The organism is Pseudomonas sp. WS 5503, from assembly GCF_012985385.1.
Classification (GTDB): domain Bacteria; phylum Pseudomonadota; class Gammaproteobacteria; order Pseudomonadales; family Pseudomonadaceae; genus Aquipseudomonas; species Aquipseudomonas paracarnis.
Genome location: NZ_JAAQWI010000005.1, coordinates 342,971 through 398,663 on the forward strand (window position 1 = coordinate 342,971; position 55,693 = coordinate 398,663).

60 protein-coding genes and 1 tRNA gene (2 of these 61 cut by a window edge) are annotated in these 55,693 nt (G+C 57.9%); 21 read left to right on the plus strand and 40 right to left on the minus strand.

Features of this window, described 5'->3' with window-relative positions; genetic code table 11:
• The 20 genes from HBO10_RS15715 to trmJ form a co-directional block, all read right to left on the minus strand.
• Positions 1–91, minus strand: partial view of a pyridoxal phosphate-dependent aminotransferase gene (locus HBO10_RS15715; RefSeq protein ID WP_034128021.1) — the beginning only. It extends 1,058 nt beyond the left edge of the window; only the first 91 of its 1,149 coding nucleotides appear in the window; it begins with the start codon at positions 89–91; its stop codon lies off the left edge, out of view.
• A gap of 134 nt (positions 92–225) precedes the next feature.
• Positions 226–1,695 carry a ribosome biogenesis GTPase Der gene (der, locus tag HBO10_RS15720; protein WP_016977675.1) on the minus strand — a complete coding sequence of 490 codons (1,470 nt, stop codon included), beginning with the start codon at positions 1,693–1,695 and terminating at the stop codon, positions 226–228.
• A 139-nt stretch (positions 1,696–1,834) separates the two neighbouring features.
• Positions 1,835–2,986: an outer membrane protein assembly factor BamB gene (gene bamB / locus HBO10_RS15725; RefSeq protein WP_032903676.1), complete on the minus strand. Its 1,152-nt coding sequence runs from the start codon at positions 2,984–2,986 to the stop codon at positions 1,835–1,837.
• A complete protein-coding gene (locus tag HBO10_RS15730) occupies positions 2,979–3,620 on the minus strand; it encodes a YfgM family protein (RefSeq protein WP_003194010.1) in 642 nt (213 codons plus the stop codon). Before HBO10_RS15730 ends, bamB begins: the two co-directional genes overlap by 8 nt.
• A gap of 41 nt (positions 3,621–3,661) precedes the next feature.
• Positions 3,662–4,951 (minus strand): histidine--tRNA ligase, encoded by a 1,290-nt coding sequence (gene hisS / locus HBO10_RS15735; protein ID WP_034128022.1) that lies wholly within the window; start codon positions 4,949–4,951, stop codon positions 3,662–3,664.
• Positions 4,952–4,974: 23 nt separating this feature from the next.
• Positions 4,975–6,084 carry a flavodoxin-dependent (E)-4-hydroxy-3-methylbut-2-enyl-diphosphate synthase gene (gene ispG / locus HBO10_RS15740; protein WP_003175952.1) on the minus strand — a complete coding sequence of 370 codons (1,110 nt, stop codon included), beginning with the start codon at positions 6,082–6,084 and terminating at the stop codon, positions 4,975–4,977.
• Positions 6,085–6,086: 2 nt separating this feature from the next.
• On the minus strand, positions 6,087–7,073 hold the full coding sequence (locus HBO10_RS15745) for a RodZ family helix-turn-helix domain-containing protein (protein ID WP_034128023.1): 987 nt from the start codon (positions 7,071–7,073) through the stop codon (positions 6,087–6,089).
• The gene (pilW, locus tag HBO10_RS15750) at positions 7,073–7,831 is read right to left on the minus strand and encodes a type IV pilus biogenesis/stability protein PilW (protein WP_034128024.1); all 759 of its coding nucleotides are present in this window, start codon (positions 7,829–7,831) and stop codon (positions 7,073–7,075) included. The genes HBO10_RS15745 and pilW overlap by 1 nt, the downstream gene beginning before the upstream one ends.
• A 12-nt stretch (positions 7,832–7,843) precedes the next feature.
• Positions 7,844–8,992 (minus strand): 23S rRNA (adenine(2503)-C(2))-methyltransferase RlmN, encoded by a 1,149-nt coding sequence (gene rlmN, locus HBO10_RS15755; RefSeq protein WP_003194014.1) that lies wholly within the window; start codon positions 8,990–8,992, stop codon positions 7,844–7,846.
• Positions 8,993–9,021: 29 nt separating this feature from the next.
• Positions 9,022–9,447, minus strand: coding sequence for a nucleoside-diphosphate kinase (gene ndk / locus HBO10_RS15760; RefSeq protein ID WP_003175956.1), 426 nt, complete (start codon positions 9,445–9,447; stop codon positions 9,022–9,024).
• Between the two features lie 92 nt (positions 9,448–9,539).
• Positions 9,540–9,740, minus strand: a complete 201-nt coding sequence (gene iscX, locus HBO10_RS15765) for a Fe-S cluster assembly protein IscX (protein WP_034128025.1) — start codon at positions 9,738–9,740, stop codon at positions 9,540–9,542.
• A 14-nt stretch (positions 9,741–9,754) separates the two neighbouring features.
• The gene (fdx, locus tag HBO10_RS15770; RefSeq protein WP_005791182.1) at positions 9,755–10,096 is read right to left on the minus strand and encodes an ISC system 2Fe-2S type ferredoxin; all 342 of its coding nucleotides are present in this window, start codon (positions 10,094–10,096) and stop codon (positions 9,755–9,757) included.
• A gap of 3 nt (positions 10,097–10,099) precedes the next feature.
• Positions 10,100–11,962: a Fe-S protein assembly chaperone HscA gene (hscA, locus tag HBO10_RS15775; protein WP_034128026.1), complete on the minus strand. Its 1,863-nt coding sequence runs from the start codon at positions 11,960–11,962 to the stop codon at positions 10,100–10,102.
• Positions 11,963–12,013: 51 nt separating this feature from the next.
• Positions 12,014–12,535 carry a co-chaperone HscB gene (gene hscB / locus HBO10_RS15780; protein ID WP_034128027.1) on the minus strand — a complete coding sequence of 174 codons (522 nt, stop codon included), beginning with the start codon at positions 12,533–12,535 and terminating at the stop codon, positions 12,014–12,016.
• A gap of 8 nt (positions 12,536–12,543) precedes the next feature.
• Positions 12,544–12,867 (minus strand): iron-sulfur cluster assembly protein IscA, encoded by a 324-nt coding sequence (iscA, locus tag HBO10_RS15785; protein ID WP_003209680.1) that lies wholly within the window; start codon positions 12,865–12,867, stop codon positions 12,544–12,546.
• A 28-nt stretch (positions 12,868–12,895) separates the two neighbouring features.
• Entirely contained in the window at positions 12,896–13,282 is a 387-nt protein-coding gene (iscU, locus tag HBO10_RS15790; RefSeq protein ID WP_003175965.1) for a Fe-S cluster assembly scaffold IscU, read from the minus strand.
• Positions 13,283–13,381: 99 nt separating this feature from the next.
• Complete coding sequence (locus tag HBO10_RS15795) at positions 13,382–14,596, minus strand: IscS subfamily cysteine desulfurase (RefSeq protein WP_003194019.1); 1,215 nt, start codon at positions 14,594–14,596, stop codon at positions 13,382–13,384.
• Positions 14,597–14,646: 50 nt separating this feature from the next.
• Positions 14,647–15,138 (minus strand): Fe-S cluster assembly transcriptional regulator IscR, encoded by a 492-nt coding sequence (iscR, locus tag HBO10_RS15800; protein WP_003194020.1) that lies wholly within the window; start codon positions 15,136–15,138, stop codon positions 14,647–14,649.
• A 287-nt stretch (positions 15,139–15,425) separates the two neighbouring features.
• Positions 15,426–16,211, minus strand: a complete 786-nt coding sequence (cysE, locus tag HBO10_RS15805; protein WP_034128028.1) for a serine O-acetyltransferase — start codon at positions 16,209–16,211, stop codon at positions 15,426–15,428.
• Between the two features lie 2 nt (positions 16,212–16,213).
• The gene (trmJ, locus tag HBO10_RS15810; protein ID WP_034128029.1) at positions 16,214–16,984 is read right to left on the minus strand and encodes a tRNA (cytosine(32)/uridine(32)-2'-O)-methyltransferase TrmJ; all 771 of its coding nucleotides are present in this window, start codon (positions 16,982–16,984) and stop codon (positions 16,214–16,216) included.
• 145 nt (positions 16,985–17,129) lie between these two features.
• On the opposite strand from trmJ, the gene suhB reads away from it, so the two are divergent.
• Positions 17,130–17,945, plus strand: coding sequence for an inositol-phosphate phosphatase (gene suhB, locus HBO10_RS15815; RefSeq protein ID WP_005791195.1), 816 nt, complete (start codon positions 17,130–17,132; stop codon positions 17,943–17,945).
• 203 nt (positions 17,946–18,148) lie between these two features.
• Here the strand turns inward: suhB and HBO10_RS15820 are convergent, their stop codons facing one another.
• The 6 genes from HBO10_RS15820 to queA form a co-directional block, all read right to left on the minus strand.
• Positions 18,149–18,691 carry a glycine zipper 2TM domain-containing protein gene (locus tag HBO10_RS15820; protein WP_003194023.1) on the minus strand — a complete coding sequence of 181 codons (543 nt, stop codon included), beginning with the start codon at positions 18,689–18,691 and terminating at the stop codon, positions 18,149–18,151.
• 123 nt (positions 18,692–18,814) lie between these two features.
• Positions 18,815–19,729: a protein translocase subunit SecF gene (gene secF / locus HBO10_RS15825; RefSeq protein WP_003194024.1), complete on the minus strand. Its 915-nt coding sequence runs from the start codon at positions 19,727–19,729 to the stop codon at positions 18,815–18,817.
• 9 nt (positions 19,730–19,738) lie between these two features.
• Positions 19,739–21,607, minus strand: coding sequence for a protein translocase subunit SecD (gene secD, locus HBO10_RS15830; RefSeq protein WP_003194025.1), 1,869 nt, complete (start codon positions 21,605–21,607; stop codon positions 19,739–19,741).
• A 62-nt stretch (positions 21,608–21,669) separates the two neighbouring features.
• On the minus strand, positions 21,670–22,008 hold the full coding sequence (yajC, locus tag HBO10_RS15835) for a preprotein translocase subunit YajC (protein WP_003175975.1): 339 nt from the start codon (positions 22,006–22,008) through the stop codon (positions 21,670–21,672).
• Between the two features lie 43 nt (positions 22,009–22,051).
• A complete protein-coding gene (tgt, locus tag HBO10_RS15840) occupies positions 22,052–23,167 on the minus strand; it encodes a tRNA guanosine(34) transglycosylase Tgt (protein WP_032803964.1) in 1,116 nt (371 codons plus the stop codon).
• 5 nt (positions 23,168–23,172) lie between these two features.
• On the minus strand, positions 23,173–24,222 hold the full coding sequence (gene queA, locus HBO10_RS15845) for a tRNA preQ1(34) S-adenosylmethionine ribosyltransferase-isomerase QueA (RefSeq protein WP_034128030.1): 1,050 nt from the start codon (positions 24,220–24,222) through the stop codon (positions 23,173–23,175).
• A gap of 108 nt (positions 24,223–24,330) precedes the next feature.
• Here queA and HBO10_RS15850 point away from each other — a divergent pair.
• From HBO10_RS15850 to HBO10_RS15890, 9 genes are all read left to right on the plus strand, one after another.
• A tRNA-Leu gene (locus tag HBO10_RS15850) sits at positions 24,331–24,415 on the plus strand.
• A 163-nt stretch (positions 24,416–24,578) separates the two neighbouring features.
• Positions 24,579–25,907, plus strand: coding sequence for an integrase arm-type DNA-binding domain-containing protein (locus HBO10_RS15855; RefSeq protein ID WP_027605406.1), 1,329 nt, complete (start codon positions 24,579–24,581; stop codon positions 25,905–25,907).
• 424 nt (positions 25,908–26,331) lie between these two features.
• Positions 26,332–26,607 carry a hypothetical protein gene (locus HBO10_RS15860; RefSeq protein WP_034128031.1) on the plus strand — a complete coding sequence of 92 codons (276 nt, stop codon included), beginning with the start codon at positions 26,332–26,334 and terminating at the stop codon, positions 26,605–26,607.
• A 288-nt stretch (positions 26,608–26,895) separates the two neighbouring features.
• Positions 26,896–27,876: an integrase domain-containing protein gene (locus HBO10_RS15865; protein ID WP_034128032.1), complete on the plus strand. Its 981-nt coding sequence runs from the start codon at positions 26,896–26,898 to the stop codon at positions 27,874–27,876.
• Positions 27,873–28,148 carry a hypothetical protein gene (locus tag HBO10_RS15870; RefSeq protein ID WP_034128033.1) on the plus strand — a complete coding sequence of 92 codons (276 nt, stop codon included), beginning with the start codon at positions 27,873–27,875 and terminating at the stop codon, positions 28,146–28,148. Before HBO10_RS15865 ends, HBO10_RS15870 begins: the two co-directional genes overlap by 4 nt.
• Positions 28,149–28,265: 117 nt before the next feature.
• Entirely contained in the window at positions 28,266–29,660 is a 1,395-nt protein-coding gene (locus HBO10_RS15875; RefSeq protein WP_140915248.1) for a hypothetical protein, read from the plus strand.
• On the plus strand, positions 29,644–30,045 hold the full coding sequence (locus tag HBO10_RS15880; protein ID WP_034128035.1) for a hypothetical protein: 402 nt from the start codon (positions 29,644–29,646) through the stop codon (positions 30,043–30,045). Before HBO10_RS15875 ends, HBO10_RS15880 begins: the two co-directional genes overlap by 17 nt.
• Before the next feature lie 196 nt (positions 30,046–30,241).
• Positions 30,242–30,451, plus strand: a complete 210-nt coding sequence (locus HBO10_RS15885; protein ID WP_034128036.1) for a hypothetical protein — start codon at positions 30,242–30,244, stop codon at positions 30,449–30,451.
• A 338-nt stretch (positions 30,452–30,789) separates the two neighbouring features.
• The gene (locus HBO10_RS15890; protein ID WP_034128037.1) at positions 30,790–31,119 is read left to right on the plus strand and encodes a hypothetical protein; all 330 of its coding nucleotides are present in this window, start codon (positions 30,790–30,792) and stop codon (positions 31,117–31,119) included.
• 7 nt (positions 31,120–31,126) lie between these two features.
• Here HBO10_RS15890 and HBO10_RS15895 read toward each other — a convergent pair whose 3' ends face one another.
• Complete coding sequence (locus HBO10_RS15895) at positions 31,127–31,762, minus strand: LysE family translocator (protein WP_034128038.1); 636 nt, start codon at positions 31,760–31,762, stop codon at positions 31,127–31,129.
• Positions 31,763–31,918: 156 nt separating this feature from the next.
• On the opposite strand from HBO10_RS15895, the gene HBO10_RS15900 reads away from it, so the two are divergent.
• Positions 31,919–32,290: a PH domain-containing protein gene (locus tag HBO10_RS15900; RefSeq protein ID WP_019817496.1), complete on the plus strand. Its 372-nt coding sequence runs from the start codon at positions 31,919–31,921 to the stop codon at positions 32,288–32,290.
• Positions 32,291–32,672: 382 nt separating this feature from the next.
• On the opposite strand, the gene HBO10_RS15905 is transcribed toward HBO10_RS15900, so the two are convergent.
• The 3 genes from HBO10_RS15905 to HBO10_RS15915 all read right to left on the minus strand — a co-directional run bounded on the left by HBO10_RS15905 (position 32,673) and on the right by HBO10_RS15915 (position 34,223).
• Positions 32,673–33,185, minus strand: a complete 513-nt coding sequence (locus HBO10_RS15905; protein WP_034128040.1) for a type VI secretion system amidase effector protein Tae4 — start codon at positions 33,183–33,185, stop codon at positions 32,673–32,675.
• Positions 33,186–33,386: 201 nt separating this feature from the next.
• On the minus strand, positions 33,387–33,761 hold the full coding sequence (locus HBO10_RS15910) for a cytochrome c family protein (protein WP_034128041.1): 375 nt from the start codon (positions 33,759–33,761) through the stop codon (positions 33,387–33,389).
• Between the two features lie 30 nt (positions 33,762–33,791).
• Complete coding sequence (locus HBO10_RS15915) at positions 33,792–34,223, minus strand: VOC family protein (protein ID WP_034128042.1); 432 nt, start codon at positions 34,221–34,223, stop codon at positions 33,792–33,794.
• A 162-nt stretch (positions 34,224–34,385) separates the two neighbouring features.
• Between HBO10_RS15915 and HBO10_RS15920 the strand changes: the two genes are divergently transcribed.
• The 8 genes from HBO10_RS15920 (at position 34,386) to HBO10_RS15955 (ending at position 43,675) form a co-directional block, all read left to right on the plus strand.
• Positions 34,386–34,748 carry a response regulator gene (locus HBO10_RS15920; protein ID WP_003194033.1) on the plus strand — a complete coding sequence of 121 codons (363 nt, stop codon included), beginning with the start codon at positions 34,386–34,388 and terminating at the stop codon, positions 34,746–34,748.
• Positions 34,749–34,960: 212 nt separating this feature from the next.
• A complete protein-coding gene (locus HBO10_RS15925; protein WP_034128043.1) occupies positions 34,961–35,575 on the plus strand; it encodes a biliverdin-producing heme oxygenase in 615 nt (204 codons plus the stop codon).
• Complete coding sequence (locus tag HBO10_RS15930) at positions 35,572–37,815, plus strand: ATP-binding protein (protein WP_034128044.1); 2,244 nt, start codon at positions 35,572–35,574, stop codon at positions 37,813–37,815. The genes HBO10_RS15925 and HBO10_RS15930 overlap by 4 nt, the downstream gene beginning before the upstream one ends.
• A 267-nt stretch (positions 37,816–38,082) precedes the next feature.
• A complete protein-coding gene (locus HBO10_RS15935; protein ID WP_127881017.1) occupies positions 38,083–38,304 on the plus strand; it encodes a hypothetical protein in 222 nt (73 codons plus the stop codon).
• 157 nt (positions 38,305–38,461) lie between these two features.
• The gene (locus tag HBO10_RS15940) at positions 38,462–40,360 is read left to right on the plus strand and encodes an alkaline phosphatase D family protein (RefSeq protein WP_034128045.1); all 1,899 of its coding nucleotides are present in this window, start codon (positions 38,462–38,464) and stop codon (positions 40,358–40,360) included.
• A 137-nt stretch (positions 40,361–40,497) separates the two neighbouring features.
• Positions 40,498–41,511, plus strand: a complete 1,014-nt coding sequence (locus HBO10_RS15945) for a sensor domain-containing diguanylate cyclase (protein ID WP_034128718.1) — start codon at positions 40,498–40,500, stop codon at positions 41,509–41,511.
• A 109-nt stretch (positions 41,512–41,620) separates the two neighbouring features.
• Positions 41,621–42,874, plus strand: coding sequence for an aspartate aminotransferase family protein (locus HBO10_RS15950; RefSeq protein WP_034128719.1), 1,254 nt, complete (start codon positions 41,621–41,623; stop codon positions 42,872–42,874).
• 84 nt (positions 42,875–42,958) lie between these two features.
• Positions 42,959–43,675, plus strand: a complete 717-nt coding sequence (locus tag HBO10_RS15955) for a hypothetical protein (protein ID WP_034128720.1) — start codon at positions 42,959–42,961, stop codon at positions 43,673–43,675.
• Positions 43,676–43,723: 48 nt separating this feature from the next.
• Here the strand turns inward: HBO10_RS15955 and HBO10_RS15960 are convergent, their stop codons facing one another.
• The 3 genes from HBO10_RS15960 to HBO10_RS15970 form a co-directional block, all read right to left on the minus strand.
• A complete protein-coding gene (locus tag HBO10_RS15960) occupies positions 43,724–44,923 on the minus strand; it encodes an MFS transporter (protein WP_169922032.1) in 1,200 nt (399 codons plus the stop codon).
• 175 nt (positions 44,924–45,098) lie between these two features.
• Positions 45,099–45,770 (minus strand): LuxR C-terminal-related transcriptional regulator, encoded by a 672-nt coding sequence (locus HBO10_RS15965; protein WP_152612701.1) that lies wholly within the window; start codon positions 45,768–45,770, stop codon positions 45,099–45,101.
• Positions 45,771–45,890: 120 nt separating this feature from the next.
• The gene (locus tag HBO10_RS15970; protein ID WP_034128722.1) at positions 45,891–46,973 is read right to left on the minus strand and encodes a pyridoxal phosphate-dependent aminotransferase; all 1,083 of its coding nucleotides are present in this window, start codon (positions 46,971–46,973) and stop codon (positions 45,891–45,893) included.
• A 211-nt stretch (positions 46,974–47,184) separates the two neighbouring features.
• Here HBO10_RS15970 and HBO10_RS15975 point away from each other — a divergent pair, with 211 nt between their 5' ends.
• Positions 47,185–47,790 carry a helix-turn-helix transcriptional regulator gene (locus tag HBO10_RS15975; protein WP_080757657.1) on the plus strand — a complete coding sequence of 202 codons (606 nt, stop codon included), beginning with the start codon at positions 47,185–47,187 and terminating at the stop codon, positions 47,788–47,790.
• Entirely contained in the window at positions 47,777–48,640 is an 864-nt protein-coding gene (locus HBO10_RS15980) for a queuosine precursor transporter (protein WP_014719862.1), read from the plus strand. Before HBO10_RS15975 ends, HBO10_RS15980 begins: the two co-directional genes overlap by 14 nt.
• A 107-nt stretch (positions 48,641–48,747) precedes the next feature.
• Here the strand turns inward: HBO10_RS15980 and queC are convergent, their stop codons facing one another.
• From queC to HBO10_RS16015, 7 genes are all read right to left on the minus strand, one after another.
• A complete protein-coding gene (gene queC, locus HBO10_RS15985; protein ID WP_054896961.1) occupies positions 48,748–49,446 on the minus strand; it encodes a 7-cyano-7-deazaguanine synthase QueC in 699 nt (232 codons plus the stop codon).
• Between the two features lie 152 nt (positions 49,447–49,598).
• Entirely contained in the window at positions 49,599–50,486 is an 888-nt protein-coding gene (cyoE, locus tag HBO10_RS15990; RefSeq protein WP_003194050.1) for a heme o synthase, read from the minus strand.
• Positions 50,487–50,497: 11 nt separating this feature from the next.
• The gene (gene cyoD, locus HBO10_RS15995) at positions 50,498–50,833 is read right to left on the minus strand and encodes a cytochrome o ubiquinol oxidase subunit IV (protein WP_003194051.1); all 336 of its coding nucleotides are present in this window, start codon (positions 50,831–50,833) and stop codon (positions 50,498–50,500) included.
• Entirely contained in the window at positions 50,833–51,459 is a 627-nt protein-coding gene (locus HBO10_RS16000; protein ID WP_003194052.1) for a cytochrome o ubiquinol oxidase subunit III, read from the minus strand. The genes cyoD and HBO10_RS16000 overlap by 1 nt, the downstream gene beginning before the upstream one ends.
• A gap of 3 nt (positions 51,460–51,462) precedes the next feature.
• Positions 51,463–53,481, minus strand: coding sequence for a cytochrome o ubiquinol oxidase subunit I (gene cyoB, locus HBO10_RS16005; RefSeq protein WP_003194053.1), 2,019 nt, complete (start codon positions 53,479–53,481; stop codon positions 51,463–51,465).
• Positions 53,482–53,484: 3 nt separating this feature from the next.
• A complete protein-coding gene (gene cyoA, locus HBO10_RS16010; RefSeq protein ID WP_034128724.1) occupies positions 53,485–54,426 on the minus strand; it encodes a ubiquinol oxidase subunit II in 942 nt (313 codons plus the stop codon).
• 793 nt (positions 54,427–55,219) lie between these two features.
• On the minus strand, positions 55,220–55,693 hold the 3' portion of the coding sequence (locus HBO10_RS16015; protein ID WP_034128726.1) for a disulfide bond formation protein B. It continues 33 nt past the right edge of the window; 474 of the gene's 507 nt are visible here — the last part of the coding sequence; its start codon lies off the right edge, out of view — the gene reads right to left on this strand; its stop codon occupies positions 55,220–55,222.

Sequence of the window (55,693 nt, forward strand, 5' to 3'; positions counted from 1 at the left end):
GGGACAGATTGAGCGCGCCGGTTTCGGCGGCGAGTTGCGACATGGTGGTGAAAATGGTCGTGCCGACGTTTGGCAGCTTACTGCTGATCATGGGAGCCCCCTTCGGGTGAGCTGCAAGTTTTAAGCTGCAAGCTGCAAGCAGGTCAAGGGGCAAACCGTCAGGCACAAAAAAGGCTCCAAAGGAGCCCTCTCTTGCAGCTTGTAGCTTACAACTCGAAACTGCCGTTATTTTTTATCACGGCGCTTCTTGTCGGCCTTCTTGTGGTGAGTCATCAAACGACGCTTCTTGTTCACCTGACGGTCAGTCAGCGTGTTCTTGTTGCCTTCGTATGGGTTCTCGCCACCCTTGAACTCGATACGGATCGGCGTACCGACCAGTTTCAAGACACGGCGGTAGGTGTTTTCCAGGTAACGCACATAGGACTTGGGCACCTTCTCGATCTGGTTACCGTGGATCACGATAATCGGCGGGTTGGCACCACCCAAGTGGGCGTAACGCAGTTTGATCCGGCGGTTGTTGACCATCGGCGGCGCGTGCTCGCCGACCGCATCTTCCAGGATCTGGGTCAGGCGGTTGGTCGGCCAGCGGGTAACCGCGGACTTGAACGAGTTCTGTACGGACGCGTAGAGGTTGCCCACGCCGGTGCCGTGCAGTGCCGAGATAAAGTGGATATCGGCGAACTCGACAAAGAACAACCGACGCTGCAGCTCGATCTTGACGAAATCACGCTCGCTCGGCGTCATGCCGTCCCACTTGTTGATCGCGATGACCAGGGCACGACCGGCTTCCAGGGCAAAGCCCAGCAAGTTGAGGTCGTGGTCCACCACGCCTTCGCGGGCGTCCATCACGAAGATCACCACGTTGGCGTCTTTGATCGCCTGCAGTGTTTTGACCACGGAGAACTTTTCAACTTCTTCGTGGATCTTGCCGCGCTTGCGCACACCGGCGGTGTCGATCAGCGTGTACTTTTCCTCGTTGCGTTCGAACGGGATGTAGATGCTGTCGCGGGTGGTACCGGGTTGGTCGTAGACGATAACGCGGTCTTCACCGAGCATACGGTTGACCAGAGTCGACTTGCCGACGTTCGGGCGGCCGATGATAGCGATCTTGATACCGTCTTTTTCGCTCGGGCCAGGAATGCGCTTGGCTTCCTCGCCTTCAGCGACGATCTCTTCCTCGCCCTCTTCTTCCTCGACATCATCCTTTGGGAAGTCGCGCAGGGCGATTTCCAGCATCTGGGTGATGCCGCGGCCGTGAGCACCGGCGACCGGGATCGCATCGCCCAGGCCCATCGGGCTGAATTCGGCACGGGCGGCCTCAGGATCGATGTTGTCGATCTTGTTGGCGACCAGATAGGAACGCTTGTTGCGCTTGCGCAGGTGCTCGCCAATCATCTGGTCAGCGGCGGTATAGCCCGCACGGGCGTCCACCAGGAACAGCACCACATCGGCTTCTTCGATAGCGAGCAACGACTGCTCGGCCATCTTTTCGTCCATGCCATGCTCGTCACCGGAGATACCACCGGTGTCGACAATAATGTAGGAGCGCCCTTGCCACTTTGCCTCACCGTATTGGCGATCACGGGTCAGACCGGACAAGTCGCCGACAATGGCGTCGCGAGTCCTGGTCAGGCGGTTGAACAAGGTGGACTTGCCGACGTTAGGTCGGCCCACCAGGGCGATTACGGGAACCATGCGGCTCTCCACTTCGTTATTTCAGAAAATACAAAAGCCGCTGCAGGGCAGCGGCTGGTGCTCGGGGCAGCATCGTCAGATGCCGCATGCCCCGCCGAAGCAGGGCCGCCTGGGGGTTACCCCAAGCATAGTCAAACCTTTACTTGATGGTCAGGGCTTCCAGCTTGCCGCCGTTGCCATACACATAAAGCATGTTACCCACCACCAGCGGACGCGCACGCAGGCCGTCGCTGTCGATACGCTGGCGACCGACAAAACGACCATCCACCTGGCTCAGCAGGTGCAGGTAGCCTTCAAAGTCACCGACCGCGACGTAGCTGGAGAAGACTTCCGGTGCCGACAGTTGACGGCGAGCCAGGGAGTCATTGCTCCACAGTGCAGTGGTGGAACGCTCATCGACACTTTCAACGGTGCCGGATGCCAGGCTCACATAGACGCTGCCAAACCCTTGGGCGACACCCGCATAGCTGGAGGCATCACGCTGCCAGTTGATGCGACCGCTTTGCAGGTCCAGTGCGGCAACACGCCCCTGGTAGGTGGCGACGTAGAGGGTTTCACCCGACAGCAGCAAGCCGCCGTCGATGTCTACCACGCGATCCAGTTCGGAGCGACCTTGCGGGATGGCCACACGAGTTTCCCAGGCCGGCACGCCGTTCTGGGTATTCAAGGCAACCACTTTACCGGTCGACAGGCCAGCAACGGCCAGGTTGTTGGTCACAATCGGACCACTGGTACCGCGCAGGGTCAACACCGCAGGGGTGCTGTCGTACAACCAGCGTTGGTCCCCGGTGGAGGCATCCAGGCCGATCACGCGGTCGTCCTGGGTTTGCACCACGACGATATCGCCGTTGGTAGCCGGCGCCGAGAGCACTTCACTGGTCACGCGAGCGCGCCACTTCTCTTCACCGGTGCTGGAGTCCAGCGCGACCACGTCACCCTTGAGGGTACCGATCAGCACCATGCCGTAGCCGACGCCCACACCGCCGGAAACCGGCAGTTCGAGGTCTTTCTTCCACTTGACGTCGCCGTTCATGCGATCCATGGCAACCACGACGCCAGTGGAATCAGTAGCCACGATGTTGTCGCCGTCAATCGCCGGCTGCAACAGGTTGTAGAGGTCGCCCTGCCCATCACCAATGGATTGGCTCCATTGTTTTTGCAGGACCACTTCTTCCTTGAAGCTGGTCAGCTCGGCAGGAGGCAGTTCTTTTTTGCTGTTGCTGCTGCAACCCGCGGCCAAAACGGCCAGAGCCAGCAATGCTGCATGTTTCCAACGGATCACGTCACGCATCCCCTTTGGCCAAGTCGTCGAGCTTGATTTGTAAGCCACCGACCGCCGCTTCATCAGACAGCGCCGCCTTGGCTTTTTGGTACGCAGCATGGGCTTCGTCGGTACGACCCAATTGGACCAACAGGTCGCCCTTGAGCTCTTCGCGAGTGGCCACGAATGCCTTGTCAGCATCGCCGTCGAGCAGTTTGAGTGCTTCGTCAGCCTTGTTCTGCGCCGCCAATACCTGTGCCAGGCGCTGACGTGCGATTTCACCCAGGGTCGGGTTGGTCGGCTTGTCGGCAATGGCCTTCAGCTCGGTGGCGGCGTCATCCAGCTTGCCGGTATCGACCGCGACTTTAGCGACGAACAGGCTGCCGTATTGGGCGTAGGTGCTACCGCCGAATTCGTTTTTCAGCTTGCCGGCCAAGTCTGCCACCTGCGCAGGGTCAGGCTTGCCGTCCGGCGTCAGGGTAGTTTCCAGCAGTTGCTGATAAACGATCGAAGCGCCCTGGGATTGGTTGGCCTGATACTTGGTCCAGGCTTGCCAGCCGAACACCACCACTAAAGCCAGCAGGCCGCCAGTGACCAGGGGCTTGCCGTTACGCTGCCACCAGTCCTTGAACTCGGCCAGTTGCTCATCATCAGTACTCGACACCCCAATACTCCTTAATCGCTAAATTCGGCTGTTCGACAGCTTCAACCCTGCACGACGCAGGTGGCCAAGTGCGCAGCGAGCGCATCAAAGGCAATGTTCTGTTGTTCACCCTGGCCACGCAGGGGTTTGAAACCTACCACTTGCTGGGCCAGCTCGTCATCGCCGAGGATCAGTGCGTAAAGCGCACCGCTCTTGTCGGCCTTCTTGAACTGGCTCTTGAAGCTACCAGCGCCGGCATTGATCTGCAGGCGCAGGTTGGGCAGTTGGTCACGTACTTTTTCGCTCAAGGCCAAGGCCGCCAGTTCGGCAGCCTCGCCGAAGGCGCACAGGTACACGTCCACCTGACGGGAAATTTCTTCCGGGACCTGCTCCAGGGTTTCCAGTAGCAGGATCAGCCGCTCGATGCCCATGGCAAAGCCTACGCCCGTGGTCGGCTTGCCGCCCATTTGCTCGACCAGGCCGTCGTAGCGACCACCGGCACACACGGTGCCCTGGGCGCCGAGCTTGTCGGTGACCCACTCGAACACGGTCTTGCTGTAGTAGTCGAGGCCACGCACCAGCTTGGGGTTGATCACGTAGGGAATACCGGCTGCATCCAGACGCGCCTTGAGGCCCTCGAAATGCACCCGGGACTCGTCGTCCAGGTAATCAGCCATTTTCGGCGCATCGACCAGCACGGCCTGGGTGTCGGCGTTCTTGGTATCCAGGACGCGCAACGGGTTGGTTTTCAGACGGCGTTGGCTGTCTTCGTCCAGCTTGTCCAGGTGGGCCGACAGGTACTCGACCAGGGCTTCGCGATAGCGACCCCGGGACTCGCTGGTGCCCAGGCTGTTGAGTTCAAGCTTGACCGCATCGCGGATGCCCAGTTGACCCCACAGGCGCCAGGTCAGCACGATCAGCTCGGCGTCGATGTCCGGGCCGTCCAGGTTGAACACTTCGCAACCGATCTGGTGGAACTGGCGGTAACGGCCTTTCTGCGGGCGCTCGTGGCGGAACATCGGGCCGATGTACCACAGCTTCTGGGTCTGGCCACCACCGGTGATGCCATGTTCCAGTACGGCGCGAACGCACGCGGCAGTGCCTTCCGGGCGCAGGGTCAGGGAGTCGCCGTTACGGTCTTCAAAGGTGTACATCTCTTTTTCGACGATGTCGGTCACTTCACCGATGGAGCGCTTGAACAGCTCGGTGAACTCGACGATCGGCATGCGGATCTGCTTGTAACCGTAGTTATCCAGCAGGCGCGCGACAGTGCTTTCGAAGTAGCGCCACAGTGGCGTCTGCTCCGGCAGGATGTCGTTCATGCCACGAATGGCTTGCAGAGACTTGCTCACATCAGATCCTTAAATTCGTTCAATCAGCCGCGAGCGATCAGCGCTGCGTCAGCGGCGACCTTCTCGGCCGCTTTCTCGCGGATCAGCTTTTCCAGCTCATCCACCAGATTGTCATTCGTTAGCTTCTGCGACGGTTTGCCGTCGATGTAAATCAGGTTCGGTGTGCCACCCGTCAGGCCCACGTGGGCCTCTTTGGCCTCACCCGGCCCGTTGACCACACAACCGATCACTGCGACATCCAGCGGCACCAGCAGGTCTTCCAGGCGCAACTCCAGGTCGTTCATGGTTTTCACCACGTCGAAGTTCTGCCGCGAGCAGCTCGGGCAGGCGATGAAGTTGATACCACGGGAACGCAAACGCAGGGACTTGAGAATGTCGTAGCCGACCTTCACTTCCTCTACGGGGTCTGCCGCCAGGGAGATGCGGATAGTATCGCCAATCCCTTCGGCGAGCAGCATACCGAGACCCACAGCAGATTTCACTGTGCCTGATCGCAAACCGCCCGCTTCAGTGATACCCAGGTGCAGCGGTTGCACGATTTCCTTGGCCAGCAGGCGATAGGCTTCTACGGCCATGAACACGTCCGAGGCCTTTACGCTGACCTTGAAGTCCTGGAAGTTCAGGCGTTCAAGGTGTTCAACGTGGCGCAGTGCCGACTCAACCAGCGCCGCCGGAGTGGGCTCGCCGTATTTCTTTTGCAGGTCTTTTTCCAGGGAGCCGGCGTTGACGCCGATGCGGATCGGAATACCGCGATCACGGGCAGCGTCCACCACGGCACGCACGCGGTCTTCACGCCCGATGTTGCCGGGGTTGATACGCAGGCAGTCCACACCCAGTTCGGCCACGCGCAACGCGATCTTGTAGTCGAAGTGAATATCGGCAACCAGTGGGACCTTGACCAACTGCTTGATACGACCAAAGGCCTCGGCTGCGTCCATGTCCGGAACGGACACCCGTACGATATCCACGCCAGCCGCTTCCAGACGATTGATCTGGGCAACGGTGGCAGCCACATCGTTGGTGTCACTGTTGGTCATGCTCTGCACTGCAATGGGGGCGTCGCCACCCACCGGCACCGAGCCGACCCAGATCTTGCGCGATACGCGACGTTTGATTGGAGATTCGCCGTGCATGACTATTGTCCCAACTTGAGGCGAGCAGTCTCGCCACTGGTGAACGGCGCCACGTCTACAGGCTGGCCGTTGTAGGCCACTTGCGCGCCACGGGCAAAGCCCAGACGCAGCGTCAAAGGAGGCTTGCCGCCCTGGTCAAGCGTATCTCCCTTACGCTTCAAACCGCTAAACAGCACTTTGCCGTTGCCATCGGTGACCTGCGTCCAGCAGTCAGCGATGAAGGTAATTTGTACGCGCCCATCACCGGCGATCAATGCCGGGGTGGTGGGAGGCGACATCGCCGGCGCTGCGGGTGCGGCTGGCGCAGGGGTCGCAGGTGCAGGCGTCGGAACCGCCGGAGCCTGGGCCACGGGTGCGGCCGGAGCGGTCGGAACAGCCGGAGCCGGTACCGCAGCAGGGGCCGTGCCGGCGTCTGGCGCGGGTTGTTCGGCAGTGGCCGGCGCTTGCGGCGCAGCTTGCCCCTCTACCACGGCCTGGTCTTCCGGCTCGTCCAGGGGGTGAATCTGGGTGGTGCCGTCGGCGCTTTCAACTTCGACATGTTCCATGGCGTTGCTGGTCAGGTCTTTGTTGCGCTGGGAGGTCTGGTCTTGCCACCAGACAAAACCGCCGCCGACCACGGCAATCAGCAACAACAGGCTGACAATCCGCAAAATGGTATGGGAAACGCGCGTAGGCTCTTCGATGCGCCCCAACCCATGGACATTACTGCCCTGGGCATCGGTGCCGGTGAACTGGTCGAACTCTTGGACCAACACGGCCTGGTCGATACCCAGCAATTTTGCATAAGCGCGGATATAGCCGCGGGCAAAAGTGTGCCCAGGCAGCTTGTCGAACGCGCCGGCTTCCAGATTGGCCAACGAGGTACTGGTCAAATTGAGCTTGAGGGCCACTTCAGCCAGCGACCAACCATTGCTTTCGCGGGCCTGGCGCAAGGTTTCGCCTGGGTTGACGCGATTAGCTGCTACATCTTCCGGGTGCGCGGCTTTCATCATTGCTCCGACAGGTATTGCTGATATTCCGGCGTACCGGGATAGAGTCGTTCGAGTTGCTGGCCAAAACGTGCGGCCGTGTCGTGTTCTTCATGAACCGTCGCCAGGCGCACACCGAGCAATAGACTACGTGCATTTTGCCCGCTGAGCAGGCTAAAACGCTCGTAATAGTCACGTGCTGGCACATAATGCCTGTCTTCGTAAGACAACTCAGCCATTTCGAGCAATGCCCGTGGCTGGCGACTGTTCAGGTGCAGGGCTTTTTCCAACTGCTGGCGAGCGCTGTCGCGCTGACCGAGGCGCATCGAGGTCACACCGAGGTTCTCGAACACCCGCGAACGCTGCGGGTAGAGGGTATCGGCGGCGGCTTGCTGAAAATAACGTGACGCCAGGTCGTACCGTTGCTGCTCGAACAGGAAACTGCCGTAGTTGTTCAGCAGCCGCGGATCGGCAGGGCGGGAGGCCAGGGCCTTGTGGAAATAGCGGTCGGCCAGCTCGGGCTCGGCCTGAGCCTGAAACACCAAAGCCAGCGCGGCGTTGGCATCGGCATCATCGGCGTCCAGCTCAAGGGCCTTTTTCAACGGCACCTTGGCCTGCTCGCTCATACCTTGGCGCAGATACCCCAAACCCAGTTGCACATAGGCAACTCGCGCCTCATCACGGCCTTTATCAGTGCGCAACGGGCTGTCATGGCCCGATGAAACGCAACCGGCCACGAGGCCGGTAAACAGTAAAAGCAGCGCAAGGCGCAAGGGCATAGAGATCCTCTCTCAGATTCGATTCACAGCGATTTGCGGCAAATCTTCAGCGGCGTTAAGTTCGCGCACGGCGATATAACGTTCACTGCGGCGGGTGCGGTCCATCACCTGCCCTACCAATTGGCCACACGCGGCATCGATGTCTTCACCACGAGTGGTTCGCACAGTGACGTTATAGCCGGCCTGGTGCAGTTGATCCTGAAAACGACGGATGGCGTTGTTGCTCGGCCGCTCGTAGCCAGAATGAGGAAACGGGTTGAACGGGATCAAGTTGATCTTGCACGGGGTGTCCTTGAGCAATTCGATCATCTCGACCGCATGCTCCAGCTTGTCGTTGACGTCCTTGAGCATGGTGTACTCAATGGTCAGCACACGCTTCTCACCCAGGGTCGCCATATAACGCTGGCACGATTCGAGCAGCATCTTAAGCGGATATTTCTTGTTGATCGGCACCAATTGGTTACGCAATGCGTCATTAGGTGCGTGCAGCGACAACGCGAGGGAGACGTCGATGTGCTTGGCCAGCTCATCGATCATCGGTACCACGCCGGAGGTCGACAGGGTCACACGGCGCTTGGAGATGCCGTAGCCCAGGTCGTCCATCATCAGGTGCATGGCCGCAATCACGTTGTCGAAGTTCAGCAGCGGCTCACCCATGCCCATCATCACCACGTTGGTGATGGCACGGTCGACGGTCGCCGGGACGCTGCCAAAGGATTTGTTGGCAATCCACACCTGGCCGATGACTTCGGCGGCGGTGAGGTTGCTATTGAAGCCTTGCTTGCCGGTGGAGCAGAAACTGCAGTCCAGGGCACAGCCTGCCTGGGACGAAACGCACAAAGTGCCACGTTTGCCTTGGGGAATGTACACGGTCTCGACACAGCTACCGGACGCCACGCGCACTACCCACTTGCGGGTACCGTCGCTGGAAATATCCTCGCTGACCACTTCGGGACCACGCACCTCGGCAATGGCCTTGAGCTTGTCGCGCAGGGCCTTGCTGACGTTCGTCATGGCGTCGAAATCGTCGACGCCAAAGTGGTGAATCCACTTCATTACCTGACCGGCACGGAAACGCTTCTCCCCGATTGAGTCGAAGAATTTCTCCATTTCCGGCTGAGTCAGACCCAGCAGGTTGGTTTTAACAGTCGATGTAGTCATGGATTCACCCTCACTCTTTAAGCCGATGCTTAGCGAGCGGTTACTTCAGTAGCAGCGAAAAAGTACGAGATTTCGCGAGCAGCAGCAGCTTCGGAGTCCGAGCCGTGAACAGCGTTGGCGTCGATGGATTCAGCGAAGTCAGCACGGATGGTGCCAGCAGCAGCTTCTTTAGGGTTGGTAGCGCCCATCAGCTCACGGTTCAGAGCGATAGCGTTTTCGCCTTCCAGAACCTGGACAACAACAGGGCCGGAGATCATGAAGGCAACCAGGTCACCGAAGAAGCCACGAGCGCTGTGCTCAGCGTAGAAGCCTTCAGCTTCAGCCTTGGACAGTTGCTTGAGTTTCGAAGCTACAACCTTCAGGCCGGCTTTTTCGAAACGAGTGGTGATCTCGCCGATGACGTTTTTTGCAACAGCGTCAGGCTTGATGATGGAGAAAGTACGTTGAACAGCCATGGTGTAACTCCAGAAACGGTAATTTACGAAAAATTAAACCCGCGAATTATACGCGGGTTATTGGGTATTGCCTAACTGCGTAAAAAGGCGGCTCAGTCTGCTTCTTCGATCCACAGGCCTTGAATCGCCTCAAGGACCTTTTCGCCACCCCGGTCAGGGATGTCGTCAAAATCCGGCAGTGCCATTACGAGGTCGCGCAGCTTGACGAAGTTCACCGTAAGAGGATTGACCTCAGGATGAGCTTCAGCAAGTTGTATAGCGATTTCTTGTACATCAACCCATTTCAGGCTCATGACATTTCCTTGAATCAATGCGGCGCTTCGGCTGCATGGTTGAGCGAATATTTCGGGATTTCGACGGTGAGGTCTTCAGTCCCCACTTTCGCCTGACAACTCAGGCGCGACGTCGGCTCCAGGCCCCACGCCCGATCAAGATAGTCTTCTTCCAGGTCGTCAGCCTCATTGAGGCTGTCGAAACCTTTACGAATGATGCAGTGACAGGTGGTGCAGGCATTCACGCCGCCACAAGCACTTTCGATCTCGATGTGGTTGTCATGGGCGACGTCGAGCAGGGACTTGCCGGTCTCAGCCTCCACGACCATGCCGTCAGGGCAATGTTCGGCGTGCGGTAGAAAAGTGACCTGCGGCATCAGTTATTCCTCAATTTCATTCAGGTTGCGGCCCGCCAGCGCGGCTTTAACCGTCTGATCCATACGGCGGGCGGCAAAGGCATCAGTCACTTGCGACAGGCGCTTGGTCTGTTGCTCGATGGCGTAACCATCGTTGCCTTTCATCAGTTCGGCCAGTTCCTGCATTTGCAGGTCAATGACCATGCGCTCTTCGGCATCCAGCAAGCGCTCGCCGTCGGCTTCAAGGGCGCCCTGCACCGCTTCGAGCAGGCGCTGGGCATCCACTTGCTGCTCGCGCAATACGCGGGCGACCTTGTCGTCACCGGCATACTGGAACGAATCCTTGAGCATCTTGGCGATTTCGCCATCGGTGAGGCCGTAGGACGGCTTGACCTGGATGCTGGCTTCAACGCCAGACGCCAGTTCGCGCGCAGCGACACTGAGCAGGCCATCGGCATCGACCTGGAAGGTCACGCGAATTTTCGCCGCGCCCGCCACCATCGCCGGAATGCCACGCAACTCAAAACGCGCCAGGGAACGGCAGTCGCTGATCAGCTCGCGCTCGCCTTGCAGCACATGAATCATCATGGCTGTCTGGCCGTCTTTGTAGGTGGTGAAATCTTGGGCACGTGCGACGGGGATGGTGGTGTTGCGCGGGATCACCTTCTCCATCAGGCCGCCCATGGTTTCCAGGCCCAGGGACAACGGGATCACGTCGAGCAAAAGCAATTCGCCGCCATCACGTTTGTTACCAGCCAGGGTATCGGCCTGGATGGCAGCGCCGATGGCGACGACTTGATCCGGGTCGATTTCGGTCAGTGGTTGGCGCCCAAAGGCTTCGGCTACCGCTTCACGCACGCGCGGCACGCGGGTGGAACCGCCTACCATGACCACTGCGCCAACGTCCTCCAACTCGATACCGGAATCACGCACAGCACGACGGCAGGCTTTGAGGCTGCGGGCAACCATCGGCTCGATCAGCGTATCAAAGGCTTCGCGAGTCAGTGGCGCCGACCAGTTACCGTAGCAAACATCAACAGAAGCAGCGTCAGTCAGCGCCTCTTTGGCCGCACAGGCAGTTTGCAGCAGGTTGCGCTGCGCGCCTGGGTCCAGGTCGGCCGACAAGCCGGCACTGCTGATGATCCAGCCAGCGATGGCGTGATCGAAATCATCGCCGCCCAGAGCGCTGTCGCCGCCGGTCGCGAGCACTTCAAACACACCGCCGGTCAGGCGCAGGATCGAAATATCGAAGGTACCGCCGCCCAGATCATAAATAGCGACCAGGCCTTCAGCGTGCTGATCGAGGCCGTAGGCCACAGCCGCCGCAGTCGGCTCGTTGAGCAAGCGCAGCACGTTCAGGCCGGCAAGTTTCGCCGCGTCCTTGGTGGCTTGACGCTGGGCGTCATCGAAATACGCCGGAACGGTGATAACCGCCCCTACCAGCTCACCACCCAAGGTGTTTTCCGCACGCTGGCGCAGCACCTTGAGGATATCGGCCGACACTTCCACCGGGCTCTTGGGCCCCTGGACAGTGTCGATGAACGGCATATGGGACTCGCCGCCGACAAAGCGGTACGGCAATTGGTCACCCAATTGCTTGACGTCGGACAACCCACGACCCATCAAGCGCTTGACCGACAACACCGTGTTCAAGGGGTCTGCGGACGCGGCGAGCTTGGCCGATTCGCCCACTTCAGTGCGGTCGGCGTGATAACGCACGGCAGACGGCAGGATCACCTGCCCATCGGCGTCGGGCAGCGGTTCGGACAGGCCGCTGCGCAAGGCAGCAACCAGGGAATTGGTGGTGCCCAGGTCAATCCCGACCGCCAGGCGACGCTGGTGCGGTTGAGGGCTTTGGCCGGGTTCGGCGATTTGCAGTAGAGCCATGGTAATCAGGTCTTATCTGTCTATCAGGCGTGCATCACGGGCAGCACTGGGTTAATCGTCGAGGCGCTCTTCTAGCTGGCGCACTTCGTAGGTGAGCTTGTCGAGAAACTGCATGCGCCGCATCAGGCGTTCGGCCTGTTCGCGTTGCGCCGCATCATCCCAACAGGCTGCGAAGCTTTCGTTGAGCTCATCCTGGGCGGTTTTCAGACGACGCTTGAAGACCGCAACACCGGCTATATCGGCTTCGTCCTGCAAGTCTTCGAGCTCTTCGCGCCACTGCATCTGCTGCATGAGGAAGTCCGGATCGTGCACCGTAACTTCCAACGGCAACTCGCCACCGTTCAGGGCGAGCAGGTAACGTGCGCGTTTCGCGGGGCTTTTGAGCGTCTGATAGGCTTCGTTGAGGCTGGCCGATTGCTCAAGGGCCAAGCGCTGCTCACGCTCGGAAGCGTCAGCGAAGCGGTCCGGATGCACCCCACGCGCCAATTCACGGTAGCGCGTGGCGAGCTGCTCAAGGTCCAGCCGAAAGCTCGGCTGCAGCTCGAATAAAGCGAAATGACAAGGAGTACCCACGAGTAGCCTCAGATGTTGAAGCTTTCGCCGCAGCCACATTCACCGCGCACGTTAGGGTTGTTGAACTTGAAGCCTTCGTTCAACCCTTCCTTGACGAAATCGAGTTCGGTGCCGTCCAGGTAGGTCAGGCTCTTGGGGTCGATGATCACTTTCTCGCCGTGACTTTCGAACACCTGATCCTCTTCAACCACCTCGTCGACAAACTCCAGCACGTAGGCAAGGCCGGAACAGCCCGTGGTGCGTACACCCAGACGAATCCCCTCACCTTTACCGCGCCCATTCAGGGAGCGGCGAATGTGCTGCGCAGCCGCTTCTGTCATGCTGATAGCCATCGTTGACTCCTTACTCGTCGCCAAATGCTTAGATCAAGCCTTTCTTCTGCTTGTAGTCGCGAACGGCTGCCTTGATGGCATCTTCAGCGAGTACGGAGCAGTGGATTTTCACTGGCGGCAACGCCAGTTCTTCGGCCAACTGGGTGTTGCTGATAGTGACAGCCTCATCCAGGGTCTTGCCTTTCATCCATTCGGTCGCCAGGGAGCTGGATGCGATGGCCGAACCGCAGCCGTAAGTCTTGAATTTGGCGTCTTCGATAACGCCAGCATCGTTGACCTTGATCTGCAGGCGCATCACATCGCCGCACGCCGGGGCGCCGACCATGCCGGTGCCGACATCTGGATCTTCCGCGTTCATCTTGCCGACGTTGCGCGGGTTTTCGTAGTGGTCGATGACCTTTTCGCTGTAAGCCATGGTACTGAATCCTCACTCATCAGGGCCGCTCTGGAACCCTGTAGAAACGCCTGCGTTTTCCGCCACGTTCCTACAGAGCTTGGGTGGCGGCTTCTATAGTTAGTGTGCCGCCCACTCGATCTTGGAAATATCGACACCGTCTTTGTACATGTCCCACAGTGGCGACAGAACGCGTAGCTTGTTGACGGCTTCGCAGACCTTCTGCGCGGCGTAGTCGACTTGCTCTTCAGTGGTGAAGCGGCCGAACGTAAAGCGGATAGAGCTGTGGGCCAGTTCGTCGTTGCGGCCCAGGGCGCGCAGTACGTACGAAGGCTCAAGGGACGCCGAGGTGCAGGCCGAACCGGACGATACCGCCAGGTCCTTGAGCGCCATGATCAGCGACTCGCCTTCAACGTAGTTGAAGCTCAAATTCAGGTTGTGCGGTACACGGGCGGTCATGCTGCCGTTGATGTACAACTCTTCAAGGTTTTCGACCTGCTTGTAGAAGCGATCGCTCAGGGCCTTGATGCGCACGTTTTCGGCAGCCATGTCTTCCTTGGCTACACGGAAAGCTTCGCCCATACCGACGATCTGGTGGGTCGCCAGGGTGCCCGAACGCATGCCGCGCTCGTGACCGCCGCCGTGCATGGTGGCTTCGATGCGCACGCGAGGCTTGCGGCTCACGTACAGCGCGCCGATGCCTTTAGGGCCGTAAGTCTTGTGGGCCGAGAACGACATCAGGTCGACTTTCAGCTTGGACAGGTCGATATCGACCTTGCCGGTGGACTGAGCAGCGTCGACGTGCAGCAACACACCCTTGGAGCGGGTCAGCTCGCCGATGGCGGCGATGTCGTTGATCGTGCCGATTTCGTTGTTCACGTGGATCACCGAAACCAGGATGGTGTCTTCACGCATCGCAGCTTCGATCATGGCCGGGGTGACGATACCGTCGGTGGTTGGCTCAAGGTAAGTGACCTCGAAACCTTCACGCTCCAGTTGGCGCATGGTGTCCAGGACAGCCTTGTGCTCAATCTTGGTGGTGATCAGGTGTTTGCCTTTGGTCGCGTAGAAATGCGCCGCGCCCTTGATAGCCAGGTTGTCGGACTCGGTGGCACCGGAGGTCCAGACGATTTCGCGCGGGTCGGCATTGACCAGGTCAGCGACCTGGCGACGAGCGTTCTCGACCGCTTCCTCGGCTTTCCAGCCGAATACGTGGGAACGGGAGGCCGGGTTGCCGAAGTTTCCGTCGACCAGCAGGCATTCGCTCATTTTTTGCGCGACACGCGGATCAACCGGGGTGGTCGCTGAGTAATCAAGGTAAATCGGCAATTTCATGGACTTTCTCCTAAATCAGGCTGGCTGGCGTGCCGTTAGCTCTTCGGCTGTCACTCGACGGCGGACGCTTCGATCTTGTCCAGACGCGGCGCCTTGGTGTTGCAACGGCGCTGGTCCTGACGCTGGGCTACTTCTTGTACCTCACGGCGAGTCACAAGATCAGCCAAGCTGATACCACTCAAAAACTCATGGATCTGCAGGCTCAAGTCACACCACAAGTGGTGTGTCAGGCAGGTGTCGCCGGCATGGCAGTCACCCAAACCCTGGCATTTGGTGGCATCGACGGATTCGTTGACCGCGTCGATCACCTGGGCCACCTGAATACCCTGCATGTCGCGGGACAGCTGATAGCCGCCACCCGGACCGCGAACGCTGGAAACCAGATTGCTACGGCGCAATTTGGCGAACAACTGCTCGAGATAGGACAGGGAAATGCCTTGGCGCTCGGAGATATCGGCCAGGGACACCGGCCCAGTTTGCGCGTGCAAGGCCAAGTCGAGCATGGCGGTCACCGCGTATCGGCCTTTTGTAGTCAGTCTCATGGACAAGTACCAAGGTGTTTCAGAATGGGAGCAAGTATGCGATTCCCGAGTATTTAAGTCAACTATAAGACCTAGTACTTTAGTCAGGATTACCCGTAAAAAGGGCGCGCGAATCATAGCAGGATGGGGTGGGATCGAACAGCGCAACCAGGCCTGCTGCAAGACCACCGAGCCAATGGAGATCAAATGTGGGGGCTGGCTTACTTGCGATAGCTGTCTATCAGCTTGCTTATAGGTTGCTGGCCCACCGCAATCGCAGGCAAGCCAGCTCCCACAAGAGGCCGCGTTCAGCCTGCCTTGGTGGTAGCGGCTTCGTCCTTGATTTCAGCAAAATCTTCCTCACGCAGTTCAGGCAAGTCTTTGGCACAGTACGGGCTGCCCAACTCCTTCAGCGCCCCGCACATACCCTCCAGCTTGCCGTCCACCGCCTGCAAATGATCAAGCAATTGACCAATCGCACGAGCCACCGGGTCGGGCATATCTTCACTGACGCCATAGGCATCGAAACCAATCTTCTCGGCCATCGCCTTGCGCTTGGCCTCTTGCTCATCACCGACTTGCGGCTTGACGATGATGCGGCCTGGAATGCCCACAACCGTAGCACCCGGCGGCACAGCCTTGGTCACTACCGCGTTGGAGCCAACCTTGGCGCCGGCACCCACGGTAAACGGCCCGAGCACCTTGGCGCCCGCCCCTACTACCACGCCATCGCCCAGCGTTGGGTGGCGCTTACCCTTGTTCCAGGTGGTGCCGCCGAGCGTCACACCTTGATAGAGGGTGACGTCATCGCCGATCTCGGCCGTCTCGCCAATCACGATACCCATGCCGTGGTCGATAAAGAACCGACGACCTACCTTGGCACCCGGATGGATCTCGATACCGGTCAACCAACGCCCAAAGTTCGATACCAGCCGCGCCAGCCACTTCCAGCCCATGCCCCACAGGGCGCCGGACAAGCGGTGGATCCAGATCGCGTGCATGCCCGGGTAGCAGGTCAGCACTTCAAAGGCGTTGCGCGCCGCCGGGTCACGGTGGAAAACACTTTGGATATCTTCTCGCAAACGCTCGAACATTTTTAATCCTTCCGCTCAAGAAGCTCACCACGGGCCGCTTTCTGGGTTTCCGTGAGGATGCCACGCAATATGTTCATTTCAGCCCGGCTCACCGAGCTGCGGCCGTACAAACGACGCAGGCGCGCCATCAAGTGCCGTGGCTTTTCAGGGTCGAGGAATTCGATGGCCACCAGGGTTTGCTCCAGGTGCTCATAGAACCGTTCCAGCTCGTCCATGGTGGCCAACTCGCCACTTTTGGTCGATGCAACCTCTTCCTTTTCCATTTTGCTCGGCTGGCCAGCAGCGGCCAGCCAGGCCATGCGCACTTCATAAGTCAGCACCTGCACCGCAGCCCCGAGGTTCAGCGAGCTGAACTCAGGGTCTGAGGGAATATGCACGTGGTAATGACATCGCTGCAGCTCTTCGTTGGTAAGGCCGGAGTCTTCACGGCCGAATACCAAGGCGATTTCAGCACCGCCAGCAGCCTCTTCCACCACTTTGGTGCCGCATTCACGCGGATCCAGCAGCGGCCAAGGGATACGACGATCACGGGCGCTGGTGCCGAGCACCAGATTGCAGCCGACCAAGGCATCCTCCAAGGTGGCGACCACTTGGGCATTTTCAAGCAAGTCATTGGCGCCGGACGCACGGGCATCAGCCTCGTGGTGCGGGAATACCCGCGGTTCGACCAGCACCAGGCGCGTCAGCCCCATGTTTTTCATGGCTCGCGCCACCCCGCCGATGTTGCCGGGATGACTGGTATTGACCAAGACGACACGAATGTTTTGCAGCAAGGGAGGCGCTCGCGGACACAGGAAAGGGGAGCAAATCTTACAGAACCGCCTAAGGTTATGCCATGAAAGCGAACGTCGTCCTTCACCTGAGGAAAGTTTCTGCTAGAATGCTCGGCTTTCTTTAACAACCTTAGGTGACCTATCCATGCAGCCCATGCTGAATATCGCGCTGCGCGCCGCCCGCAGCGCCAGTGAATTGATCTTCCGCTCCATCGAGCGCCTGGATACCATCAAGGTCGACGAAAAAGACGCCAAGGATTATGTATCCGAGGTGGATCGCGCCGCCGAACAGAAAATCATCGACGCCCTGCGCAAGGCCTACCCTACCCACGGCATCCTCGGTGAAGAAACCGGCCTGCACAAAGGCAGTGGCGAAGGCGAAGACTACCTGTGGATCATCGACCCACTGGATGGCACCACCAACTTCCTGCGCGGCATCCCGCACTTTGCCGTGAGCATCGCCTGCAAATACCGTGGCCGCCTGGAACACGCCGTTGTGCTGGACCCGGTTCGCCAGGAAGAATTCACCGCCAGCCGTGGCCGTGGCGCCCAACTGAACGGCCGCCGCCTGCGTGTCAGCGGCCGCACCAGCCTGGAAGGCGCCCTGCTGGGTACCGGCTTCCCGTTCCGTGACGACCAGATGGACAACCTGGAGAACTACCTGGGCATGTTCCGCGCCCTGGTTGGCCAGACCGCCGGCATCCGCCGTGCCGGTGCAGCCAGCCTGGACCTGGCGTATGTAGCCGCCGGTCGCTTTGATGCGTTCTGGGAGTCGGGCCTGTCCGAGTGGGACATGGCAGCAGGCGCCCTGCTGATTCAGGAAGCAGGCGGCCTGGTGAGCGACTTCACCGGTGGTCATGACTTCCTGGAGAAAGGCCACGTCGTGGCTGGCAACACCAAATGCTTCAAGGCAGTACTGACGGCGATCCAGCCGCACCTGCCGGCTTCGCTGAAGCGCTAAGCGAGCGAGCACAAAAAAGCACCCCGCGGGGTGCTTTTTTTATGCGTGGGATTTAGCAAAAAACCAATTCCAACTGATTCAATACAATCCAATCTGGGAGCTGGCTTGCCTGCGATGGCGGGCCAACCAACTGATTAGTTACTGACCCACCGCTATCGCAGGCAAGCCAGCTCCCAGATTTGGATCGAAACCAGACGTGGGGATTATTGCTGGTTCTGACCCAGGATCAGACGACCTTCCTTATCCACCGGGATCTGGCTGCCAGGGTCGCGCTCCATACGCACGGTACCTTCCTTGCCGTCCAGGTTGTAACGCACGTCATAACCGACCACCTTGTCACTGATGTCGTTAACGGTGTTACAGCGAGTTTGCGTAGTGGTGTAGGTATCGCGGTTCTGCATACCTTCCTGAACCTTGTTACCGGCGTAGCCACCACCGACCGCACCGGCCACGGTGGCCAGCTTCTTACCGTTACCGCCACCAATCTGGTTGCCCAGCAGGCCACCCGCAAGGGCACCCACCACGGTACCGGCGATTTGATGTTGGTCCTGCACCGGACGCTGCCGGGTCACGGTGACGTCCTTGCAGACCTCACGCGGGGTTTTGATCTGGGTTTTAACCGGCTGCACCGCCAGTACTTGCGCATACTCAGGGCCGCTTTTTACCAGGCTGTAGGTGGCAACAGCGCCTCCGGCAGTCACACCGACAGCACCCAATACCGCACCAACCAGCAACGACTTGTTCACATGAACCTCCTGACCATCACAAGCGGACCGAAAGATCCGCGCTATACCCAGTCTTGGAGCAAAAAAAAAGGCGCGAGTTCAATACTCGCGCCTTTCTTGTAACAGCGGATCAACAAACGCCCATCAAGGACGGTCGTCGACCTCCTTGTCGGTAGCGGCAGGAGGGATCAAGTCTTCGCTGTTGAGGTTCAGCCAGATCAGCACCACGTTGGCGATGTAGATCGACGAGTAGGTACCCGCCAGAACGCCGATAAACAGCGCCAGGGAGAAGCCCCACAGGTTGTCGCCCCCGAAGATCATCAGCGCAGCAATCGCCAGCAAGGTAGAGATCGACGTCGCCATGGTCCGCAGCAGAGTCTGGGTGGTGGAGATGTTGATGTTCTCGATCAACGTCGCCTTGCGCAGTACGCGGAAGTTCTCACGAACCCGGTCGAATACCACAATGGTGTCGTTGAGCGAGTAACCAATGATCGCCAGCACAGCCGCCAGTACGGTCAAGTCGAAGGTGATCTGGAAGTAGGCCAGGATACCCACGGTCACGACCACGTCGTGGATCAGCGATACAATGGCGCCGACACCGAACTTCCACTGAAAACGGAAAGCCAGGTAGATCATGATGCCAACCAGCGCCATCAGCATGCCGAGGCCGCCCTGGTCGCGCAGCTCTTCACCCACTTGCGGGCCGACGAACTCGACGCGCTTGACCGATGCCGGGTTGTCGCCACCCACCTTTTGTAAGGCCTCGGCTACCTGGTGACCCAGTTGCGGGTCTTCGCCAGGCATGCGCACCAGCAGGTCTGTGGTGGCGCCGAAGCTCTGCACAACGGCTTCGTGATAGCCGGCCTTGACCAGCTCGCTGCGCACCAGGGTAACGTCGGCCGGCTTCTCGTAGGTCAGCTCGATGAGCGTACCGCCGGTGAAGTCCAGGCCGTAGTTCAGGCCCTTATGGAACCAGCTGAACAACGCCAGAACGGTAAGGAGCACGGTGACGCCGAACGCAACGTTGCGAACGCCCATGAAGTTGATTGTACGTAACATGGCAGCCCCTTAAATCCACAACTTCTTGAAGTCACGCCCGCCAAAGATCAGGTTGACCATTGCGCGGGTCACCATGATGGCCGTGAACATCGAGGTAAAGATCCCGAGGGACATGGTCACCGCAAAGCCTTTCACCGGGCCCGTGCCCATGGCGAAGAGAATCCCGCCGACCAACAAGGTGGTCAGGTTGGAGTCGAGGATCGCGGTAAATGCCCGGCCGAAGCCTTCGTTGATTGCACGCTGTACGGTCATGCCCGCGGCGATCTCTTCACGAATCCGCGAGAAGATCAACACGTTGGCGTCCACCGCCATACCCATGGTGAGTACGATACCCGCGATACCTGGCAGGGTCAGTGTGGCGCCCAGCAACGACATCAAGGCCAGCAGCATCACCATGTTGCCCGCGAGGGCGACAGTGGCGATCACACCAAAGAAGCGGTAGATGGCGATGATGAACAGCGACACGAACAACATACCCCACAGCGCCGCATCGACACCCTTGGTGATGTTGTCGGCACCCAGGCTCGGGCCGATGGTACGTTCTTCAGCGAAGTACATCGGTGCCGCCAGACCACCGGCACGCAGCAGCAACGCCAGCTCGGAAGACTCGCCCTGGCCGTTCAGGCCAGTGATACGGAACTGAGCACCCAGCGGCGACTGAATGGTCGCCAGGCTGATGATCTTCTTCTCTTCCTTGAAGGTCTGCACTGGCACGTCTTTCTCGACGCCATTGACCATCTGCTTAGTGTAGGTGGTCACCGGGCGTTGCTCGATGAAGATCACCGCCATGCTGCGACCGACGTTGCTGCGCGTGGCGCGGCTCATCAGTTCGCCACCGTGGCCATCCAGACGGATGTTCACTTCAGGCGTGCCGTGCTCGCCGAAACCGGCCTTGGCGTCGGTCACCTGGTCACCGGTGATGATCAAGCCACGCTCGATCAGCGCTGGAGGGCGGTTGCCTTCGCGGAATTCGAATTCTTCGGAAGTGGCACGCGTAGCGCCTGGGTCTGCCGCGAGACGGAACTCCAGGTTGGCGGTCTTGCCGAGGATACGCTTGGCTTCAGCGGTGTCCTGTACGCCTGGCAGCTCAACCACGATGCGGTTGGCGCCCTGGCGCTGCACGATCGGCTCGGCGACACCCAGCTCGTTGACGCGGTTACGGACCGTGGTCAGGTTCTGCTTGATGGAGTATTCGCGGATTTCAGCGATCTTGGCCGGGCTCATCGCCAGACGCAGCACCGCTTGACCATTGAGGTCGGCCGGTACGATGTCGAAGTCATTGAAGTTCTTGCGGATCAGCGCACGGGCCTGTTCGCGGGATGCTTCGTCAGCAAAGCCCAGCTGGATAGCGCCGTTGAGCTGCGGCAGGCTGCGGTAACGCAGCTTCTCTTTGCGCAGCAGGCTCTTCACGTCGCCTTCGTAGACCTTCAGACGTGCGTCCAGGGCCTTGTCCATGTCGACTTCCAGCAGGAAGTGCACACCACCGGACAAGTCCAGACCCAGCTTCATCGGGTGCGCGCCAATGCTGCGCAGCCATTGTGGCGTGGTCTGGGCCAGGTTGAGCGCGACAACGTAGTCGTCACCCATGGCCTTGCGTACGACATCCTTGGCCGGCAATTGGTCTTCTTGCTTGGTCAGGCGCAACAAGCCGCCTTTGGAACCAGCCGCCAAGGTTGCCGCTTTAACCTGGATGCCCGCGTCGTTGAGCGCTTTGCTCGCACGGTCCAGATCAGCCTGATTGACCTGCAGCGAAGTGCTGGCGCCAGAGATCTGGATCGCCGGGTCATCAGGATAGAGATTGGGAGCGGAATAAATAAAACCGATCGCCAGCACCGCCAGGATCAGTACGTATTTCCACAGAGGGTATTTGTTCAGCATCACGCCGCCCGCTTATAACGCGGGGCGCCTTGCGCGCCCCGTCGATTGGTAAAGGTTGTTACTCAGATCGCTTTGAGCGTGCCTTTAGGCAGCGTGGCGGCGATGGCGCCCTTCTGGAACTTCATTTCCACGGTGTCGGAGACTTCCAGTACCACGAAAGCATCGGAAACCTTGGTGATCTTGCCGGCGATACCGCCAGTGGTCACGACTTCGTCGCCTTTTTGCAGGCTGCCCAGCAGGTTTTTCTGCTCTTTGGCGCGCTTGGCCTGTGGACGCCAGATCATCAGGTAGAAAATGACCAGGAAGCCGACCAGGAAAATCCACTCGAAACCACCGCCCATAGGGCCGGCAGCAGCAGGCGCAGCGGCGTCAGCCATGGCGTTAGAGATAAAAAAGCTCATTTAGCACTCCAGTTGCAAATAGTGAATCTTAGGGTCGGAAAACTCAGTCCAAGGGCGGCACAGGGAGGCCACGCTTGGCATAGAAGGCATCGACGAAGGCGGCCAATGTACCCTGTTGAATAGCCTCGCGCAAACCAGCCATCAGGACTTGGTAATGACGCAAATTGTGGATGGTATTCAACATGCTACCCAGCATTTCCCCACACTTGTCCAGATGGTGCAGATAAGCACGGGAGAAGTTCTGGCAGGTGTAGCAGTCACAGGTAGGATCCAGCGGCGAATCATCATGGCGATGGAACGCGTTACGGATCTTCAGCACGCCTGTATCGATGAACAGATGCCCATTGCGGGCATTACGGGTTGGCATCACGCAATCGAACATGTCCACACCGCGGCGCACACCCTCTACGAGATCTTCCGGTTTGCCAACGCCCATAAGGTAACGAGGTTTGTCTGCGGGCATCAGGCCTGGCAGGTAATCGAGCACCTTGATCATTTCGTGCTTGGGCTCGCCCACCGACAGACCGCCGATGGCCAGGCCGTCGAAGCCGATCTTGTCGAGGCCTTCCAGCGAGCGTTTGCGCAGGCTTTCATGCATGCCGCCCTGGACAATACCGAACAGCGCCGCCGTGTTATCGCCATGGGCGTTCTTCGAACGCTGGGCCCAACGCAGCGACAGCTCCATGGAGATACGCGCCACGTCTTCATCGGCCGGGTACGGCGTGCACTCGTCGAAAATCATCACGATGTCCGAGCCCAGGTCACGCTGTACCTGCATCGACTCTTCCGGGCCCATGAACACCTTGGCGCCGTCGACCGGCGAGGCGAAGGTCACGCCCTCTTCCTTGATCTTGCGCATGGCACCCAGGCTGAACACCTGGAAACCACCAGAGTCGGTGAGGATCGGGCCTTGCCACTTCATGAAGTCATGCAGGTCGCCATGCTTCTTGATCACTTCCGTGCCCGGGCGCAGCCACAGGTGGAAGGTATTGCCGAGGATAATCTCGGCACCGGTGGCGACGATGTCGCGGGGCAACATGCCTTTGACGGTGCCGTAGGTGCCGACCGGCATGAAGGCCGGGGTCTCCACAGTGCCGCGCGGGAAGGTCAGGCGGCCGCGACGGGCTTTGCCGTCCGTAGCGAGCAATTCAAACGACATACGACTCATAAGTTGTCCTCAGGGCCGCGCGGCGCCGGGTTACGGGTGATAAACATCGCATCACCGTAGCTGAAAAAACGGTACTCGTTAGCAATGGCGGCCTGGTAGGCAGCCATGGTTTCCGGGTAACCGGCAAATGCCGACACCAGCATCAACAGCGTGGATTCCGGCAAATGGAAGTTGGTGACCAGGCAATCGACCACATGAAAAGGTCGCCCTGGAAAAATGAAGATATCGGTGTCGCCACTGAACGGCTTGAGCACGCCATCACGCGCTGCACTCTCCAGCGAACGCACACTGGTGGTACCCACGGCAACCACTCGACCGCCACGTGCCTTGCACGCCGCCACCGCATCCACCACGTCCTGGCTGACTTCCAGCCACTCGCTGTGCATATGGTGGTCTTCGATGTTATCCACACGCACCGGCTGAAACGTACCGGCTCCCACGTGCAGGGTCACATAGGCCGTGTCGACGCCCTTGGCGGCAATCGCATCCAGCAGTGGCTGGTCGAAATGCAGCCCGGCAGTCGGGGCGGCGACGGCGCCGAGGCGCTGTGAGTACACGGTCTGATAGCGCTCGCGGTCCGCGTCTTCGTCGGGGCGGTCTATATAAGGAGGCAACGGCATATGGCCGACGCGCTCCAACAACGGCAACACTTCTTCGGCAAACTTGAGCTCGAACAAGGCATCGTGGCGCGCGACCATCTCGGCTTCGCCACCGCCCTCAATCAAGATGCTCGACCCCGGTTTGGGCGATTTGCTGGAGCGCACATGGGCGAGCACGCGGTGGCTGTCCAGCACCCGCTCCACCAGGATTTCCAGCTTGCCGCCGGATGCTTTCTGGCCAAACAGCCGAGCCGGAATCACCCGGGTATTGTTGAAAACCATCAGATCGCCTGGGCGCAAATGCTCAAGCAAATCAGTGAATTGACGGTGTGCGAGGGCACCGCTGACCCCGTCCAGGGTCAGCAGTCGACTGGCGCGACGCTCGGCCAAAGGGTGGCGAGCGATCAGCGAATCAGGGAGCTCAAAAGTAAAGTCAGCAACGCGCATGATGGGGTTCGTCTAGCAGGGCCGGGAAGTCTAGCGGAAATAGTGAAAATAGACCATGAAACGTGATTGACCAACGGTAATCTCATCTCTATACTTCGCCGCCATTGAGCCCTGATGGCGGAATTGGTAGACGCGGCGGATTCAAAATCCGTTTTCGAAAGGAGTGGGAGTTCGAGTCTCCCTCGGGGCACCATTTGCAGTACATAGACGACTACCAGCGTCTACGTAACACCTCTAGAGCCCGCTAACTGCGGGCTTTTTGGTCTCTAGGGTTCCACCCCCATCTCTTGCAAGCCAGCCTCTTTTTGGTACATTTTCTGTACATATTCCAGTTCGAGAACCGGAGGTGTACAGCGATGCCATTGACCGCCTTGCAAATCAAAGCGTCCAAGCCTGCCGACAGACCGTTCACGTTGAGTGATAGTTCGGGTCTTGCCTTGCTGGTGAAACCCAACGGCAGCAAGTATTGGCACTTCCGGTACACCTATCAGGGGCGGGCGGCGCGCATGTCACTGGGTGTGTATCCGCATATCTCCTTGCAGGAAGCCCGTGAACGAGCTGCAGAATGCCGCAACCTACTCAAGCAAGGCACCAACCCCGGCGCCAAACGCCGCGATGACAAACTGCGCCAGCAGGAGGCCGGGCTCAACACCTTCAGGCGAGCCGCGGAGTACTGGTACCAATTCAAATCGGACTCCGGCCGCAGCAGCGCGACGCTGAAGAAGATCCGCGACTATCTCGATAAGGATCTACTGCCCGCTCTCGGCGAGAAGCAACTGGAGCTCATCACGCGAAGCGACTGCGCAAAACTGCAGGCCTGCATCGAAAAACGAGGCGCCTTCAATGTTGCGGACAAGACCCGGACCTGGCTGAAACAGATTTTCAGTCAAGCCATTGCACGCGGCCTGTGCGAACACAATCCAGCCTCCGAACTCCATGCCATTGCGATAGCCCCACCGCCCACTCAACACTACCCACATCTGCACGAACACGAACTACCTGAGTTTCTCCGGGCCTTAAGCAAGACCACCAGCCGGCTACCAGCGAGGATTGCATCATGGATGACAATTCTGACAGCGAGCCGCCCCGGCATGGTTCGCTACGCAAAATGGGAGGAAATCGATTTTGAGGAAGGGATATGGACCATCCCGGCCGCCCGCATGAAGATGCGCAGAGACTACGTCAGCCCTCTACCTCATCAATTGATCGCCATGCTTACCAAACTGAACCAAAGCACTGGCCGCAGTCGGTATCTATTCCCAGGCAATGGTGAAAAGCAGCCAGTCATCAGTGAAAACACGATCAACCTGGTGTTCGCCAAGATCGGCTATAAAGGACGACTCGTCAGCCATGGCACTCGTCATACCGCAAGCACGCTGCTGCGAGAACATGGCTGGCTGAAGGACCATGTCGAAAGCCAGCTGGCTCACGTCGAGGGCGGCATCTCTGGCGAGTACAATCAAGCCCTATACCTGCCGCAACGTCGGATCATGATGCAGTGGTATGCAGACTATCTCGACGCCCTCAAAGAAGGCATTACAGCCAACCTTCGCGATCAATTTGATACTCGCGTTAATCAGTTCCTCGCACGCCCTTCTGCACCGCCTCTAACAGCATCCCATGCACACAAAGATGATCACCTCCAAAAGTTGCCTATCGAGACAGACTCAACGGCGACTCAGTGATCACGTGACGCCTCACCAATTCGACCCGGTCGACGACAACATCATCGCCTTGCAAAACTACCGTGGCGCATTCCAACACTGGTAAGTCGGTGAGATCTCCACAGCCCAGCCTTCCACGCGGGTCCACCCAAACAGGGCTGCGAAGCCGCCCTGCTTGGATGGACCTCACTTAAAAAATCTAAAGCCCACGCAACCGTCTGTGGAAAACCACGGATTTCCACCGGTGGATAATTTCATCCACCGCCGCAGAACTCCGGATAATTCGAGCCTTGACCCGAATTATCCACAGGCGTAAAAAAGATCGGGCAAAGCGCTGTCGTTGACAGCAACTCAGGTAGCCAGAACCTTTAAGGCTACGCCACACCGTGGTGGTTCTCCCAAAGTGCGATGAGCGTCCGGCGGCTCGCACAGTCACAGCGATGTGATGGATGCCTACTTCTACCAGAGTGGCCACTGCGGCAACTCACACCCCTTCGTAGCTGCCCTGCAGCAACCTATCCGCTTGGCCATTTCATTGCGCCAACCTGCGCCCGTCTCTTTCTTCCGGAAAGAGACGGGCGCTCCTACCGCTGCTGCAGCCCATCTCGTACAAGGCTTTGCGGCATTTCCCCTCGTGACAATCGGCGTGACAAACACCGAAGTCACCAGCAACGGCGATGCAGATGATGGTGCCGCAGCCTACGGAATGGACTGCACCTGACTGACAGTCAGGCATGCCCCGGTCATCGCTTCACTGCCTTCACCTGACTCAGGATCTCGCGGCACTGGCCTCGTCAGCCAGTGCAGCCTCCACCCGCCCACCGGTAACGGTGTTCAGGAGGCCAGATCATGAGATGCCCAAGCTCCCGGTCGTAAAGAGCCGACAGTCCCGCGTTAGTGGACAACCCTCACAGGTCGCAGGGGCCTTGATCCCTGATAACACTCAACATTCTTGGCGGGATGACGTGGGGAAAAGCTTCAACGTTTTGACTTCGAGAGGAGTTTGATCATGGCGCTGGTCGGTAAACGGGATGGGCGCAATTTTGGCTATGGCCGGCAATTGAGCTACGCCGGGCCGCAGGCGTTGAAAGACATGTTCGGCGGTGGGCATTACGGCACGGTCAAGGCGCACAGTGATCGCTGGCAGGCGTTTGTACGCTGGTGTCGGTCGGAGGATGGACCAGGGTTTAACGATGCGCGACAAATTGATCGGCAGACCTTGCTGGACTACGCCGGGTATCTGCGCCAGCAAGTTGAACAAGGTGAGCTCTCTATCGCGACTGCGCAAAACCGATTATCCAGTGTGAATCGGACCATGGCCGCGCTGCGAGGTGATCAGTATGTGAAGGTGTCGAGTCCGAGCAAGGCTTTAGGACTGCAGCGCACAACCGTCCGCACAGCAACCCCGCAAGGCCAGGATCGTGAACAGGTGAAGCGGATCGTCGAGGCGCTCTGCGAACACCAACTGCCGCGCGCCGCCGCCATCGTGCAGCTGGCCCGAGCCACAGGCATGCGCTTACGCGAGGCGATTTTGGCCGACCTTCCGCGCTTGAAGCATGAGGCCGAACAATACGGCAAGATCAACATCCAGGACGGTACCAAAGGTAGCCGTTCAGGCGCGTCAGCACCTCGCTGGATCAGGGAGAATGATCATATTCGTGACGCACTGAGGTTTGCCGAAAAGGTCTCGCCCGACGATAGCCGCAACCTGCTTGCACCGAACGAACGCTACCTCGATTTCTTGCAGGGAATCGTTGGCCCTGCACGGGACATCCTCCATCAGTACAACCTCAAAGGCTTCCACGAATTGCGGGCAGCCTATGCGTGCGAACGTTACGAGCAAATCACCCATCATCCCGCGCCTATCAACGGTGGCCATTGCTATCAGCTCAACCGACACCTCGATCAGGAGGCCCGAGTACAAATCAGCTATGAGCTGGGGCACGGCCGTATCGGCGTGGTATCGGCTTACATTGGTGGTCGAGCATGAACACGGCATTCGATATGGAGCTGTTCCTGGCGGGCGTCTTGACCGGGTCACACACCACACGCCAACGCCACCTGCGTCAGGCGAAGACTATCCAAACAGCGATCGCTGAGCGCTGGCAATGCGACAACCCATGGACTTGGCAGAGAAAACACCTTGCATGGTTTTTGAATCACCATCTAAACAAGCGCACTGAATCGACGCGCTATTACTATTTGCTGACCATGCAATTACTCACTCATCGTCTAGGAAAATCCTGGCAGTTCACCCCCTAAGCGAAGGTCAGAAAACGGCCAAAGGCAGCCGCTCACATAATGAAGCTGATATCTTTGACCTCACGGCTTTGGCTCAAGCAGAAGCCAAGAGCGATAAAATGAATGGAGGCATACCGAATGGCTACTCAGGTGGCAGCAACGTACTCACCAGATTACCAATGCATCAGACTAAAGTCTGTATTTCCCGCTTTTGCGGATCCGGAAGAACCTCAAGGCTTTCAAACTCCACATCAAACTGGTTTTTTTATCCACGAGTGGCTTCATTATCTACACAATAATTCAACAATTCATGGAGTAACTGCATACTCACACGCCGTGATACTGTGGTCAAATGTTCGGGCCATCATTGACCATAATGGCTTATGCATCGGAGATGACCACTTGCCGATTCAGGATTTTGCCGACATCCGAAAGCAATATAAACATCGTTTAGATTCTAGGGCAGCACAGAATAATAAAATAGAAGCAAGCCTTCGTTTGGATGATCTGGATTTTATTTCCTGCAAAAAGGACACGGCATATATTGAGGGAGACGAGAACTATCCGTCCACAAAGCTGCTTTGTGATGTTGTGAGCAAGGTTGATGACAAAGTTTTCAAGATAAAAATCGGCTGTCATGAAATTGTCGAATATATTGCATTTGCGCTAGAGTCGAGATTTCTGAGAAATTTGAAAGAGCTGCCCCTATCTGCTCCTATTGATCCATACCTATTGATTAATGGTCTGGCAACACTTATATCGCCAACCCTTGAAAGAGAAACAATATTGCGTTGTGCAATATTTTCACTTCAGCTTCCCGATCCTCCTTCTTACCTTGCAGGGCTACTAGATTGGTCGGAAAGAAATAAGTGTGAGCAAAAAGATCCAGATATCGAAATAACAAAAAAAGCATCCGATCATTTCAAGACAAATACGCATGTCATGAATGATCAAGTTGACATGATAGAAAACATGCTGCCTTTAGATTCCCCATTTGCGCGAGCCGTCAAGCATACTGCGAATCTAATGAAGAAAAACTACCTTTACCGGATAGATAATCCGTTTTTTGAAATTGATTTGGTAAACGAATTTTCCAGATTGGGTGGGTCTGCCATAAATGCTGCGATGGACAAACATGGTGTTGGGTTCCTTATTCAGGAGCGGGAGGGCCCAGATGATAAATTCATGCGAGACCTTATGTTTGATATATCTCTACCTCATAAACTTGACGCAGATATTACCTATGGCCGAAGAGTAGCTCAAGCCGCCTTTAGTTATGTTCTTGAATTTTTTAAAGTTGAGAATGACAAGATAAAACAGCCAGTCAGGATGCGGTGCCCTTTCTTCACATCATGTGATTCGGAGTATCGGCGCGACAATCCAAGCATATGCAGCACTGCGCCTTGGGAATCTCGAAAACTTGAGCAGTCCAAGATTTGTTATTTTGGAGAGGCTGTGATAAACACAAAACAACCGCCATCCTGCGAAGAAGGTGATCAAGAGAAGGAGAGCAAAGATGACTCGTGCAATTGAAGATAGAGCAAAACTTTACTTGCTGACCGAATTTAGGCACCCCAATTATGAGTTCCGGGGAAAAGGGGTAGGAGATAAGGGGTTTGACTTATGGTTAGACGAAAGAGGCCACGCCCCGAAAAAAGTTGAGCTGAAAGCCACCGCCGCCGCGTATCAAAGGCATAGCAATATTTTCGAGCGCTTGGTTTTCAATGCCGAAATTGAAAAACAATTGTTTGAGAGTGGCGAGTCTGTTATCGCAAGATTGTTCATGGGATCAGCGCCGCCACGCCTATTTATAGTTACTAATGCCATATTCAATACCGGGGCAAAACTTACGGTTGAGTCGCGATATGTGGTTCGAGGTAGAATTAATTATACCAGCTCAATAGTGGAGCTTGCTTAACTGCCAAATCAATGACAACTTCGATTCGTTAGGTAGTTTCCACGAAGGGCAGCTGTGGGTCGACTGCGGCCCTTCGTGACTGGCAGCAATCGACTGTGGATGCACCCTCCTCCCGGCGTCCTTCCGACCATGCGCAACTCCCTACCGAGGTCAGTAATCCCCCTGCTACGCTGAAAATTTCACGGAGGATTGCACAATGCCAAACTCAGACTTACTCCCTTCCCTGCTATTTAAGATCAACGAAAACCAGCTCGCCCTGGAGGCCGCCATCATGGAGCTTTCGAACTGGGTAGAGATGCGCGGATCGGCGGACGTCGCCGACAATGTTCGGGGCGCCCTGAACACGATCGATCGAAACGAGGAGTTCATCAAGATAACGCTTGCTGTGCTCATGACGCCCGACTAATCGCGAAAGTTCGCCATGTGTCGGTTCGGCATTTTTTGGTAGACCAGGGAGTCTATCCGTAACCAGTTTTTTGTAGATATTATTCACAGCTCGTCGGAAATTGGATGGAGAAATCCTATCAAGCTTCCATCCATACCAGTCCTTATTGGAGGCAGGTAGGATGTACACTTCACGGTACAACGTGGAAGTGTACACATGCAAAAAACTATGTTAATTATACAGTTATGCTATTATTCGAGTCTCCCTCGGGCACCATCTTAAAGAAAGACCTTGAAATTCAAGGTCTTTTTTTTCGCCTGCAAAAAAGTGCCAGGCGTGGCAGTGGAGGGAGCGGGACCATGGAGTTGACGCTTGAAGCGGTTGCGTTGTTTGCATTGAAGCTGGTGCATGAGACTGACGACGGCAGCCCGTTGCTGCGCGATGATCCCGTGATGGAGGGCTATGATCGCGAGGTGTTCGGGTTGTTGGTGCGCCAGGGAAACCTGGCCGAGATCCAAGTGAAGCTCGATGAATGCCTGTCTCTGGCACTCGACACCCTGGGTGGCGCCGATACCGTCATGGGTCGCGAGTTGCAGCGGCTCGCAACGGACGTGCGCGAAGCACCGACTCTGGAAACACTCGACGCCCCGCTCCACGCACTCAAGGATTACCTGAAAGCCATCCTGTGACGTGGACTTACTTGCGCCCTTCCACCGCCATCCGCACCGCCAAGCCCATCAATACCGACCCCATCAGCCAGCGCTGCAGCACCTGCCAACCAGGCCGGATGACGAAGAACACCGCGATGGAACCCGCCATGCAGGCAATCACCGCGTTGACGCTCACGCTGATAAGAATCTGCAGGGAGCCCAGCGCCAGGGATTGCACCAGCACACTGCCATGACCGTTCGGGTCGATGAACTGGGGCAGCAACGACAAATACATCACCGCCACTTTGGGATTGAGCAGGTTGGTGACCAGCCCCATGGTAACCAACTTGCGCGGGCTGTCCTTGGGCAAGTCGCGCACCTGGAATGGCGAACGCCCACCCGGCTTGACCGCCTGCCAGGCCAGGTACACCAGATACAGCGCCCCGCCGAGCCGCAGCGCGTCGTAGGCAAACGGCACCGCCATCACCAACGCCGTGATACCCAGCGCCGCGCACACCATATACACCACAAACCCCAGCGCCACCCCGCCCAGGGAAATCAACCCGGCCGTGCGCCCCTGGCAGATGGAGCGGGAAATGAGGTAGATCATGTTCGGCCCCGGTGTCAGTACCATGCCGAGTGAAATCAGGCCGTAGGCGAGCAAGCTGGACATATCAGGCATGGATTGGCTCCTGGTTTTTTAAGCTGCCAGCGTGAAATCCTTCGCCGACGCGGTCGTGTTGAGCGTCATGCTAGGGGCTTGAAGGCCCAGGCGTTAGATACAGATCCGCAAGCAAAACGTCATACACCGGCGGCACCACCTACCCAGGACAGGCACATGATCGACTTCAACAACAAAGGCTTTTTCAAGCTCAAGCAAAACGACGAATACGCCGAGCGCGTAGCGGCCCTGCTGCTGGACGGCGAAGAAGTGGTCGACGCCTACAAGGCCATGCGCGACGGCGTCGTGTTCACCACCAAACGCATCATCGCGGTGAACGTGCAAGGGATTACCGGCAGCAAGAAGGACTTCACCTCATTGCCGTACAAAAACATCGTGGCGTACTCGGTGGAAACGTCCGGGACGTTTGATCTTGATTCGGAGTTGGAGATTTACTTTTCGTCGTTGGGGAAGGTGAAATTCGAATTCACTGGCAAGACCTCGATCGTGGAAATCTCCCGGCTGATTTCCAAGCACCTGCTGAGTTGATCCACAGGCACAAAAAAGACCTTGATGCTTCAAGGTCTTTTTTATTGCGGTTCAACTGATACACATCGCTCAAAATGTGGGAGCTGGCTTGCCTGCGATGCCCTTTAAGGAAAAATCACAGCCGCTGATTCACTTAATACTCGGACACATTTTCATTCCCGCCACCTACTCAAACGCCTGCAATACCAAACCGCCCCACTGAACGCTGCTCCCAAAACCACAACCCCATTCCCAACCAACCAAAGCCCAAAATTCCTGCTCTGATCCGCATCCCCTTGATAAAACGGCCCAAAATACGCAGACACGACCACCACCAAACCGTTAAACACTCCGAGCGCCACTACAACCACCCCGACGACAAACACCACGCCCTTAACCAATTTCATATGATCTTCCAAAACCAGATCTCCCTGGACTCGTGATAGTCCGAGAACGTCCCCTCAATCGTAAATCCCAGCTGGATACGCGGATAACTCAGCCAATCCGTCAACCGCCGTCCATTCCAAAGGTCAATGTGGTCACCGCTGCGATTGCCAAACGTCTCATTCCCTCGGCGCCAAAAATCTTTGAAAAAGATAATGCCTTGCTGCCCCGCCAACACTTCTTCGAAATCCTCAGGTTTTATCTTTTTCGGCCGCTGCAAGCCGGGGATATTCGCGCCATTTAGAGCTTTGGCCATTTCCTCAGCCGCCAGCACATGGCCCTCACTCTTGGCATGCTGCCAACAATAGCGCACGCCTCTCAATCTGCTCAGGTCGGCGCCTGACCTGCGAAGTGCTACGCCCAGGTTAATGGCGCATTGGTCACTGAAATTTTTGGCGCCGTTGGTTCTACAAGGGGCGGCGTCTCCGAAAATTTCCGGGTGGTTTTTCCATAGGGAGTTGACCGTCAGCATTAAGCGCTTCCATCGCGTATTTTTCACACGAACGTAGCAAACGCTTTGCCGATAATGGTGAGGTCAGGCGCAAATCAGAACGGTCCTACTTGTGTGTAGGCTTTTGATGCAGGCTAACGCTCACACTGTGCTTTTTTGTAGGAGCGAGCTGCTCGCTCCTACAGAGGACAGAGGGCAGTGATGCGTGCCAGCCTGGGCATCTCACTTGGGCTGGAATGTCTCCAAATACGCCAGGATATTTTCAATCTTCTCCTGGTCACTGATCCCCCAGAAGATCATCCGCGTGCCACTGACCACCGATTTCGGGTCTTCAATGTAGGCCGCCAGTTTTTCCCGCGTCCACACCACGCCCGAGTTCTTCATCGCATCCGAATACTGATAGTCCTGAGTGGTACCGGCAGGCCGGCCAATGATGCCGTTCAGTTCCGGGCCAAAACCACCCCGCGCACCCTCACCAATGCTGTGGCAGCCGCCGCAGGTCTTGGTGAAGAGCTTGCCGCCCGCCTCGGCGTCGCCCGCAGCGAACGCGGGTGCGGCGATAACGGTCAGGGCGAGGGTCAATAACACATACTTCATTCACGTCTCCCTATCGGCTATTGCCTTGGATTATGCCTGTTCGACCGGCCTTTCTCCCAGCCGCTGCACCAGACGCACCAGATACCCGTCCGGGTCTTGCACGATGAACTGGCGCTGCCCGGCCTCCACGTCACCGGCTCGGTACCAGGCGTCCTCTACATCGCGGAACAAGGGCCAGCCGATCTGCGCCAACCGTTGCAGGATGGGTGCTACGGCGGGCACATCGATTTGCAGGTTGATGCCGCGCCCGAATGGGGGCTGCAACGGTGCGGTAAGCCACTGGCCGGCCTCGGGGTCGTATTGTTCGAGCATGATTTGCGCGCCGTTAAGGTCGAGGTAGGCAAAGCCTTCTTCTGCGCGCTGATAGGCAATAGCGAAACCTAACTGTTCGATCCAGAACGCCAGGCTCGCGCCAAGGCGGGTGACGATCAGTTCAGGCACGAGTGGGTTACGGTCGAACATGGCATTCCTAGGATGGCAGGGTGGCGTTCACCTTAACGGATTGTCGTGCCCATGGCTCACAAGCAGCCAAATGACCACCCATCGTTTAAAAAACATCCAATCGAACCTATATACCCAACCCCTACTCCACCTTACTGAACCCCTGATGGTGGAGTAAGGATCATGGCTCAGCCATCGATTTTGGTATTGGAAGACGACGAGATCATTCGGGCGTTGATGGTGGATGTGCTGGAAGACTTTGGTGCGGTAGTGACATCGTTTGCATCGGCAGACGAAGGGATGATTTACCTGGAGCGCGGCGATGACCCGGTGGATTTGATTGTCAGTGATATTCAAATGCCCGGCTTGCTCAATGGTTATGACTTGAGCCGTGTCGTCGCCCACCGGTGGCCTGAAGTACAGGTAGTGCTGACCTCAGGTAATACGAAAATCGCCGCCGAGCTGGGCAGTTCCGTGCGGTTTCTGCCCAAGCCCTGGAGTACCGACCACTTGCTTGAGTGCGTGCAGACAGCATTGACGCACTAGGGCCAGTCCCGGGATTGATAGCAGCGCGATATCATTTCAACCGAACTTGAGGGCTAGTTCTGCGGTCATGTAAGGTGCAGGGAGCGACTTTTCTGATCCGCTGGTCAGCCTTTTCGCTTCTGCGTTCAGCTGACGACAATGAGTCGTGTAGAATCGTCGCCCATTTTCACGCGTCATTCATGGCCGACAGGCCCACAGTTCGAGCTCATTGAATGCATTCACAGGCCCATGACGTTAGTGCGCCCTCCTTGTTGGAAACGTTGCGCACGGGCACGGGCCTGCTGCATGTGGCGTTGGAACAGCGCCTGCCGTTTTTTTCCGAGCGCCTGGATGCCCAGTGGTATCGGCGCTTGCTGCAGGCGTACTACGGCTTTTATCAGCCAATGGAAGCGGCGCTGTATGACTGCGGTTTGATTCCCGACGGATATGAGTCTGCGTTGCGTGTGAAAACGCCAACCCTGGTCCATGACCTGCACGCGCTCGGCCTGACTGAGCACGCCATCCATGACCTGCCTCGCTGTACCCAGCTCCCCGTATTAGACACACCGGCTGCGTGCCTCGGCGCCCTGTACGTGCTGGAAGGCGCAACCCTGGGCGGCCAAGTGCTGCGCCGGGAAATAGCCCTGCGCCTGGATGTGAACGCCGACAACGGCGGTGCCTTTCTCAATGTATACGGCGCCGAGACCGGACGGCGCTGGAAAGATTTCCTCGATTATCTGGGCCGTCAGCCACTGGATACAGATGCCGCCGTGCGCGCGGTGATGGCGGCCCGCTCGACATTCAGCGGCTTTGAGCAATGGCTCGACAGCCAGGAGGTATTGCTATGAAACCCGAAGATTTTGAAGAGCTGCTTGCCAACTGCGCCGACGAACCCATTCGTTTTCCGGGGGCCATCCAGCCCCACGGCGTGCTGCTGACCTTGTCGGAACCTGGCCTGAACATCATTCAGGTAAGTGCCAACGTCGGTACGCTGTTCGGCCACGCCCCCGAGGCGCTGTTGGATCAACCGTTGCACAGATTGATTGGCGAGGAGTACGCCCGGGCCGTGCAAACCATGGCCGAGGACAGCGCATTCCTGGACTCGCCGCCCCTGCTGATAACCTTCAAGGGTGAGCAGTTCGAAGGCCTGTTGCATCGCCATCAGGGCGTGTTAGTGCTGGAATTCGAACCACGGCTCAAGGATTTCAAACCCCGAGCGCACAGTGGCCGCACCAGCGACCTGGGCAAGATGCTGCACCGCCTGCAATCGGCAAAGACCTTGGAGGCGCTCTACGCCATCACCGTCAACGAAATCCAGGCCATGACCGGTTATGACCGGGTGCTCATCTATCGCTTCGAAGAGGAAGGCCATGGTCAGGTGATCGCCGAGGCCTCGGCGCCGTCCATGGAATTGTTCAACGGGCTGTTCTTCCCCGCGTCCGACATCCCCGAGCAGGCTCGCGAACTGTATCGCACCAACTGGCTACGGATCATCCCGAATGCATCCTACGAACCGGTACCGCTGGTGCCCAAATTGCGCCCGGACACCGGGCAGCCTCTGGACCTGAGCTTCGCCACCCTGCGCAGCGTGTCGCCGATTCACTGCCAGTACATGCAGAACATGGGCGTGTTGTCGTCCATGAGTATTTCACTGATGAAGGGCGACAAACTCTGGGGCCTGATCAGTTGCGGCAACCGTGAGCCGCTGCTGGTGCCCAACGACCTGCGCATGGCCTGCCAGACCATCGGCCAGGTGCTGTCATTGCAGATCAGTGCCATGGAGGCCCTGGAGCTGAGCCGCCAGCGCGACGAGAAAGTCGAAGCGCTGGCGCTGCTGGATCGGGCGATGAAAGCCTCTGCCAATAACGTATTCGACGGCTTGGCCCAGCAAGGCCGACTGCTGATGGACCTGACCCTCTCCGGCGGCGTGGCGATCATCGAAGACAAGCAATTACACCGCTACGGCAACTGCCCGGAACCGGCGCAGATACGCGCGCTGCACAAGTGGTTGCAGGGCGACGGCGCACCGGTATTTTCCAGCCATAACCTGGCCTCGGTTTATCCGCCGGCCGCCGAATACCAGAGCGTGGCCAGCGGCGTGCTCGCCATGAGCTTGCCCAAGCCTGTGGATAACGGGGTGCTGTGGTTTCGCCCGGAAGTCAAAGAGAACATCCACTGGAGTGGCGACCCGCAGAAGCCGCTGAATCTGGAAACCTGCGACGCGGGCATGCGCCTTCGCCCACGCACCTCGTTTGAAATCTGGAAAGTGGAAATGGCTGGTATCTCCACCAAGTGGAGCCATGGCGACCTGTTTGCCGCCAACGATTTGCGCCGCTCGGCCCTGGAGAATGACCTGTCCCGCCAAGTGCTGCGCGAGCAACAAGCGGTGCGTGCGCGGGACGAGCTGGTCGCGGTGGTTTCCCACGACCTGCGCAACCCCATGACCGTCATCTCCATGCTCTGCGGCATGATGCAAAAAGCCTTCAGCTCCGATGGCCCCCACACTTCACGGCGCATTTCTTCCGCCATTGACACCATGCAACAGGCTGCCGGGCGCATGAACGTGTTGCTGGAAGACTTGCTCGACACCTCGAAAATCGAAGCCGGGCGCTATGTGGTCAAGCCGGTGGCGCTGGACGTCAGCCAGATTTTTGAAGAGGCGTATTCGCTGCTGGCGCCCCTGGCCTCGGAAAAGGGCATCGACCTGTCGTTCAATGTCGAGCCTGGCCTGCAAATCAAGGCCGACCCGGAGCGCTTGTTCCAGGTGCTGTCGAACCTGATCGGCAATGCGATCAAGTTCACTCCGCGCCAGGGCAACATCGGCATCAGCGCCATGAGCGCCGGCGAGGAGATTGTATTTTCGGTGCGCGACTCCGGTGAGGGCATTGCGCCGGACGATTTGCCCCATGTGTTCGATCGCTATTGGACCCAAACTGAAAACAACCCCACCGGCAGCGGGCTGGGGCTGTATATCACTCAAGGCATCGTTAAGGCGCATGGCGGCAGGATCGAAGCCGAGAGCAAGCAGGGTCAGGGCAGCGAGTTTCGATTTACCGTGCCGAAGGTGACGATTGAGGCAAACAACTGAGCCATTTGCTGGCAGGGGCAACCATATTGCCCCTGCTGCCCCATAACCGAGAACGGAAAACCAAACATATATTCATACAACATTGCATTTCTTTAACAAAGTTTCAAAATAAAACAACCAAAATCCAACAATAAAACCAACTCACCCATCACAAACAGAAACATAGAACACCTCGCAAAAAACACCGAACCCCACTAACTTACGCCGAGCACTGTTACAGGGAAGAACATGCCATGTAAACCATGCCATTAATAGTGAGGCGTTACCGTGTTCAATTCTATCGGCTTTAATCCCGTCAATACTTACATTTCCCAATCCGCCCCCGACCAAGACACCCAAGCCAGCGAGAAGGTCAACTCACGCTCGAAACGAAGCCTCGATCAAATCGCTCCCGATAATTCGATTAATGACAATGGGGTCACCGCAGACAGAGGCGGCAGACGTAATGGTGGTGGCTTGGACAGTCTCGGCAAAGGCCATGTTCTTTGAGTAAACTTACTTAAGCGCAACTACTAAATAAGTAGCGCCCAGGGCGCTGCTTATTCATTAATAGCCACAACGTATTACTGCCTGACGTTCGTTGACGAAATGCCGACATTTTCAGCGTTATACTGAGTGCTTGTCTTATTAGTGAGCCGATCGCGTCATGCCTGAACTGCAGTCACTTCCCCCCGTACTTGCCGGCCCGTTGCTGCGCCGCCTGGAACCAAAGCGTGTGGTGCTATGGCTGGTGGCGAGCCGGGAACTGAAGCTGGTTATGAGGCTGCAGCACGCTCAGGGATCAACGCTGGATATTCACCTTCATGCACATTGTCAGATCGTTCCCGTCGGGCGCCATTCGTTTATCCACTTGATCGATGTGCCCCTGACTGACGCCCTGCCTCTGGATGTAAACATCCACTATGACCTGTTTATTGACGGCTGCGGAATAGCCCAGTGGGCACCCCATCTGCTGTACGCAGGCGCCACGCTGCCCGATTTCGTCGTGCATGGGCGCATCCACCAACTGGTCCACGGCTCCTGCCGCAAGCCTCACCATCGCGCTGATGACGGGTTGCTGTGCATTGATCGTCTGCTGGCGCAAGCTCCCACCGTGGCACAACGCCCCGCCTTGCTGATGATGAGCGGCGACCAGGTCTACGCCGACGACGTCGCGGGGCCCATGCTGCGGGCAATTCATGAATTAATCGCGCGCCTGGGCCTGTTCGACGAATACCTGGAAGGGGCCGTGGTTGACGACAGTGCCGCCCTCTACGGGCATCGCGCCAGCTATTACCATCGCGCCGACCTGCTCCCCGCGCTGGACAGTAACGAGACCTTGCGTGAGCGCTTTTTCGGCGGCGTGAAGAAACCGATTTTCACCAGCAGCACCGCCGATAATCACCTGGTGACCTTTGCCGAAGTGATCGCCATGTACCTGCTGGCCTGGTCGCCCACACCGTGGACACTGATCTCCCCCCAACCGCCGCAACTGAGCGCGCAAGAACAGCAGCGCTATGCCCGCGAACAGATACAGATCGATCAATTTCGCAGTGGCCTTCCAGGGGTCGCCCGGGTATTCGCCCACCTCTCGACCCTGATGATCTTTGATGATCACGACATCACCGATGACTGGAACCTCAGCGCCCAATGGGAAGAAACTGCCTACGGCCATCCCTTCTCCAAACGCATCATCGGTAATGCGTTGATGGCCTATCTTTTATGCCAGGGCTGGGGCAACCAGCCCGAGGTGTTTGGCGAACTGGTGAGCCAAACCCAGGCACTTGCCAACCAGGCGCAAGACAACCACCTGGACGCCACACAGCAGGATGAGCTAGTCACCACGCTGCTGAAATTCCAGCAGTGGCACTACGTATTGCCCACCACCCCGGCGCTGGTGGTACTCGACACCCGCACCCGACGCTGGCGCAGCGAGTTCACCCTCAAGCAACCTTCCGGCCTGCTGGACTGGGAAGCCTTGAGCGAACTGCAACAAGCGCTACTGGACCACCCGTCAGCCATCATTGTCTCGCCCGCGCCGGTCTTTGGCGTCAAGCTGATCGAGACGGTGCAGAAGGTTTTCAGCTGGTGTGGCTTCCCACTGCTGGTGGACGCCGAGAACTGGATGGCCCACCGCGGCGCTGCCCAAGTGATTTTGAATATCTTCCGCCACTCGCGCACGCCGGGTAACTACGTGATCCTTTCCGGTGATGTGCATTACTCGTTTGTCTACCAAGTGCTGATCCGCCACCGCAACGGCGGCCCCAATATCTGGCAAATCACCAGCAGCGGCATCAAGAACGAGTTCCCGCCGCGCCTGCTGGAATGGTTCGACCGCCTCAACCGCTGGCTCTACTCCCCGCGTTCGCCGCTTAACTGGTTTACCCGCCGCCGCACCATGCAGGTGGTGCCCTATATTCCAGAGCACGCCGAAGCGGGTGAGCGGCTGTGGAACTCGGCGGGCATTGGCCAGGTGTTTTTCAATGAGCAGGGCCAACCGCAAGCCATTTACCAGCACAACGCGGATGGGAAGCCTCGAACAAAGATGATGGCGCCAGAAAAATAGCGTTTCGCCACTCGTCAAAAGCAGCACACCTGCCCTATTCAAAGCGCGCAAGCGCCGATGTACAGTAGCGCCAGCCACGGAGTATCGGCGTCAACCATGACTGGCCTTGGGCGCCAGCCCCCGCAGGAAGCGTGCAGATGGACGATACATCCGGCAAAGAACCGCTACGCCATGAGGTTTCCGACCTTAACGTCGACCTGTTGCACGCCATCATGGAGTTGGTCAGTGATGGCATCTGGGACTGGAATGCCAATACCGGCTTCGTCTACCGCAATCCCGGCTGGTACGAAATGCTTGGCTACTCCCACCACTCCCTGGAAAACAGCGTCTTCACCTGGGAGAACGTGATCCACCCCGAGGATTACCCTCGCGTGATGACGGTGTTCGATGACTACATCAGCCTACGCGCCGCTCATTACCGGGCCGAATACCGTTGTCGCAAAAAAGACGGTACGTACCTCTGGATCGAGGACCGCGGCTACGTCATTGCCCGCAACCCCGACGGTTCAGTGGCGCGCATGGTCGGCGCACACCGCGATATCCATACGCGCAAATGCTCCATCGAACAGTTGCAAAAGCGCAACCAGTCTCTGGAAGCGCTGGTCGCGGAGCGCACGCTTGAGTTGTCGCGCGTCAACCAGCAACTGCAATTGCAACTGGACGAAAACCGCTCTTTGGCCGAGCGGGACGCCCTGACGCGCATCGCCAACCGGTACCGCCTGGAAAAAGTGCTGCTGGAGGAATGCGACCGCGCCGAACGCTTCCGCCTGCCCCTGGCACTGGTGGCCATGGATGTCGATGACTTCAAGCCGATCAATGACCAATACGGCCATGGCGTCGGCGACCAGACCCTGATACGGGTAGTGGAACATCTGGAAGCCTGCGTACGCAAAAGCGACTTGCTGGCGCGCTGGGGCGGCGATGAGTTTATGGTGGTGCTGCCCAAAAGCAGCCTGGACGAGGCCAAAGAGTTGGCCGAAAGGATTCGCCATAAAATCAAGGAGGCGGCCCCCGTGGGCGCCTTGAACGTTACCCTGAGCCTGGGCGTGGTGGAGCGGCGCATGGGCGAGTCCCCGGCTGCGCTGATGGCGCGGGCCGATCAAGCCTTGTACCGATCCAAGGCGGCGGGCAAGGATGGGGTGTCGGAATAGTCGCAGCTCCTTCCAAGGTGGAATGACACGGCGACTTTATTTCGTTTGCGGCAAGGCCGGGCGCGCGGCTTAGATAGCGCTGCGCCCACCACTGCCGAGTCCCAGAGCCATGAGTCACGCTAGCATCAGCCAGTCGATTTCCATCGTTCACCCCATCAGCCTCAGTCACGGTAAAAACGCCGAGGTCTGGGACACTGCAGGCAAGCGTTACATCGACTTTGTCGGGGGTATCGGCGTGCTCAACCTGGGCCATTGCCACCCGGCCGTGGTGGCGGCCATTTGCGAGCAAGCGGCCCGGCTCACCCATTACGCGTTCAACGCCGCACCGCATACGCCCTACATCGAGTTGATGCAACGCCTCAGCGCCTTTATCCCGGTGGGTTACCCCGTCAGCGGCATGCTCACCAACAGCGGTGCAGAAGCGGCAGAGAACGCTTTGAAGATCGCCCGTGGTGCCACTGGTCGCACGGCGGTGATCGCCTTCGACGGTGCCTTCCATGGGCGCACCCTGGCAACCCTCAACCTCAATGGCAAGGTCGCGCCGTACAAGCAGAAGGTCGGCTTACTGCCCGGCCCTGTGTATCACCTGCCCTACCCCAGTACCGATAACGGCATGACCTGCGCCGACGCGCTGAAGGCGATGGAGCGTCTGTTCAGCGTGGAAATCGACATAAACGATGTGGCCTGCTTCATCATCGAGCCGGTGCAGGGCGAAGGCGGTTTTCTAGCCTTGGACACTGAGTTTGCCCAAGCCTTGCGACGCTTCTGCGACCAGCACAACATCCTGCTGATCATCGATGAAATCCAGTCGGGTTTTGGCCGCACCGGACAGCGTTTCGCCTTCTCTCGCCTGGGCATCGAGCCGGACCTGCTACTGCTCGGCAAAAGCATCGCTGGCGGAATGCCGCTGGGGGCGGTGGTCGGGCGCAAGGCGCTGATGGACAACCTGCCCAAAGGCGGCCTGGGCGGCACCTACTCCGGTAACCCCGTCGCCTGCGCGGCGGCGCTGGCGACCCTTGAGGTGATGAGCGACAAAAACCTGCACGCCTGGGGCGTCGCGCAGGAGGCCGCGATTGTGGGTCGCTATGAAGCCTGGCGCGCGCAGCAACTGTCGCCCTACCTGGGCCGCCTCACCGGTGTCGGCGCCATGCGGGGCATTGAACTGGCCCACGCCGACGGCACACCCGCTCCCAAGCAACTGGCGCAACTGCTGGAGCTGGCGCGAGAGGCTGGCTTGCTGCTGATGCCCAGCGGCAAGTCGCGGCACATCGTGCGCTTGCTGGCCCCGCTGACCATTGAACCTGCGGTGTTGGAGGAAGGCCTGGATATCTTCCAGGCGTGCCTCACACAGCTGGACGAATAGCGGGCTGCCTTGACCTGATCCCCTCACCCGCTGAAAATGCCCGACGTTTTTTTGTCTCTCCGCATACTACGCAGTGAAATTTTAATGTCTGATTCCTACACCGAAAAATCCGCCGAAGAATCCGTAGTCGCCCTGTACGCCAAAGCCGAATACGAAAACGCCATCAATCTTTCACAGCATGTGCCAGCCGCCAAGATCATCAGCGAGATGGTGCTGGACGCGTTTCACACCTCCAAGGAAAGCGACCAGATCCGCGAGCTACGCGTTGCCATCCGCCAGGCCCACGATGCCTTCGACGATGACAAAGCCTATGACCTGATGGGCCAGCTCAAGCAATTGAAAGACGCCGAAGCCGCAGACAACGCCGCCCTGGAACACCTGAGCAGCCAGTTCTCGATCAGCCGCATCCTGTCCAGCTTCAAGGACGATCCCGAGTTCCAGGAATTGGTCTATGGCCTGGCCCTCAAAGTACTTAACCAGTCGCACCAGGCCATCAGCAACCCGAGCGCCGGCAAGGGCAAGGCTGCACGCGCCAAGAAAGACACCGAAGTGTTTGTGATCAGCAAGGATGGCATCAGCGTCACCTTGCCGCTGCGCACGCCGCGCTCCAAACTCAATGTGGACCGCGAAGCGCTGGAGTTCCTGGGTTTCACCTTTGTGGGCGAAGGCAGCGAGGCGGAACTTGCGAGCGAAACCTTCATCGACAACAGCGGCGCCGAGCAACCGGTCACGCGCAAGAGCATCGTGACCGCGCTGCAACAGCAAAGCGCCTTTGACGGCTACGCCATCGCCGCCCAGTAAGTACTGACGCAACCAGGCGCGCGTGCAAGGCGCAGCGCCGGTTGCCGTCTACGCCTCTTTATTCCACAACACCGCCGAGCTTTTCATCATCCCCACGGCGATTGCGAACAGCAGCAACACACAGCCTGCCAGCAGCCACGGTGACGGCAAGGTTGGCCGGGCCAGCAACATGAACGCCAACGAGGGCGCGATCATCACGCCGATGTTGACGCCCGCCGAGTAGTAGCCAAGGTTGCGGCCCACGCTGTCGCGGCTGGAAATGCTGCTGACGTAGTGGGTGATCGCGGGGAACACAATCATCTCGCCCAGGCTCCACAACACCGTAGCAAGCACCAACAGCGCGCCGACCTGACCAAAGCCCATCAAGAAGAAACCGCAGCCTGCCAGCAACAGGCCAATGATCAGCGAGCGACTGCTCGACAAGTGCGCCATGCGCAGGTTGATCGGCACTTCAAACACAATCACTAGCAACGCATTGATAAAAAAGATGATGCCCACGTAATAGGCCGGCAATTGGGTGTAGTTGATGATGTACGCCGACAGAAAAGTCGGCGGTAATGCGTAAGCCACGTGCACCGGCAGCGCTGCCAACAGGATCACCAGCAGTCGCGAACGCTCATGAGCCGCCACCTCGGGCAAGCCCTCGCCTTTGACGGCGACAGGTACGCCTTGGGTGGCCTGCCGAGACCGACCAAACCGCAGGCAGGCGGCGAAGGCCAGCAGGGACAGCATGGCATTGATGTAGAAGACCGCGTCGGCATTGCTGAGGAAGATCAAGCTGCCCAGTAGCGGCCCGATGGCCATGCCGATGTTGATCGCCAATCGGTTGCAGGAAAACGCCACTTTGCGTGACTCAAGATTACTGTGAGCCACTGTCTCGGAGAACGCGGCCGGTGTGAAGGCTTCGTAACAGGCCCCCCAGAGAAACGACAACAGGAACAGCGCGAGCAGGTTATCCACCGAGGGAATGACCAGCAGCAACACCGCGTTGAACAACAACGAACCGAGAATGACCCGGTTGGCCGAAAACCGCTTGATCACGGCGCCGATGATCAGGTCGGTACACAGGGCGCCCGCGCCATACACGCCGACCAACAGGCCTGCCGTGCCTGCCGATATCGCGTGTTGATGAATCAGGTACGCCGCGTAAAAAGGAAACGCCAGGGTGCCCGTGCGGAACACCAGCGTGATCATGAACAATGCTTGCAACCGCGTATTAAGGCCGCGCAAGGCGTGAAAAGTACCCATCAGCGCAGCACGCTGGCACAGGTGTGGAGCAAAGCTGCAGAGCGGCTCATCCGGATGTCCTTTCGCAATGGCGGCGCCGGTGTGTCCGGCGCCAAACTCCATAGCTAGGCAAACTAATGCAGCACTGTGCGGCGAACAAGCTACCCATTTGGACAGGTAGGCGGTGATTGCGGCCTCAGGCCGGGTGGCGGATATAGCCCAATTGCAGGGCCTTGCCGATTGCTGATTTGCCGTTGCTGACCTGCAATTTGCCGAAGATATTCTTCATATGAAACTTGACCGTATGGGAGGTCATCGACGTCAGGAGTGCCACTTCGTTGTAGGTCTTGCCCAGGCTGACCCAGGACAATACTTCGGTTTCCCTTGGGGTCAGCACCGTCTGTTGTTCGACAGGCGCCGCGTGATCTTCCAGGGCCTCGTCGTACATCGAGACCAACAGCATCTGCAGTTCACTTTGATGGGCCAGCACGGTCTCGCGAAATTGCCGATGTTCGCCGAAGCTGCACAGATTGAGCACCGAGTAGAAGCCGCGATTGCCATGCACGATAAAACTGGCGCCCTCGCCAACGGGTTTGTAGGGGCCCGGCACCGGCACCGCCTCATCGGCCACGGCCAGCAGGTGTTCATCACTCCAGAAAAATGGTTTGATCCGCGTACGGGTCAATGAAACCAGCTCGCCACGCCGGTAGAAATCGTCGGCCGTGTCGGAAGGCTCCATGGCCTCGGGGTAATTGGACACAATCTGCGCCTGGTCCAGCGTCGGCCCACACTGGTAGACCTCGAAGTGTCCCAGGCCACGGCGGCTCAGCTCGGTATCGAGCAAGCGGTGCATATCCTCGGGCAGCATGGGCGATTTCTTATCGGGTTGGCCATTAGGTCGCACGGGTGTCTTCCTTGATCATTCAACCCGGTCGAGCATGCAGCATGCCTGGCTTACCTGTCCAGGCAACGGATGCAAACCCAGGGGCTAGACCTGCGCCGCGAACGCCTCGCGAAAGCGCTCCATCTCCTGCTCATTACCCACCGTCACCCGCACCCACTGCGGCCAGTCCTTCCACACCCGCCCGACCAGTACATTCCGTGCCGCCAACTGCTCAATCACCTGCTCTGCCGGGCGCTTCACGTCGATCATGAAGCAGTTGCTGTGGGAAACGGTGCAGGTAAAGCCCCGGCCCTCGAGCCAGGCGATCGTCTCATCGCGCAACCTGGCATTGAGCGCTCTGCGTTGGCCCACCAGTTGCGCGTCTTCCAGGCTCGCACGGGCGGCCAGCAAGCTGGCGCCGGCCGGGACGTTGTCGCCGCCGAACACGGCCAACCGCTCCAGTAGCGCCGGGTGGCCGATCGCCAGGCCCAGGCGCGCACCGGCCATGCCGTAGATCTTCGAGAAGGTACGCAGTACCAGCAGGTCGTGGTGTTCCTTGACCCAACTTACGCAACTGGGGGCGTCGCAGAAGTCGATATAAGCCTCGTCCACCACCAGCACGCTGCCCTTGGGTTTATTCACCAGAGCGTGGCGGATAGCCTCGGTCGAGGTGAGCGTACCGGTCGGGTTGTTGGGGTTGCACAGGTACAGCATGCCGGCCTGTGGGTCCGCGGCGAGCATGGCGTGCACATCGTGGGCATGCTGGGCGTCGAGGTTAACTTCATGCACCGGCGCCTTGATCGATTCGGCCGCCTGGCGCGGTACTTCGTAGGACGGCGTAGCCATCACCAGGCCGCGGGTCTGGCTGGCGAACGCCAGCACCGCGTAACGCAGGGCAGCCATCGAGCCGGCGAATACCCCGATGTTTTCTTCGGGGATGCCTTGTTGCTCGGCAAACAGCGCGGCCAATGCATACATGTCCGGGTAAGGGTAACGCCCGGAGGCTGCAATCGCGCGCTGCATCGCCTGGCGAGCGGCGTCTGAAGGGCCGTAGGGGCTTTCGTTGTAATTGAGTAGCACCTTGTCAGATTTCGTCGGCGCCGGGCTGGCGAACGCCCAATTGAGCTGCCCCAATACAGGCAGGGCCGCGCCCAGGGCGAGAAGGGATCGACGACTGACACGCACCATGGTGACTACTCCTTGTAGAAGCGCGAGGGATTCGCGCTGGCCGTTCAGAAGAGTATGACGAGAAAGCCGTTGCCTGATTTACCACCGAGGCGTATCCCTGCACTCAGTACTTTATTGTTGTAGCGGGCGCATGCAACACTTTCACTGCCGCGAACCGTCAAGAACGGGTTCTGCCGGCATGGACTGATGACTAAATGGAAGTGGTGAGCACTTGATACACAGACGGGAAAAAACCGAGCACTTGAAGAGCAACATCAAGTACTTGATCAAGAGTCGTGGCGAAACCCAGCTTTCGTTAAGCAGTGCCGCCGGCCTGACCAGGACCACTATCTACAACATCCTGGAAGGCAAGGTCGTTAACGTACAGCAGTCGACGATACGCAAGATTTCTGACTTCTTTGGCGTCTCCTACGAAGAAATCGAGACGATCAGTTTTGAAGCCAAGGAAGTCATCGAGAGCAATGTTTCCCCACTGGGTAACAAGAACCCGGCGGCAGTGCCTGTGCTCAAGGAAAGCCTGCTCATGCAAAGCCTGGGCAAGCGCATCGGTGAGCTGGCCACGCTTCATCCGCTGACCTACTACTTTGGCAGCGCCTGCAACCTGATCGGCGTGCGCCTGGAGCACGGGATTCCCGGCCTCAATGAACCGGGGGACTTGCTGATCGTGCAGAAAGGCTCGTCGAGCGACGATAAAGAAAAACTGGTGTACGACCGCGCCACCAAGAAGCTGTTCATCACCCTCGAACCCTGCGGGAACTCAGAGCGTTTGTGTGTCATCGGCGACATCCTTGAGGAGCGCTTCAATGACAACGTCTGAGGGCGCCGTGGAAAACAGCAAATACAAGTTGCTGGGCTTTGAAAACGACAAGCGCCTGGCGGTGATCATGGTGATCGCCACGGGCAAGGTCCTCAAGATCAAGCTGAGTGAAGTGCTCAGCAGTGAAATGATGGACAACTTCAACAAGATGGAAATCAAGAACCTGTACAAGAAGTTCTACTCCCAAGGCGGAACGCTGACCGCCTACGATATAAACGACCGCAATGAAAACTCCTGGATGATCTACATCATCCTGAACTTGCTGCTGTTCACCTTCTATATCTTCACCAGCATTGCCGCGACCAAACCGATTTACCTGGAGTCGTTGGGCATCATCGTCACGCCGGGCACGTTCCTGTACCCGCTGACCTTCTTGATCGTGGACTTGCTCAACGAGAATTTTGGCTTGCGCCTGGCCAGGCGAGCCATTCTGTTTGCGTTTGCCAGCAACGCGATGATCATCATCCTGCTGTATGGCTCCACGTTCCTGCCAGGGCTACCGGGCTGGAAGCTGGATGGGCCTTATACCGACGTGATCCTGCAAGTGTCGTCGGTGCTGGTGGCCTCTTCGGTCTCGTTCCTGGTGTCGGAGAATATAAATTCCTACTTGCTGTGCAAGATCAAGGAGCTGACCAACTCCAGGTATCTATACCTGCGGATATTCCTCAGTACGTTCTTTGCGGTGATTATCGACAGCTTCCTGTTCTGCTTTATCGCCTTCTACGGGGCGATGCAGACCAGCGACATCCTCAGCATGATCTATGTACAGATCGCGATCAAAGTCGGCTTCGCGTTCTTCAACATCCTGCCGGCCTATGGCGCACGCTCATTGTTCAAACGCTATCAATAATCCTGTAGGAGCGAGCTTGCTCGCGAAGAACGTCAACGATCACGCAGCGCATCTGGTGGAACGCGGCGCTCTCAGGTTTTTCGCGAGCAAGCTCGCTCCTGCAAGGGTTATTTCAGTTTCAACTTGTGCTTGAGGCTCTGCATGACAGGTGTCGTGTTCTGCAGGTAGTCATTCAAGCCCCGAGCGCGCAGATTGCACGCGTCACACTCGCCACAGCCGGTACCGATGATGCCGTTGTAGCAAGTCAGCGTCTGCTCGCGCACCAGCTCCAGTTGCCCGTGGTAATCGGCCAGGGCCCAGGTCTCGGCCTTGTTCAGCCACATCAACGGCGTGTCCAGGCGCACGTCGTATTCCATGCCCAGCTTGAGGGCCTGGTTGAGTGCTTTGACAAACTCATCCCGGCAATCGGGGTAGCCTGAGAAGTCGGTTTCGCACACACCGGTGATGACGGTCTCGGCCTTCACTTGATAGGCGTAGATCGCAGCCAGGGTCAGAAACAGGATGTTGCGCCCCGGCACAAAGGTGCTCGGCAGGCTTTCACCCGAGCTGTTCACGGTCGGCACCGGGATGTTGTCGCGCGTCAGGCTGCTGATCGCCAGCTCATTGAGCAGGGACACATCCATCACTTTGTGCACAGTGGCCCCCAACTGCTTGGCCAGCTTCTGGGCCACTTCGATTTCTGCCACATGGCGCTGGCCGTAATCAAAGGTAATGCAGTGCACTTCGTCATACAGCGGCAGGGCCTGGATCAGACAGGTGGTCGAATCCTGCCCGCCACTGAAGACCATCACGGCTTTTTTACTCATTGCATTGCTTCCTGCATTTGTAGAATTGGGAGGTAGGAGCGAGCTCGCTCGCGAAAACGTCAACGATAACGCAGCGTATCCGGTTTAGCGCAGCGCTCAATAAAAAACCCCGCGCGACTTTCGAAGGCGGGGCTTTTTTACTGCAAGACCACTCAGTGGGCGTAGGTCAGCAACAGCTCTTTCGGCACTTGGAAATCCAGGGACATCATTACGCTGAGCGCGGTGATGGTGAAGATCGAGAACACGAACAGCTTGCGCGCCCAGACGGTGTCATCCACCGCCTTGTAGCCGGTCCAGGCCATGTACAACCAGTACATGCCCATCGCGGCGGCGACGGCGAGGTAGCTCATGCCGGCGTAGCCACTGAAGGTCAACATCAAGGTCGCCACGAGGAAGGCCAGGATGTAGAGCAGGATGTGTTTCTTGGCCACCTGGATGCCACGCTTGACCGGCAATACCGGAATCGACGCAGCCAGATAGTCATTGAAGCGGAAAATCGCGATGGCGTAGGAATGCGGCATCTGCCACAGGCTGAACATCACCAGCAGCGTCAGCGCGGCCATGTCGAAGCTATTGGTCACAGCTACATAACCAATCACCGGCGGCATTGCCCCCGACAGACTGCCCACTAGCGTGCCGTGAACCGACTTGCGCTTGAGGTACAGGCTGTAGAGGCCGACGTAGATGACAAAACCGATCACGGCAAACAGCGCCGCCAACGGGTTGGCCACCTTGTACAACAGGGCCACACCGGCAACACCCAGGACGGTCGCATAGATCAGTGCCAGCTTCAGGGAGATGAGGCCCTGGACCAGCACGCGATTCTTGGTGCGCTCCATCTTGATGTCGATGTCACGGTCGATGCAGTTGTTGAATACGCAACCGGAAGCAACCACCAGGGACGTACCGATCATTGCAGCCAGGAAGATGGCCAGATCGACATGTCCCTTGGAGGCCAGGAAGAAACCGCCCGCCACAGAAAGCACGTTACCGAAAATGATCCCCGGTTTGGTGATTTGGATAAAGTGCTTAAGCGACATCGGGTCTTACCTCACTTCGCCATCATGTAGGTGTGGATGCTGAACATGATCCACAGCGACAGACCAACCAGCAGAACGATCACCAGGCCTGCGAACACAAACGCGATCACGTTCTCGCGCTGCTCTTTGGAGCGGTCCAGGTGCAGGAAGTACACCAGGTGAACCAGAACCTGAATCACCGCGAACGCCAGGACGATCATCAAGGTGATCGACTTCGGCAAGGTTGGGTACATCACCAGGCCGAACGGGATCAAGGTCAGGATGACCGACAGGATGAAGCCGATGGCGTAAGACTTTACGCTGCCGTGGCTTGAATCGTGGCTGTCATGGGAGTGTGCATTAGCCATTACAGAGTCCCCATCAAGTAAACGACGGTGAATACGCAGATCCAGACCACGTCCAGGAAGTGCCAGAACAGGCTCAGGCAGCTCAGGCGGGTCTTGTTGGTGTTGGTCAGGCCGTGCTTATTGACCTGATACATCATCACTGCCATCCACAGCAGGCCAGCGGATACGTGCAGACCGTGGGTGCCGACCAGCGTGAAGAACGCCGACAGGAAACCGGAACGGTGCGGGCCGTAGCCTTCGGAGATCAGCAGGTGGAACTCGTTGATCTCCATGCCGATGAAGCCCAGGCCGAACAGGAAGGTCAGGCCCAGCCAGCTCAGTACGCCCTTCTTGTTGCCCTTGTAGAAGGCCAACATGGCGAAGCCGTAGGTGATCGAACTGAACAACAGCAAGGCGGTTTCGCCGAGCACGTAAGGCAGTTCGAAGATGTCGTGGCCCGACGGGCCACCCGCTACGTTGTTTACCAGCACCGCGTACACCGCGAAGATCGACGCAAACAAGATGCAGTCGGTCATCAGGTAGAGCCAGAAACCGTAGACGGTTATCGGCCCCGAGTCGTGGTGGTGGTCATCGTGCCCATGGTCATCGACATGGGCGTGTCCAGCATTGGTCACTAAGTTCGACATGGTTTAAGCCTGTTCCAACGAGGTTTCTACACGGTTGGCCGGGATCTTCTTCTCGGCTACCAGGCGAGCGTGTTGCTCGGCTTCGATGCGTTCGATCGTTTCGACCGGCACCATGTAGCCTTGATCATCACGGGCAGCGTGAATGATGAAGTAACCGATAGTGCCCACCAGGCTCGCGATTGCCAGCCACCAGATGTGCCAGATCATCGCGAAACCGAACACGGTCAACAGCGCACCCATCACCACGCCAGTGGCGGTGTTGTTTGGCATGTGGATCGGCTCGTAGTGCTTGGGCTTCTGGTACGCAGTACCGTCTTCCTTGGCTTCGGTGAACGCATCAATGGTGTTCGCAGTAGGGATCACGGCGAAGTTGTAGAACGGTGGTGGCGACGAGGTCGACCATTCCAGGGTGTGGCCGTTCCATGGGTCGCCGGATTCGCACATGTTCTGCTTGCGATCACGCACGCTGACGTACAGCTGGATCAGCTGGCAGGCGATACCCACAGCGATCATCACCGCACCGAACATGGCAACGTACAGGTACGGTACCCACTCAGGGTTGGTGGTGGCGTTCAGACGACGGGTCATGCCCATGAAGCCCAGTGCATAGAGCGGCATGAACGCGACGAAGAAGCCCGAGATCCAGAACCAGAACGCAGCCTTGCCCCAGCCTTCGTGCAGCTTGAAGCCGAACGCTTTCGGGAAGTAGAAGCTGAAACCAGCGATGTAGCCGAATACAGCACCACCGATGATCACGTTGTGGAAGTGGGCGATCACGAACAGGCTGTTGTGCAGCACGAAGTCAGCACCCGGGATGGCCAGCAGTACGCCGGTCATGCCGCCGATGGCGAAGGTCACCATGAAGCCCAGGGTCCACAGGACCTGGCTGGTCATGCGCAGACGACCGTGGTAGATGGTGAACAGCCAGTTGAATAGCTTCACCCCCGTCGGGATGGAAATCAGCATCGTCGCCAGGCCGAAGAAGGCGTTGACGCTGGCCCCCGAACCCATGGTGAAGAAGTGGTGCAGCCACACCATGAAGCCCAGTACGGAGATCGCGCCAGAGGCGTAGACCATCGAGTGGTGACCGAACAGGCGCTTGCCGGTAAAGGTCGAGATCACTTCGGAGAAAATACCGAACGCTGGCAGGATCAGGATGTACACCTCAGGGTGACCCCATGCCCAGAACAGGTTCACGTACATCATTGGATTGCCACCAAGTTCATTGGTGAAAATGTGGAAATCCAGGTAACGGTCAAGCGACAGCAGCGCCATGGTAGCGGCCAGGATCGGGAACGAAGCCACGATCAGCACGTTTGCCCAGGTGCAGGTCCAGGTGAAGATCGGCATGTCCATCAGTTTCATGCCAGGGGCGCGCATTTTCAGGACGGTGGCCAGGAAGTTGACCCCAGTCAATGTCGTCCCGAGCCCTGATAACTGTAGCGCCCAGATGTAGTAGTCCACACCCACGCCCGGACTGTATTGCAGCCCCGACAATGGCGGATACGCAACCCAACCGGTCTTGGCGAATTCGCCGACGCCCAGGGAAACGTTGATCAGCACCACGCCGGACACCAGCAGCCAGAAGCTCAGGGAGTTCAGGAACGGGTAGGCAACGTCACGCGCACCAATCTGCAGCGGCAAGGCAAGGTTCATCAAGCCGGTGAAGAAAGGCATCGCCATGAAGATGATCATGATCACACCGTGGGCGGTGAAGATCTGGTCATAGTGTTCAGGTGGCAGGTAGCCAGGCGAACCCTCGGTGGCCATGGCCAACTGGGTACGCATCATGATGGCGTCGGCAAAACCACGCAGCAGCATGACCATGGCAACGATGACGTACATGACGCCGATTTTCTTGTGGTCGACCGAGGTCAACCACTCGGTCCACAGGTAGGACCACTTCTTGAAATAGGTGATACCCGCAACCAGCGCCAAACCACCCAGCGCGATCATGGCGATAGTCACCATTACGATCGGCTCGTGGAATGGGACCGCGTCCCAACTTAATTTACCAAACATCGTTTACTCCTCTGCCCCAGCAGTTGAATGCGCGCCTGTATCAGAACCTTCAACCGCGGCCACTTCTTTCTTCTCGTGCTTGACCGGCTTGCCTGGCTTCATACCTTCGTACTTGTCGACGATTTTCTGAAACAGGTCCGGCTCATACGCGGAGTACAAGGCGACAGGGTTGTTCTGGCTCGGTTTGGTCAGAGCGTCGTATTCAGCTTGATCAAGCTGTTTAGGTGCGGCCTTGACTGCAGCTACCCAGGCGTCGAAATCTTCCTGGCTTGTCGAGATCGCTTTGAATTTCATGCCGGTGAAGCCAGCGCCGCTGTAGTTGGCGGAGATGCCTTCCATTTCAGCTTTCTGGTTGGCGATCAGGTGCAGGCGGGTCTGCATGCCTGCCATCGCGTAGATCTGGCCACCCAGTGCAGGGATGAAGAACGAGTTCATCACGGCGTCGGAAGTGATCCGGAAATTAAGCGGGGTGTGCTCCGGGAAGCGGATCTCGTTGACAGTGGCGATACCCAGGTCCGGGTAGATGAACAGCCACTTCCAATCCAGCGCGACCACCTGGATGTTCACAGGCTTGACGTCGGACTCCAGCGGACGATACGGGTCCAGCGCGTGGGTCGACTTATAGGTGACGTAACCCAGGGCGATGATGATGAGGATCGGAACCAACCACACCGCGATCTCGATCTTGGTGGAGTGCGACCACTTCGGCGCATAGGTGGCGCTGGTGTTGGACGCGCGGTATTTCCAGGCGAAGGCGAAGGTCATCACGATCACAGGCACCACAACCAGCAGCATCAGCAGGGTAGCGGTGATGATCAGGTTTCGTTCATCCAGACCGACCTGTCCTTTTGGGTCGAGCAAGGTCCACTTGCAGCCTCCCAGCATTAACATCATGCCAAGCAGCGGCAAAAAGCCTAGTAATCGGGGGTACCTGTTTTTACTCATCTCACGACCTCTAAAGCAGCTTGCGCAATGCAGTTGGGTTTTGATCGCCAACACTTCACCCTGCCAAGGGTTGGCATTTCTCTTCGATTGAATAAGAGCCTGCCCGACACGTCATGACTGTACGTTTCACGGACCTGCAGTGAGTTCTTATTCGATTTCGTGGCTAAAGGCCTTGTTACAGACCAATTCCATTTGGTGCGGATAGTTGAAAGGCTGCCGGAACCTGGGGTCGCATTGAGCCTTCCATCTGCTCCTCGACCGCTCCAATGCTCAAATATTGAACAGCACCGGACATTCAGTGCGGGCGATTGTAGTTAGCTAGCGATGTATAAACCATGTCTTATAGAGAAATAATTTTTATCGATTCCAGCAACAATCCTTCACCAAAGTTGCAAAGATTCGCGATCTTATCGCGTTCGATTCTCAACAAAAACCACAAAAATTGCCGTGTTATTGGGCACAGTGCCACTTCCCTTACGGCCTGTAAGGGCATGCCGAGGGTATCCAAGTGCCCATAAAACAAGGCATTCATAGATGCTTCAGGGATTGGGGCCGCATACGAATCGGGCCGCCGTGGGAACCACGAACTGACAGCACAATTTGTACGTGGGGTGCAAATCCAAGGGCCGATTTGGCGGGTCAGAAACGTCCTGCGACAACGTTCATGTGACAACATGTCGCACGCTGCGCGCACCTTCCGTTGCCCCTCGTCACGGTGCTTTCACAAATCCCTACAAACAAAAACGCTCCGCCTTCATTCAGAAGCAACGGAGCGTTCGACAGGCGCGGCGGTTCAGGCTTTGGGATGACGGTTGCGATAGATGCACAGGGGCACCAGGATCGCCGTCAGCACGAATGCAACCAGCGCCCATTGGGCCAGGGACAGGCCGAGGACCGGTGGGTAGGGGGTGCTGCAAAAGCCGTCGACCTGGAAGCCCAGGGGAAACACCTTGGCCAGGGGCAGGTCGTCAACGATCGGCTGCAACACATCGATGCCGCAACTGACCTGGGGAAAGAACTGGGTGTACACATGGTGGCCGGCCGCAGCCACGCCACCCACGGCGCTGAGCACCACCAACCCTTCGAAGAAGGTCAGCGCGCCCTTGGTGCGCATGGCCGCGCCGATGAACGCGAAGAGCGCAATCAGCAGCAAGGCGTAGCGTTGCAGAATGCACAGCGGGCACGGTGCTTCGCCCAGTACCACTTGCATGTACAGCGCCCCGCCAATCAGCGCCAGGCAGATGATGCCCAGCAACACCAGAAAGCG

Excerpts from the sequence above, each read along its gene's own strand:
- rlmN (WP_003194014.1), bottom strand. The coding sequence starts at position 8,992 with ATGACTACATCGACTGTTAAAACCAACCTGCTGGGTCTGACTCAGCCG.
- HBO10_RS16000 (WP_003194052.1), bottom strand. The coding sequence starts at position 51,459 with ATGTCGAACTTAGTGACCAATGCTGGACACGCCCATGTCGATGACCAT.
- iscA (WP_003209680.1), bottom strand. The coding sequence starts at position 12,867 with ATGGCTATCAGCATGACAGAAGCGGCTGCGCAGCACATTCGCCGCTCC.
- HBO10_RS15925 (WP_034128043.1), top strand. The coding sequence starts at position 34,961 with ATGCATTCACAGGCCCATGACGTTAGTGCGCCCTCCTTGTTGGAAACG.
- HBO10_RS15865 (WP_034128032.1), top strand. The coding sequence starts at position 26,896 with ATGGCGCTGGTCGGTAAACGGGATGGGCGCAATTTTGGCTATGGCCGG.
- HBO10_RS15920 (WP_003194033.1), top strand. The coding sequence starts at position 34,386 with ATGGCTCAGCCATCGATTTTGGTATTGGAAGACGACGAGATCATTCGG.
- HBO10_RS15940 (WP_034128045.1), top strand. The coding sequence starts at position 38,462 with ATGCCTGAACTGCAGTCACTTCCCCCCGTACTTGCCGGCCCGTTGCTG.
- tgt (WP_032803964.1), bottom strand. The coding sequence starts at position 23,167 with ATGTCGTTTGAATTGCTCGCTACGGACGGCAAAGCCCGTCGCGGCCGC.
- HBO10_RS15895 (WP_034128038.1), bottom strand. The coding sequence starts at position 31,762 with ATGCCTGATATGTCCAGCTTGCTCGCCTACGGCCTGATTTCACTCGGC.
- HBO10_RS15855 (WP_027605406.1), top strand. The coding sequence starts at position 24,579 with ATGCCATTGACCGCCTTGCAAATCAAAGCGTCCAAGCCTGCCGACAGA.
- cyoB (WP_003194053.1), bottom strand. The coding sequence starts at position 53,481 with ATGTTTGGTAAATTAAGTTGGGACGCGGTCCCATTCCACGAGCCGATC.
- HBO10_RS15965 (WP_152612701.1), bottom strand. The coding sequence starts at position 45,770 with ATGCTGCCCGAGGATATGCACCGCTTGCTCGATACCGAGCTGAGCCGC.
- yajC (WP_003175975.1), bottom strand. The coding sequence starts at position 22,008 with ATGAGCTTTTTTATCTCTAACGCCATGGCTGACGCCGCTGCGCCTGCT.
- suhB (WP_005791195.1), top strand. The coding sequence starts at position 17,130 with ATGCAGCCCATGCTGAATATCGCGCTGCGCGCCGCCCGCAGCGCCAGT.
- fdx (WP_005791182.1), bottom strand. The coding sequence starts at position 10,096 with ATGCCGCAGGTCACTTTTCTACCGCACGCCGAACATTGCCCTGACGGC.
- secD (WP_003194025.1), bottom strand. The coding sequence starts at position 21,607 with ATGCTGAACAAATACCCTCTGTGGAAATACGTACTGATCCTGGCGGTG.
- iscR (WP_003194020.1), bottom strand. The coding sequence starts at position 15,138 with ATGAGACTGACTACAAAAGGCCGATACGCGGTGACCGCCATGCTCGAC.
- iscX (WP_034128025.1), bottom strand. The coding sequence starts at position 9,740 with ATGAGCCTGAAATGGGTTGATGTACAAGAAATCGCTATACAACTTGCT.
- HBO10_RS15890 (WP_034128037.1), top strand. The coding sequence starts at position 30,790 with ATGGAGTTGACGCTTGAAGCGGTTGCGTTGTTTGCATTGAAGCTGGTG.
- cyoE (WP_003194050.1), bottom strand. The coding sequence starts at position 50,486 with ATGTCGCTTAAGCACTTTATCCAAATCACCAAACCGGGGATCATTTTC.
- HBO10_RS15795 (WP_003194019.1), bottom strand. The coding sequence starts at position 14,596 with ATGAAATTGCCGATTTACCTTGATTACTCAGCGACCACCCCGGTTGAT.
- cyoA (WP_034128724.1), bottom strand. The coding sequence starts at position 54,426 with ATGAGTAAAAACAGGTACCCCCGATTACTAGGCTTTTTGCCGCTGCTT.
- HBO10_RS15880 (WP_034128035.1), top strand. The coding sequence starts at position 29,644 with ATGACTCGTGCAATTGAAGATAGAGCAAAACTTTACTTGCTGACCGAA.
- HBO10_RS15745 (WP_034128023.1), bottom strand. The coding sequence starts at position 7,073 with ATGAAAGCCGCGCACCCGGAAGATGTAGCAGCTAATCGCGTCAACCCA.
- HBO10_RS15915 (WP_034128042.1), bottom strand. The coding sequence starts at position 34,223 with ATGTTCGACCGTAACCCACTCGTGCCTGAACTGATCGTCACCCGCCTT.
- secF (WP_003194024.1), bottom strand. The coding sequence starts at position 19,729 with ATGTTACGTACAATCAACTTCATGGGCGTTCGCAACGTTGCGTTCGGC.
- HBO10_RS15870 (WP_034128033.1), top strand. The coding sequence starts at position 27,873 with ATGAACACGGCATTCGATATGGAGCTGTTCCTGGCGGGCGTCTTGACC.
- HBO10_RS15860 (WP_034128031.1), top strand. The coding sequence starts at position 26,332 with ATGGATGCCTACTTCTACCAGAGTGGCCACTGCGGCAACTCACACCCC.
- queA (WP_034128030.1), bottom strand. The coding sequence starts at position 24,222 with ATGCGCGTTGCTGACTTTACTTTTGAGCTCCCTGATTCGCTGATCGCT.
- HBO10_RS15970 (WP_034128722.1), bottom strand. The coding sequence starts at position 46,973 with ATGGTGCGTGTCAGTCGTCGATCCCTTCTCGCCCTGGGCGCGGCCCTG.
- HBO10_RS15885 (WP_034128036.1), top strand. The coding sequence starts at position 30,242 with ATGCCAAACTCAGACTTACTCCCTTCCCTGCTATTTAAGATCAACGAA.
- HBO10_RS15910 (WP_034128041.1), bottom strand. The coding sequence starts at position 33,761 with ATGAAGTATGTGTTATTGACCCTCGCCCTGACCGTTATCGCCGCACCC.
- pilW (WP_034128024.1), bottom strand. The coding sequence starts at position 7,831 with ATGCCCTTGCGCCTTGCGCTGCTTTTACTGTTTACCGGCCTCGTGGCC.
- cyoD (WP_003194051.1), bottom strand. The coding sequence starts at position 50,833 with ATGGCTAATGCACACTCCCATGACAGCCACGATTCAAGCCACGGCAGC.
- bamB (WP_032903676.1), bottom strand. The coding sequence starts at position 2,986 with ATGCGTGACGTGATCCGTTGGAAACATGCAGCATTGCTGGCTCTGGCC.
- HBO10_RS15900 (WP_019817496.1), top strand. The coding sequence starts at position 31,919 with ATGATCGACTTCAACAACAAAGGCTTTTTCAAGCTCAAGCAAAACGAC.
- queC (WP_054896961.1), bottom strand. The coding sequence starts at position 49,446 with ATGAGTAAAAAAGCCGTGATGGTCTTCAGTGGCGGGCAGGATTCGACC.
- ispG (WP_003175952.1), bottom strand. The coding sequence starts at position 6,084 with ATGCACGGCGAATCTCCAATCAAACGTCGCGTATCGCGCAAGATCTGG.
- HBO10_RS15875 (WP_140915248.1), top strand. The coding sequence starts at position 28,266 with ATGGCTACTCAGGTGGCAGCAACGTACTCACCAGATTACCAATGCATC.
- ndk (WP_003175956.1), bottom strand. The coding sequence starts at position 9,447 with ATGGCTGTTCAACGTACTTTCTCCATCATCAAGCCTGACGCTGTTGCA.
- HBO10_RS15960 (WP_169922032.1), bottom strand. The coding sequence starts at position 44,923 with ATGGGTACTTTTCACGCCTTGCGCGGCCTTAATACGCGGTTGCAAGCA.
- hscA (WP_034128026.1), bottom strand. The coding sequence starts at position 11,962 with ATGGCTCTACTGCAAATCGCCGAACCCGGCCAAAGCCCTCAACCGCAC.
- HBO10_RS15905 (WP_034128040.1), bottom strand. The coding sequence starts at position 33,185 with ATGCTGACGGTCAACTCCCTATGGAAAAACCACCCGGAAATTTTCGGA.
- cysE (WP_034128028.1), bottom strand. The coding sequence starts at position 16,211 with ATGTTCGAGCGTTTGCGAGAAGATATCCAAAGTGTTTTCCACCGTGAC.
- iscU (WP_003175965.1), bottom strand. The coding sequence starts at position 13,282 with ATGGCTTACAGCGAAAAGGTCATCGACCACTACGAAAACCCGCGCAAC.
- HBO10_RS15980 (WP_014719862.1), top strand. The coding sequence starts at position 47,777 with ATGACAACGTCTGAGGGCGCCGTGGAAAACAGCAAATACAAGTTGCTG.
- HBO10_RS15955 (WP_034128720.1), top strand. The coding sequence starts at position 42,959 with ATGTCTGATTCCTACACCGAAAAATCCGCCGAAGAATCCGTAGTCGCC.
- HBO10_RS15950 (WP_034128719.1), top strand. The coding sequence starts at position 41,621 with ATGAGTCACGCTAGCATCAGCCAGTCGATTTCCATCGTTCACCCCATC.
- HBO10_RS15945 (WP_034128718.1), top strand. The coding sequence starts at position 40,498 with ATGGACGATACATCCGGCAAAGAACCGCTACGCCATGAGGTTTCCGAC.
- HBO10_RS15930 (WP_034128044.1), top strand. The coding sequence starts at position 35,572 with ATGAAACCCGAAGATTTTGAAGAGCTGCTTGCCAACTGCGCCGACGAA.
- der (WP_016977675.1), bottom strand. The coding sequence starts at position 1,695 with ATGGTTCCCGTAATCGCCCTGGTGGGCCGACCTAACGTCGGCAAGTCC.